Consider the following 50210-nt stretch of genomic DNA (forward strand, 5'->3'; position numbering starts at 1 on the left):
AAAATACCCCAGCTGCCTAGCCGCTACGCCCACCCCTCAAAAGAAAGGGGGGTGCTATTATGACACAGTCTGGAAAACGGGAATCCAGGAGAGGGATTAGCGGGTGTAAGTTTCTAATGCAATTGCCCTGCAACCCTGAATATGAGATTGCAATAGGCAATCGTTATGTGATAAACTATACACCGTCAGACAATTTATATCCAGCGAGGGATTACTATGGCATTTTCGTTACTATTAGTTGACGATTCCAATGTGGCCAGACGATATGTCAGGAAGGAGATGCTGTCCATATTGAATTATGAAGATATTGCAATAACAGAAGGGTCAAATGGCAAGGAGGCATATGACTTCTGCACTGCCAACAAATTTGACCTTGTAGTGATAGACCTGACGATGCCCGTGATGACCGGTTATGAGGCGCTGGAGTGTCTCAAAAAAAGTGGAAATACAGTAAAGGCAATTGTACTCAGCGCTGATATCCAGCCCGGCGTCGAAGAAATGGTAAAGGCCTCAGGGGCTATCGGCTATTTGAAAAAGCCTTTTAACAGGGAACAAATGCTTAAGCTCCTTGAAGAGAGCGGTTATAATGTTAAAGATTAGCCTTTCTGAAGACGAACAGGACTTATTAAGAGAGACCTTTAATCTTGCATTAGGGCAGGCAGGAGACAGACTTGCAAGGCTGCTGAGTTCTTTTGTCGATTTAGCTGTCCCCAACATCGGGATACTTGAGGCTGAGAAAGTCGCCGACAAGATTTTAAAAGATACCGTTTTTTCTCAATCTGATTTAGTAACAGCACTGAGGCAGTCATATGATGTGCCAGGGGCTAGGATTGATGGCGAGGCCATTGTAATATTTAACGACCAGGCAATACAAACCGCAGCCGGTGTTTTTGGCATTGATAACGTTGCCGACCATTCACAGGAAATAGAAATAATGCTTGAGCTGACGAACATCATAGCAGGGGCATGTCTGAACGGGATAGCTAATCAACTGTTTAATAAGGATATGTCGTTTACCCCCCCAGTGGTGCAGGCCGATAGGGTTAATTTAACAAAATTTGTCTACAGCACGTTTCAACGAACCCAGTTAAAGTGGGACTATACGTTAATGGTAATGATAGCGTTCAACCTGAAAGACCAGCGCTTTAAGAGCGATTTAGTAATATTTATATCTGAAAGGTCAATTGAATCAGTGCAGAGAGCGCTTCAGACGATGCTTTCTGAGATGTGACGATTATGGAGACAACGGTGCAAAATATAGGAGATTATTTCAGTAAGACCATAGTTGACAGCTTGAGCGTCGGTGTTGTGGTGCTTGACCTGTCATCCCGCGTAGTGGTGTGGAATAGTTTTATGTCCAAACACAGCGGCATCGGCGCTGAAGACGCAGTGGGGAAGGACTTATTTGACATATTTCCATATTTGTCAAGGAACTGGCTTGAACTGAAATTCCAGAGCCTTCGAATACTGAAGAGTTATTCGTTTGTCTCGTGGAAGCAAAGGCCATATCTGTTCAGATTTCAGCATAACCGCCAAATAACGGGCGGGGGCGAATATATGTATCAGGATTGCACATTTATCCCAATATTGGACACCGATGGCAAGACGACCTTAATCTGCATGACAATACAGGACATGACCGAGGCCGCCGAATCACAAAAGATAGTGGAAGAGGTAATAGACGCTAACAAGGCCCTTCAGCTTATGACTAACTATGACGCCCTGACCTCTGTCTACAACAGGGGTTACATAGAAAAACAGCTTGAGGCAGAGTTTAACAAATCAAAAATGAATGGGAATGTGTTTTCCATGCTAATGTTCGACCTGGATCACTTCAAAAAGGTGAACGATACGTATGGGCATCTGGCTGGTGACGATGTATTGAAAACTGTCTCTAAAAAAGTTGGCGGGCTGCTGCGAAATGCAGTGGACTCGTTGGGAAGATATGGCGGCGAGGAATTTATCATAATATTAACAGAGACAAACGAGGAAACCGCTGCAGTCATTGCAGAGCAGATTAGAGAAGGCGTTGAGCAAATGACAATCTCATCAGGTGACTACACGATAAAGGCAACACTAAGCATGGGCGTAGTGGAGTATCGAGCCGACCTGAGAGACTACCTGCAAATGCTGCACGAGGTGGACATTGCCCTGTATAACTCCAAAAAACAAGGCCGTAACAGGGTAACAAAATACACTCAACTGAATAACATCAACTGAATATCCATCACATTAGTACCCGTTGGGCCGGGTTTAAACAGCCCGCCGACGTGTTTGAAGTATGTGTATGAGTTATTATTAATTAAATAGTCTTGTGCATCGAGACCAACAGTACGGCCTCTTGCTATTGTGTTGCCATCGACAATTGCTCCTGCTGCGTCAGTTGGGCCGTCTGTGCCGTCCGTCCCTGCGCTCAACATGGTAATGCCAGAGCTTCCTTCGATTTCAAGGGCGAATCTGAGGGCGAGTTCCATGTTCCTGCCTCCTATGCCAGCACCCGTAACAGTAACGGTAGTTTCGCCGCCAGAGATTAATAATTTTTTATTCGGCGTAATGTGTTTTGACAGCCACTTAACCGCATCTTTTACGTCACCTGCGAGTTTATCTGTGATAATTTCGGCCTCAAACCCCAGCTCCTGCGCCCGTGCCCGTGCCGCAGTGAGGGCCTGCCCGAGGTCAGCGATGATAATATTTTCAGCGTTAATTGGCCGATGTTGTATGTCCTTGTTGATAACGTTAATAATATTCGGTGGTAACTTATCAATCAGCCCGTATGTTTTTAGTACATCAATGGCCTCACGGCTGGCCTTAGTACTTTCTATCGTCGGGCCGGAGGCGATGACATCAAGGCGATTACCAAGCACGTCAGAGATGATTAAAGACAAAACCTTCGCCGGATAGGGCAGGGCGGCAAACCCACCGCCTTTTACCCTGGAGAGGCATTTTCTAACAGCGTTTAGTTCATTAATATCGCAGCCAGACTTAAGCAGCGCCTCAGTAACAGATTGTTTCTCAGCAAGGGTTATCCCGTCTGCCGGGGCGACAAAGAGCGCCGAACCACCGCCTGAAATCAGGCACAGAATAAGCGTATCTGCCGATGCACCTTTAACAAGTTCAATGATTTCAGCGGTACTACTGATGCCGTTTTCATCAGGGACGGGGTGCCCGGCCTCAAGAATTTTTATTTTCCCGGCAATATTAGTTTCACTATGACCATACTTAGTAACGACAACACCGCTGATAATAATATCATCAAGGTGTTGAGCAGCAGCCAGCGCCATCCCATAAGCCCCCTTCCCAAACCCCGTAATAAAAAGCCTTGAAAATCCCCCATCAACATAAACCCGCCTGACGTAATCGACATAATTTAAAACACGGTTATAAGCAGAACACGAACCAACGGCAGAGTTATAAATGTCGATGAGGCAATCCATTAACCTGATTTTAGTTTCTGCAATGAAGCAAGGCTATTCTTATATAAAATTACATCAGGATGATTATCTCTATAAAATCTACGGCTTATTTCTAGTGCCTTCTCCAAATATAACTGCGCTTTCTTCGTTTGTCCTAATCGATCCCACGCTGAACCTATATTGTTATAATTTCTTGCAATATCTGGGTGATTTTCTCCATATATTTTTAAATAGATTTCCAAAGCCTTATCATAATATTTCAGAGCCTTTTTTGATTCTCCTAAACTATTCCATACTGAACCTATATTGTTATAATCCATTGCAACATCTGTATGATTCTCTCCATATACGTTTAAATATATTTCCAATGCCTTCTCGTAATATTTCAGAGCCATACTTGATTCTCCTATACTATCCCATGTTGCCCCTATGTTGTTATAGCTGTTTGCAACTTCCGGATGGTTCTCTCCGTAAATGTTTATTTTAATTTTTAGTGACATCTCTAAATAATCCAATGCTTTCCTAGAATAGCCCAAAATATCCCATGAAAAACCTATATTATTATAGTTTTTTGCAACAACAGGATGATTTTTTCCATATACCTTTAAATTAATGTTCAATGCCTTCTCGAAATAATCCAGAGCCTTCTCTATTTTTCCCAAACTATTCCAGACACCGCCTATATTGTTATAATTTTTTGCGGCTTCTTGATTATTCAGTACTCTTAAATTGAAATCCAATGCCTTTTCAAAATAATCCAGTGCCTTCTCAGATTCCCCTAAACGATACCATGTCTCACCTATATCGTTATAGTTATTTGCAACATCCTGATGATTCTCTCCATGTACTATTAAATAGATACTCAGTGCCTTCTCCAAATATTCCAACGACTTTCTATGTAATCCCATACTATTCAGCGCTAAACCCATATTGCTATAATCTTCTGCAACTGACTGATGTTCTTCCCCGTACAAATCTATATCAATTTTAAGCGCTCTTTCATAATAATCCATTCCCTTTTCCAGTCCTTCTTTAGAGCCCATATATATGTATAAACTTCCAAGTTCTTTGTATAACATTGATAGGAGTTTTCCTGACAGATCAGGCGGCGGTACCTTCAGGTATTCCTCAATCTCTTTGATACGGGCAAGTCTTCGTTTGAGTGGCATTGCCTTTAGATAATTATATCCTTTATCGGTGAGAAGGCTTGTTGGCGTCTTTTCTTTTTCTATTAAAAAGGACAATACGGCAGACCTCCATGACCACATATCCGGGATGGTCGTCATAAATGAATATATGCCAAGCTCAGTCATCCACAAAAAAAGCGATGCCTTACAGTCACGCGCTATGCTCTCTCTGTGATAGTTAAATCCAAGCACCATTCTATCGCCTTCGTCCATCTTTAACCATGTGTCAAGGTCTATGACGTGTATAACATTATATTTATCGCTTAATTTTGCAATCTTTCCTTCAAAGTCACTAAATTTGGGGAACTTCTTTCGGCTTACTTCAAGAACAACGGACTTTACACCAAAGGTGCTGATTTCTTTGATTATTTTCTTCCTGAACAGCGGGTCGTTAAACTCAGCGATGATAAGCTGAAAACCACCGCCAAGCTGCAACAGCCTATCGGCTCGCCGCAGCTCCTCCTTGTGACCAGCCGTTAATTCATGTGTATCAACAGTTTGATGTAATAACATAAAATACTCTTATTCAGAACTCAAAGCCGTTTTATAATCATCCAAAAGCCTAATTATGGGGTTCGTTCTCCAAAATAAATCAAAATTGTCATCAGTATATTCGAACATCGCCAGATTAAAAAGGAGGTCTTCAATAATATCAGAATCCTCTCCAGCATCTTTTCCAATATCCATATTGTGCAGCAATTTATAATATCTTGGTCCTTTAGGGAAAAGCATTCTTTTATAATCCATCGCAAGGCTGTTGATGCCTTTTCTTATGGACTCCTCAGTGAATTTATCTGCTGCATATGAATAAGCACTTTTTAATATACGGATTAACTCTCTGGGTGAACCACCAGAATATTCGATTATCCTATCAATAGTCCCGGGGTTTTCAAAAGTACCTGGATTGTCAAAAAGACTTATATCTGCCCTTAGTAAAACTATCTTCCTCATTATTTCATAACCATCTTTGTTTTTTGCCCCGTCTTTGTCTGCAATCTTTATCATGGGCAGCATAAAATGGTCAAACCCCTGCCGCACCTGATTCTCAGAATAGAAAAGATGAATAGGGGCGCTATACAAAAAATTAGCTTTTACGCTTTTTACCTGGTTGGCGTCCTCTATAAAAAACCTCCTGCTGTCATCTTTCGACAGTTTATCTGTCCCGTCAACTATAAATAGAACCTTCTGCCCCAGGTTTTTTTTGACGATTTCATTTTCCACGGCTGCTATAAATTCGTGAAATGCCTCAGCAAATTCACTGAAGTGATGTTTAATCACCTGCCTTAATTCTTCTTTATCAGTCGTGCCTATTTTAAATGAATTAGTTATTTTTCCAAATAACTTCGTTAGTAATGGAATCCCCGCCTCTGCTTTAATCCCTGTTTTCGTTTCAGACGCGAAACTCTTTATCTTTTCGCTTGTTACTATTTTTTCGTTAAACCACGATTGCAGTTTCTCCATACTACCCGAATCTATTTTAATTTTATCTTCCTTCAGTTGCTGTAACAAATTATTGGCAAGGGCCATCAACAAATCAGGATACTGGAGACTATTTATATCCAGCGTTTCCAGTACATCAATAAACACTACATAAAATAATCCCCGTTTATTGAGCTCTGTCTTTTGTCTTCTCAATACAGTACTCTTTCCACACCCTACATGTCCGCAAAATAAAGTATGCCCGCTTTCTGGAAGTGAAACGTTGGGAAGGGTTGAAATATCGAAGCCCATCTTCTTATATAACTGATTATAAAAGACCCCGCCTCTGCCTTTTTCAGTATCGACGTAACAGGGGTTGCCTTCTTCTAAGGGTATCTTGAAATCAAGCTGCTTCGCAGCTTCCCTTATATCTTTTGGTGAGCGTATCATCATATTCTAAAACAACGAACCGACGGATGTCCTTTCAAGCATTTTGTCTATGTCGAGCAGGATTATCAGCCTGTCGTTTAGCTTGGCTATGCCGTATATGAACTCCGTGTTTATGTTTGTCCCCATCGGGGGCGTTGGCTCTACTATGTCAGACGGTACGCGCAGCACCTCAGAGACTGAATCCACTATCAGACCGATTGTTACCCCCTGTAAATCAACTATCATTACCCGTGAACTCTCATCACTTGGCTTGTCTTCTATGTCGAATTTCCTTCTCAGGCTCACTACAGGGATTACCTTTCCCCTTAGATTTACCACCCCCTCAACAAACGGTGGCGCGTTCGGCACCATCGTTATCTCGGTCATCCGGTTTATCTCCTGCACCCTTAATATGTCAACAGCGTACTCCTCTGTCCCCAGCGTGAATGTTACCAACTGCAATACTGTGTCGGTTACGGCAAATGCCTCCATCTCAACGCCTCCCTGTCGTTAATTTTCAGTTCTTAAACTATGTCCACTATCATAGTAACACATATAGGCCGGAGAATTAAAGTACATTGTTGAGTAGTATAACTTTCTATTATCACATAAAAAAAGGCCTGAAGCGAATTGAATTCGTTTCAGGCCCCTTAATATATGTATGCTTAGTCTACTTTTTCTCTGAGAGCGCCGCTACGCCGGGCAGTACCTTCCCCTCGAGAAGCTCTAATGACGCGCCGCCTCCCGTTGAGATGAACGAGACCTTATCGGCTACCCCAGCCCTCTTGACGGCCAGAACAGAGTCCCCGCCTCCTATGATACTCGTCCCGCTTGAGGCCGCAACTGCCTTTGCAAGATCATACGTGCCAGAGGAAAACGCCTCTATCTCGAACAAGCCCATCGGACCGTTCCACACTATGGTCTTGGCGTCTGCTACTGCCTGAGCAAATATCTTAGACGACTCAGGCCCTACGTCCAGTATCTTCCAGCCCGCAGGGACATTCTCTACAGATACTGCCCTGGTCTCTGAACCCGGCTCAGTTGACTGGGCGATTATACAGTCTACCGGCAGCAGGAAGTCAACATTGTTGGCCTTCATCTTTTCCATTATTGAGTTGGCCGTGTCAAGCATTTCAGCCTCACACAGGGAATCTCCTATCTCGTGACCCTGTGCCTTGAAAAATGTATTGGCCATGCCGCCGCCAATGATAACCTTATTGACCTTGCCGGCCAGATTCTCAAGAACCCCTATCTTACCTGACACCTTCGCGCCGCCTACTATCGCTACAAACGGCCGCACTGGATTGTCTATGGATTCAATCAGGTAATCAAGCTCTTTTTTCATCAGAAGCCCGGCTGCCGCCGTTTTTACGAATTTTGTGATACCTTCGGTCGTAGCATGTGCCCTGTGAGCAGTGCCAAAGGCGTCATTTACGTAGACATCGGCAAGCTTGGAGAGTTTCTCCGAGAACCCTGCGTCGTTTTTCTCCTCTTCAGCGTAAAATCTGACGTTTTCGAGGAGGGTGACATCGCCGTCCTTCATGGCATTAACCGTATTTTCTACGTCCGGGCCGATGCAGTCTGAAGTAAAGGTCACCTTTTGTTTCAGCAGTTCTTCAAGCCGCTTTGCCACAGGGGCAAGGCTGAACTTCGGGTTTGGTTTCCCCTTCGGCCTGCCCAGATGGGAGGCAAGTATTACACGCGCCCCGCCTGAAACAGCCGCTTGAATCGTCGGCAGAGCCATGCGAATCCTGTTGTCGTCTGATATATTGCCTGCATCGTCAAACGGGACATTGAAGTCCACACGTATGAAAACGCGCTTACCTTTTAAGTCAAGGTCTGTCATTACTATCTTATTAAGACCCATCGCTGTCCTCCCTTATCTCTTTGAAATTACATAGAGTGTAAGGTCTTTTAAGCGGCAGCTATAACCCCATTCATTGTCATACCAGGAGATTACTTTTGCCATATTGCCTATTACCTTTGTCAGGGCCGGGTCAAATATGGACGAGTGTGGATTGCCCTTGAAATCTGACGATACAAGCGGCTCATCACAGTACTGGAGTACTCCTTTCATCGGGCCCTCAGCCGCTGCCTTAATTGCACTGTTAATGTCTGCCGCCGAAGCCTCCTTACTAAGCTCTACTGTAAGATCGACAACCGATACGTTGGGGGTTGGTACTCTCATCGAGAAACCGTCTAACTTGCCCTTTAACTCCGGAAGTACGAGGCCGATTGCCTTAGCTGCGCCGGTGCTTGAGGGGATTATGGACAGTGCCGCCGCCCTTGCCCTTCTCAGGTCTTTATGTGCCAGGTCGAGAAGCCTCTGGTCGTTGGTGTATGAGTGTACGGTAGTCATAAGGCCCTTTACTATGCCGAATTCCTTATGTATTACCTTGGAAATTGGCGATAAACAGTTTGTCGTACATGAGGCATTGGAGATTATCTTGTGCTTTGCCGGGTCGAGCAGCTCATTGTTTACGCCCATACATACGGTGATGTCTTCATCGCTTGCGGGGGCTGAAATTAGCACCCAGCCAGCGCCTGCCGTCAGATGCTTGGATGCTGCATCTCTCTTTGTGAACAGACCGGTTGACTCAACGGCTATTTCAACACCCATCGCCTTCCAGGGGAGATTCGCCGGGTCTCTTTCCGCCGTTATTTTTATAGTCTTGCCATTTACGACGAGTGCGTCATCTTTTGCGGTTACATCTGCTTTGAGATTGCCAACCACTGAGTCATATTTCAACAAATGGGCCAGGGTCTTTGCGTCTGTGATGTCGTTTATTGCTACGATTTCGATCTCATTAGATTCCATACACGCCCTAAAGTAGTTCCTGCCAATCCTTCCAAACCCGTTTACACCAATTTTTACAGCCATTTTAAAACCTCCTCCATTGCTCAGTGAGCCTACGCCTCGCTGCACTAAAAAATCTGGCCCCTGCGCTCTTCAGATAATTATTCGGAGACAAAGCCTCCTGACGTTTTACTGCTTTATTTCTGCTGCTACTTATCGAAATAATTAATAACAATACCAGTTGGTATCTTCGGGTAAAAATATGTTGACTTTGGCGGCATTCTCAGGCCTGCCCTTGCAACAAGTTCTATGTCCTCGACGCGCGTGGGGTTGAGGAAAAATGCTGCCTCATACTGTTTCCCTTCCTGACCACTCTCAACCTTTGCAATCGTTTTTGCCACATCCATCTCGTACCCGAATTCAGTGACATTATACAACTTTTTGAAAATTATTTCATGCAATATAATCACATCTATCGCTAACACGCCGGGCGGTATTTCTCCTTTATAATGAAGCGTGTAAAATTTACCGCCTTTTAGGAGCATTCCAAATGTGTGCTGCTTGTTTGCTATTGCCCCGATTATGTCTGTCCCTGGGGGAAGACTTGTTACATCGAACTGTTCTTGTAATAGTTCCAGGGCGTTTGCCGGTAGATTTGACAAAAGCCTGTGCGTAGGTTTAATCGTTATCCCAGCGTCTGCAACGTTTACAAGCAGCATCAACACATAATTATATGCGGCATCGGAATCTCCGGAGCCTTCTTTCATAAGCTTCTGATATTTAAGGGCAGTTTCATATCTGTGATGACCGTCTGCTATAAATATATCTCTTCCTGTGAGACCGTCCTGGATTGTCTCGATATGTTTGGAGTCGCTGACTATCCAGCATTTATGGGCGACAGAGTCATCGTCGGTGAATTCGATATATGGCCGTTCGTTAAGAACGCTTCTGAGAACCTCGGTTGTCTTCAAATCAGGGTTGTCATAGATGGAAAATATCGGGCTTGTGTTTGCCCTGCATATGCGAAGCAGATTAAACCTGTCCTCTTTTGGCTTGGAATGGGTCATCTCATGCGGGTAGATGCCCTTGCCGGGTTCGGCCAGTTTAACGGCGGCAAATATACCGTACATCGTCTTTTTCTTGTTGTCGGCGGTGTATACCGTTTCATAGAGATAGTAGGCCGGTCTGTCGCCGAACTTGATAATGCCCTCTTCTATCCATTTTCGCAGACTTTCAGAGGCCAGCAGGTATTTTGTCAGATTACCGCCATCAGGGGAAGTCTCCATGCCGCAGTCCACCCGGGCTATGTTATATGGGCCGCGCTCATAGAGTCTTTGCAGCATATCACCGGTTATAATGTCATAGGGCGGCGCTGTAACATCGTACATAAAGACCTTTTCAGGGTCATACAGTAAACCTTTGAACGGAATTGCTTTAGTCAATTTAACCTCGCCGGTTATTCTATTTGTTCTATAGATGGCTATTATAGCATTGCTGATTAGACAATTACAAACGCCGTGAAGTCCCTGTCACACACACTTGCGTCGGATTTCAGGACAAGGCTAATTTTTTAATGTACACAGCCCAATTGTTGATTTATGAAATCGTCGTTTTTATGATAGAATAGCTTGCTGTTGTGTAAATTGGTGTTGTGTAAAATGGAACAATAACGCTGATACTGTGAAGGAGTTCATGGGTAAGAAAAGTATTCTCATCGTTGATGACGAGGTTGTTGTATCACTGGAGATAAAAAAACTCCTTCAGGGGTGGGGTTATAAGGTATGCGGGACTGTAGGCACTGGAGAGGATGCCCTTAATAAGATAGAAGAGGCTATGCCTGATCTTGTCCTGATGGATATTAACCTGCGCGGCGGTATTGACGGTATTGAGACCTCAAAGCTGATAAAGGACAAATATAAGATTCCGATTATTTATCTTACTGCGTATATCGATTACAGTATCTTAAAGCGTGTCGAGAAGACCAACCCCTATGGCTATATACTAAAGCCGTTTAACGAAAGCGAACTCTATGCCGTTATAAAAATCGCCCTGTACAACAGTAAGACAGAAAAAGAACTCGAACACCAATACCTCATTCAAAGCGTGTTAAACACGATTCTTGGCATATCGCTTGAGCCTCTTTCGCTCACAGAGCAGATGAAGAGGGTTCTGGATAAGATTATCACGCTGCCGTGGTTAAAGCTGGAGTCCAAAGGCTCTATCTTTCTTGTGGAAGAGACAGAGGATGTGCTGGAGCTGAAGGTTCATAAGGGGTTTTCCCCTGAGCTGCTTGAGGCTTGCAGCAGGGTGCCCTTTGGCACGTGTCTTTGCGGGAAGGCCGCAGCCAGCCGCAATATCGTCTTTTCAGACTGTATCGATGACCGCCACGATATTACGTTTGAGAAGATGACTCAGCACGGACATTTTTGCATCCCAATCATACTTACAGGCAAGCTGCTTGGGGTAATTAATCTGTATCTCAAAGAAGGACACAAGAAAAACGAAATGGAAGAGGAGTTCTTAGTTGCGGTCTCAAATACCCTTGCCGGTATTATTGCCAGAAGAAGCACAGAGGAGGCCCTTGAGAAACTAAAACGTCAGCAGGAGCTGATCCTTAACTCGGCAGGGGAGGGTATCTTTGGGCTTGACAGAAACGGCCTTATTTCTTTTGTAAATCCCGCGGCAGCAAAAATGATAGGATGGGACCCTGAAGAGCTGCTTGGAAAGAAACAGCACGATGTAATTCACCATCCCAATACGAACGACATAGCCTGTTACATAGACAAGTGCAACATATATAAGGCCTTTTTCGAGGGACAGGTCTACCGTGTCGATGGAGAGGTGTTTTGGAGAAAGGACGGCACGAGTTTCCCCGTAGAGTATGTCTCTACGCCAATTTTTGACGAGAAACACCGTTTGCTTGGGGCGGTTGTCGTATTTAACGACACATCGCTGAGAAAACAGGCAGAGGAACAACAGGCACAGCTCCTCGGGGAGTTGAAGCGCACTAACGAAAATCTGAGATTCAGCCAGGAAAAAATAATTCAATCAGAAAAACTGGCAGCCCTCGGGCAGCTTGTCTCTGGCATTGCCCACGAGATAAACACCCCCATCGGCAACAGCGTCATGTCGGCCTCGCATCTCGTAGAGAGAACCAGGGAGATTACCGAATTATTTGATCAAAACAAACTGTCAAAGTCTAAACTCGCCGGTTATTTCTCCACGGCTACAGAAGACAGCGACATCATATTGAAAAATCTCATCAGATCATCCACCCTGGTCAAGAGCTTTAAGATGGTCTCAGGCGACCAGACAAGCCAGCAGCGGCGCAGATTCAGGCTGAAGGAATACATCGAAGATATTATTATGAGTCTGAAGCCGACAATCAAAAAGACATCGCATGAAGTCCATGTAAGCTGCGGCGAGGACATGGAACTGGACAGCTATCCCGGGGCATTTGCCCAGATAATCACAAATCTCGTCATGAATGCTATAACCCATGCCTTCGATAAAGAGTTTAACGGCCACATAGATATAAACGTCAGAGAAACCCAAAAAAATATTATCATTACATTCAAAGATAACGGCAAAGGTATATCAAACGCTGCTATCTCCAGGATATTTGACCCATTTTTTACGACAAACCGTAAGGGAGGCAACAGTGGACTAGGACTGAATATTGTCTTTAACATCGTGCAAAAGACCTTAAAGGGCGACGTCCACTGTGAGAGCGTTGAGGGTGAGGGGACTAGTTTTATAATTACAATACCAAGAGAACTGTAATGAAGCCCGAAGCTGGCCTAAAGCCGGAGAGTATTAACGGAGAATAGTAGTTATGGAAGACAGGGAAGAGAGTTATTCGTTTTACGAAGAGGACGAGCAGCAGCCTGAGGCTGAGGCCGCCTTATGGAAAATCCTAATCGTTGATGACGATATAGAGGTACACAGGGCAACGCGGTCATCTTTGGCAGAGTTCAGCTTTCAGGGCAAGGCCCTGATGCTCCTGTTTGCGTCCTCGGCTGCCGAGGCAAGGAAGCTGCTGCAAGAACATGGTGACACGGCAGTTATTCTCCTTGACGTTGTGATGGAGGACGATTTGGCGGGATTGAATTTTGCAAAATATGTCCGCGAAGAACTGCAAAACCGTTTTGTCAGGATATTATTAAGGACAGGGCAGCCCGGCATTGCGCCTGAGAAATCAGTTATCGTCGATTACGACATCAACGGATTCCTGGAAAAGAGCGACCTTACGATACAAAAACTCTACTCGGCAATCATCACGTGCCTGCGTTCATACAGGGACATTATTGATCTGGAAACTGCCAACCGCGCGCTGAAAACTGAATTTAAAATGCGCATAGAGGCTGAGAGAAAAATGGCTGAACAGGCCCAACAGGCGGCCATAGGTCTGGCTATATCACAGATAATTCACGGCGCAAAGAACATTCTCAATGCCCTCAAAGGTGGTAAATATATAATCGAATCCGCCCTCAAAGACGACAACCTCGACCTGATAAAAAAGGGCTGGGATGTAGCGAAAATCGGCATCTCGCGCATGGAAGACCTCACCTGCGGCCTGCTTGATTTATCACGCTATAACAGCCTTAAGATAGAGGCACATTCCCTTAACTCTATCATAAGTGAAATTCTCGACGGCTGTATGAATACTCAAACATGCTCTGTAATGAACGATATTGAAATTGCTGCTGATATGGCGGATTCCCTGCCCGAGGCGATGTGTGATTACAAGGCGGTTCACACTGCCCTGATGAACCTGATCTGTAACGCAGTGGACGCGTGCAGGGATAAAGTATATAATAGTGGTGACAGCGGCAGGGTGACCATTAAAACGTACTTGGCAAAAGGTGGTTACATCAATCTGGAAGTGGAGGACAACGGCAGCGGAATAAAGCCGGAGGACGTGAAAAATATTTTTAAACTATTTTATACTACTAAGCACTCTAAAGGTAACGGACTAGGGCTGCCCATAACAAAGAAAATTATAGAAGAACACGGTGGAAGGCTTGACATTGATACAGAGTATGGCAGAGGGACGAAGTTTACAATTGCGCTTCCCCAAAAACCAGCGGCATAGACTAAAATATATCTAAGGAGACCCACGATGACTAAACGCATACTGGTAGTTGACGACGATGAGGCGGCAAGGCAGTTTCTAAAAATAACTATGGAGCAAAAGGGCTATGTCGTGCTTACGGCAGAAAATGGTGAGGAAGGGGTTAATAAGGCAAAAGAGGAAAACCCCGACATTATCGTTTTAGACATTATGATGCCAAAGAAAAACGGCATAAGCGCCTTACAGGACCTGAGGGGCAATAAGTCCACGCGCAATATTCCGGTCATAATACTTAGTTCTGCACTGAGCTTTATAGAGCAGGCGCGTAAGGAGATAGACAACAAAGAAATTATCGCAGAGATGGAGCGGCTTCTCGATAACGTTGACAGCAGGATAGATAAGCTATTCCTGCGCTTTGCCTCGTATCGGAAGATACTGTTGTTTGAAAGAGAGCAGATGCTGAAACAGTTCAAAGACAAAGAGGCAAATATCAAGCCATATTTATCCCTGCCGGATTTATTTTTGGATAAACCTGTGAATCCAGATGAATTGGCTGAGGCGATAAATGGGTTGTTACATGAAACAAAAACCTAAGTTAACAGGGCATACGCATTTGAAAGATTACCTATGCCTTCAGTCCGGGTTCCTGGATTCCAGCTTTTGCTGGAATGACAAAAAAGGGAATGGAATGACAAAAAAGAGAGCGAAAAGATAAAAAAGAGAATGTTAAGTAATACATGAAAGAAGCGCTGCTCTATGATAAAATCCTGGACAGCAGCACAGTGTTGTGTAAGATGTGTGCCCACAGGTGCAGGATTTCAGATGGCATGTGCGGGCAGTGTGCGGTGAGGGAAAACAGGGGCGGCACACTCTATTCACTGAATTATGGGCAGCTCTGCGCGTCGCATATTGACCCGATAGAGAAGAAGCCGTTGTTTCATTTTCTTCCCGGGTCGTATTCCCTGTCTATCGCCTCTATGGGGTGTAATTTCACATGCCTCCACTGCCAGAACTCATCAATCTCCCAGTATCCGAAGGAACATGCTGAAATCACAGGGGACATGATTGTACCAGCGAATGTAGTGCAGGGGGCGATAAACGGCGGTTGTAAAAGTATATCTTACACATACACTGAGCCGACAATATATATGGAGTATGCCCTGGAGTGCGCAATCATGGCAAGGGAAAAACGCATAAAAAATGTATTTGTCAGCAACGGCTACATGACCACTGAGAGTGCCAGGCTGATAATCCCATATCTTGACGCAGATAACATAGACTTAAAAGGGAACGACGAATTTTATAAACAGGTCTGCGGCGGACGTGTAAAACCGGTCAAAGATACTATTATGCTGATGAAAGAGCGTGGAGTGTGGGTTGAGGTAACGACCCTGATAATCCCCGGGCTTAATGACTCAGACGAAACACTGAAGGATATAGCCGGGTTTATCAAATCTGTTGATCAGGCAATCCCCTGGCATGTAACAAGTTTTCGTCCAACCTATAAAATTCCTGACAGGCCGGTCACACCGTCTGCTACTCTTAAGAGGGCATATAGAATCGGAACTGAGGCAGGTTTGAAGTATGTCTATGAGGGCAACGTGCCTGGCTCAAGCGGTGAGAACACATACTGCCCGTCGTGCAGGGCGCTGTTGATAGAAAGATATGGATTTTCTGTCAGAACAAATCTGATAAAAGACTGTAAGTGCCCAAAATGCGGAAGCGCAATCGACGGTATCTGGCATTAAAATGGGGTGCAGGGGACAAGTTCCCTGCCGGGAGTTTGAGGGCAGAGCCCTCATTCTTCAAGATGTTTCTCTTATGAGACTCCTACTCCCCTAAGCATTGCCAGTGTTCAGTTATCTTGAGCTGTGCAGGGCATTAGCTATGACATTAGCATAGGCTGTCAGGATATTCTCCTCCGATGTGTCCTGCTTATGACCCTCTTTTACATAGATATTAAGTACGCCAATGAGATCGTTGCCAGCAAGAATCGGTACGCAGTAGTGTCCATGCGGCAGACCATCCTGCTGAAGAGTATGGCGCTTGTCTATCTTATCGGCAAATACTACCCCACGGCTTGAGGCCGCAAGCCCGCACAGGCACTGCCCTACCGCAACTGCAGGACATTCTGAGCTGCTCAGGGATGCCTTCAGCACAAGCGTATTGGGGTCACTGTCTATGAGGTATATGCTGCCCCTCGTCTGTAAAAACATGCGGGGAATTGACACTATCATCTCAAGCGCCTGCTGCAATTTCTTCTCTAACGATATAGGCTGTAAAAACAGACTGAGCATCTGATTCATTATCTTTAGCTTCATCTCCATTCTGTGCTTATACAGCGCCATGCTGATTGTAATAATCAAGTCCCTCTGCGTGAAGGGTTTAACGATGTAGCCGTGCGGTTCAGTAACCTTTGCCCGATGCAGGGTGATTAAATCTGTGTGTGCGGTGAGGTATATTATAGGGAGATTCTGGTGCTTATCTATTTCTATGGAGGCCTCGATGCCGTCCATCTTTCCTTCTAATGTGATGTCCATAAGGATCATATCAGGGGTCAGCTCTGCCGCTTTTTGTATTGCCTCTTCGCCGCTTGAGGCGATGCCGACAACTGCGTGTCCAAGTTTTTTCAGTTTTGCTTCTATGTCGCGTGCTGTGATTATCTCATCCTCGACTACGAGAATGCTTATTCCTGATGACATTGCCCCTTCAAGCATATTTGTTGACGGCTCCACAGTTCCTCCTAATTATTTCAGGCTAATTATTTTGGTCTATAAAATTCCATATAATACTTTGTACCATTTTCAGCATCGATGTCAATAGTGCCTTTCAATTTTCTTGTAATTAAATCGTTAACCAGTTGAAGTCCAAGTGATTTAGTTGTTTTAAAATTTATACCAGCGGGGCAGCCCACACCATTGTCACCCACGCTGAATGTATACTTACCATTTTCGTGCCGGTCAAAACTTACCTTGATTATACCGTCGTGTCGGTCAGGGAAGGCATATTTAATTGAGTTGGTGATCAACTCGTTAATAATCAGGCCGCAGGGAATGGCTATGTCTATGTCTATGTCCAGGTCAGGGTCAATGTCAACCTTTAGGGCCACACCGCTTATGTAATGCTCATAGGTTGCGTAGAGTTCGGCCATAAGGTCTTGTATGTACTCAGAGAAGTTCAGCATAGACATGTTGGTTGACTTGTAGAGCTTATCGTGAATGAGGGCCATTGCCCTGATGCGGGTTTGCGTGTCTTTAAAAATTGTAAGCAGGTATTCGTCTGTAATGGCCTCCGATTGAAGGCTGATGAGGCTTGATATAATCTGGAGATTGTTTTTCACCCTGTGGTGAACCTCTTTAAGCAGCATGTTGAGGTCCTTTACGGTTGTCCCCATGCGGTCTTCTATTATATTGCGTCTGGAGAGTTCCATCTGAAGCTTTTCATATTTTTCTGTCAGTTCTTTGGTATGCTTAAGGGCAGCATCTTCCGGGGAGTTGTCCTCGTTTTTCAGTTCAACACATTCTGACATATCCTCGCATGTGATGAAAACGGCTGAGATGCTGCCGCTGCTATTTAATACCGTATCACATTTCAGGCGGATATATAGTATGTCGTCAGCGTTGAATTTGATAGTGTAGTCGGTCGAGTATTTCTCCAGTCTGACAAGATTTTCTGGTGTGTACAAATCTGACAGTATGGGAAAGAGATCTCTGGCATTCCTGCCTGAAATCGGGGCTTTGCCGAGACACAGAATCTTGTTTACGAATGAATTAGCATAGATAATAGTCCCTTCGGGGTCACCTATGACAAAGCCGATTTGCAGATTGTCGATTAAGCCTTTCAGCATAATCAGCTCCTGCCTGGCCTGCAAGTCTGTAGCGTCTTTGAAGGCTATCACCGCTAAAACAGAGCTTCTGATTTCTAACGGCATCATTTTGATTTTGCAGAATATCTCTCTCTGGTTTTTATCGTGGGCCATGGCATAGATATTCCTGTTGCTCAGGTAGTCTATATTTTTTGTTATATGACCTATATACTTTGACAGTGTGTGATGGTATTGTTCTGAGATAATTGTGGTCAGCAGGCTCTGTCCTATTACGTCGGCTGCCTTAAACAGGAATATCTTTTCAGCCTCCTTGTTCCAGAACAGGATATTAAATTTCTCATCGACTATTACGAATGCGTCGGTTATGGAGTTAGCCATGACGCGAAACACATTCTCGCGCTCTTTAAGCAGGCGGCTTTGGCGGAGTGAATAACTAAGTGCCCCCTTTAGCTCGGTGCGGTTAAGCGGTTTCCATAAAAACGTGCTTACTCCGGCGTCAAAATATTTCTCCATCTCATTAATTGGGGCCCGGTCGGCAAGCGCGGCGATTGATGTGTTATCGAGGGCGGAGATATTCAGCTCCTCAATAAATGATAGACCAACCGATTGTGTATCGGCAATAACTACGGGTGGTTTTATTTTGTGATATAAGGTTAAGCCATCAGCCGTATTTCCGGCATGGTGAGTTTCGCACCCAGTCTCTGACATTGTGTCAGTGATGAGCCTGACGATTTCTTTATCAGCGCTGACGACAAGCAGTACGTCTTTTATCAAGACCGCCGGGGGATTGTGCAAATCGACGAAAAACTCTAACAGTGGAAGTAACGAATGTGAATAATTACCCTTTGCGGACATGCTATAAACTCTTCTCACTGTACATGGAATTGATTATAACACTTATTTGTGCGATTATGCCATTAGTCCGCCTCGGTGAAAAAACGTTTTTACAGCTTATGTAAAATTTGGCGTGCTCTCTCTATTTCATGAAGGCAGGCAGGCGTCTCTCCTTAAGTCCATATGCCAGGGTAGAGGAGCTGCTTCTGTAGCCAAAAGCTCCATTCCTGAACGGGTGATAATACTCATAAATCTTAACGTCAAGGGAATTTACGAGCATGTGCAAATTATATGTAAAACGGTTATGACCAAGCTTGTTTATCAACTTGTGAATACCCTCAAGGTGTTCAAGCAGTTCACGCTTGAAAGGATTAATGATGTTTTCCCGAATAATCAGATCAGTAATGGAGATGCCTAGATAATCGTTGATGTAATCGATATCTACTTTTAGCCTGTAAATCGGGAAATACTCGAGGTATCGCGAATATCCAGGCCTCGGAAGACCTATCTCCTCAATATCATGTTCTATTTTCTCAATAGCCATCCAGCAAAACATAGCGTGACTCTCCCTGTGGCTGCCTCTTGCAACTGCCCCCTGTGGCCGTCTTCCGTTGCACTACCTGATTATATTATAACAATATAATCAGGTAAAAAGTAAAGGGAAATAGCGGTAATGGAAAAGAATGTGCAGCGTGCCTTGATTCACCATCTTATTTTGATGGTGGATTTAGGGTTATCAGGAAGGTTGACAAGATTATTTTAATGTGATACTGTAAAGGCATGAGCGTGATAACAATACCTCGTTCTTTAAGAGAGCGCCTTGGCGACGACGCCAGTGACGCATTTGCCACGCTTATCAACGATATAGACTTAAGCGCGCGTAAAGACGCCATTGTTATAGCCGAGGAACGCTTTGAACGCCGCCTTGTCGAAGAGGCAAGCAAATTACGGCTTGAGATAGGCAAAGTCAACGAGCGCATTACTGAGGAATCAGGCAAACTACAGATTGAAATAGAAAAGTTGCGTGCTGAGACTGCCAATACGAAGGCTGAGAACATCAAGTGGATGTTCCTCTTCTGGATAGGACAGTTAGCCGCTACGTTTGCCATTATTAAATTCCTGTTAGTTAAATAATCCATATTTTACTTTTGAGCAATAAAGTATCGAGATGGACCCCTTACCAAAATCTCTCAAAAAAACCAAAACTGATGACACAGCTTGGTGAATTTAGGCGTGTCCCAGCTCTTTACAAACACGGACATAATGGTTTAACATACTGCCAATCCATGTTTAAATGGACTGTTTACACCGAAGGAGCGATATGATATGACAAATCAAATGAGAACTGGATTGTATTTGGCAATTGATGAGTTACGCAAACAGGACAATTCTATTCATATGATTCATCAGATAATATGTAACCTGGTGAATTCAGTAGGGATAACCTCAGCAGTATTTGTAGAGAAAAATCAAAAGGACGACTACCTCAAAATAAAATACGGTTATAACGTTTCAGAACAGCTTTCACAATCCTATAAACGCAGCATTGGTACTGATATAATAGGGCGAATATTTTATCAGGATGAATTTGCCATCGTAATAAATGGCGAAAATGAAAGCAATTATAAAGATATATTTCTTGAACACGACTATGATATGGCAGTACTGCTGAGAATGTCTGTAGAGAATCGTGCAATGGGTTTTTTGGCCTTATATTTTGATAAAAGACTTGAGATTACAGATGAGCTTAAGAGCTTTCTTATTGCGATAGCATCTATATGTTCTGAAGCGATACGAAAAGAAATGCTGGATAATTTGATGAAAGATACACGCACCATCGATCCCCAAACCGGCTTGTTTTATTACCTCTACTTCCACCAAAAGTTAAAAGAAGAAGTCAACAAGAGCAGAAAAACGGATTCACCGCTTACAGTGGCAATAATTGACATGGATAACTTCAAAGAAGTAATGAATGCTCATGGTTTGGAGACAGCTCACAACCTGTATAAAGAACTTGCCGATGAGTTACGCACCCACCTCAGGAGTATAGATATAATTGGACGCCACGGTACAGATGAACTAATCATATGCATGCCCAATACATCATGTGGTAGTGCTTGTCTATCGATGAACAGTTTCATTGAAGCTGTAAGGGATAAGAAGTTCACTTCCCATCAGTTACTAACTTCAATTGCAATTGGTACTGCGACTATGCACAAGAACGAATCATTGGAAGAATTGCTCCATAGGGCGCAGCTTGCCTTGTATAAAGCAATGTTGATGGGGAATAAAATAGCAATATGCTATGAAACATAGTGGAGCTTTTAATATCTTACCACATGTGGTTCATTACAATAAGTGAGGGATTTTAAATATGGTTAAAAATGATAAGTGGATAAAGAAAATGGCGCAACTGGGTATGATTGAGCTATACAGCTTTGAGCAGGTCAGCAAGGGCGTCGTGTCATTCGGCGTCAGCTCCTACGGCTATGACATGCGAATCGCCGATGAGTTTAAAATCTTCACAAATATCAACACTACAATCGTTGACCCGAAGTCTTTTGATCCGAAGAGTTTTGTGGATTTCAAGGGCGATGTCTGTATTATCCCTCCGAACTCCTTTGCGCTGGCCTTTTCTAAGGAGTATCTCAGAATCCCGCGCGATGTGCTGGTCATTTGTCTTGGCAAGTCAACATATGCACGATGCGGCATTGTAGTCAACGTTACGCCGCTTGAGCCTGAATGGGAGGGGCATGTTACTATAGAAGTCTCAAACACAACTCCACTGCCTGCGAAGATATATGCCAATGAGGGAGTTGCACAGCTTATTTTCCTTGCTGCCGAGGAGACTTGCGAGGTCTCATATAAAGACAAAACCGGTAAGTATCAGGCGCAGACAGGGATTCCGCTGCCCAAGATATAGGGGGCAGCGTCACGCTTTATATCAGATTGAGACCCGGGACTTGAAAGGCTCTACCTATCCCCTCTATCCAAGGGGCAGCGCGTTTGAGGCTGGCTGTGCCGAGAGCGGTTCCATCGCTCCGGTGTATAAGGAAATCCCCTACTATCGCCCGGCAGATTACTACGATGTGCTGAAGAGCAAGAATTCATTTCTCCTTGAAAGCATCAAAGGCCCGTATAATATTGCCAGATATTCTTATATCGGATTCGACCCGTACTTAATATTGACGGCACGTAATGGCATAGTCGGGATTGAAACAGTGGCATCTGCCCAAACTCCAAAAGTCGGCACGAGCGTCTCCCTTAAAAGCCCGTTAGGCAGGCTGAGGGAACTCACCGGTGCATATCCACAGAGGCTCTCACCAGAGCTGCCGCCGTTTCAGGGCGGGGCAGTGGGGCTCTTCAGCTATGACTTTGTCAGATATTTCGAGAAAATACCAAACTCAGCCATCGATGACCTAAAAATCCCTACGGCACATTTCTTTATGATTGACAAGCTCATTGCCTTTGACCATAAGGAAAAGAAGGCATGGATTGTCGTCTGTCCGGCGGCGCGTCAAACGCGCTTCGGCTTTAACGCCATTGGCACAAGCTGGCGGGAGTACTATGACCAGGCCGCAGGCGTTATCGAAGAATATTCAACCCTGCTCAAGGCTGTGAGGGACTCAGGCGGGAGTGTACCGGTGACAGAACGCGGCGATGTGGAGATACTTTATAACATGACTAAGTCACAGTACATGGACATGGTCAGACGGGCGCTTGAGTACATTGGGGCAGGGGATATATTTCAGGCCAATCTGTCACAGCGCCTATCAGCAGAGATAAAGAATGCCTCACCCTGGGATATTTACAGGGTGCTGTCGTTTATTAATCCATCACCGTTTGCGTGCTATTTTGATTTTGGCGATTATCACATTGTAAGCTCATCGCCTGAGCGCCTGGTCAGTGTCGTGCCCAGCTCCCCCGGGGCGTCCGTTGAGACACGGCCAATTGCAGGCACAAGACCACGGGGCAGGGACACGCACGAAGACGAGTTGATGAGGGCAGAACTGCTGTTAAATGAAAAGGAACGTGCTGAACATATCATGCTTATCGACCTTGAGAGGAACGACATTGGCAGGGTCTGTGAATATGCCACTATCGGCGTTGATGAGCTGATGATTACCGAGGAGTATTCACATGTTATCCACATAGTATCTAACATCAGGGGGCGGCTCAAATATGGCAAGGACTGCTTTGACGTAATAAGGGCAACATTTCCCGGCGGCACTATAACCGGAGTGCCAAAGGTCAGGTGTATGGAGATAATAGACGAGCTTGAGCCAGTGGCCAGAGGTCCCTATACAGGGTCAGCCGGGTACATAGGATTCTCGTCCAACATGGACTTAAATATAATCATACGGACGTTTGTCATAAAGGGCGGCATGGCATATGTGCAGGTCGGCGCCGGGATAGTCGCAGACTCAGTGCCAGAGCGTGAATACTTCGAGACGCTGAAAAAGGCAGAGGCATTGATCAGGACAATTAAGGCCGCTGCCCGTTAAATCGCCTGGGGTTATATTCCCCATCGCTTGCGGAGCGTGTTGCCTCATGTAAAAATCTATAGAGTCGTTGTTCGAATATCTATGTTAAGGTTTTGCTCAACCTAGCCACATCCTCTTCACTATCGGCAAATTTGAGCGCAATCTTTCTGAAATCATCTTCTTTTTCTAAAAACACTTCAACAACATCAGGATCAAAATGCTTTCCACTACCTTCTTTTATAATAGCAACTGACTTTTCATGCGAAAAGCCAGGCTTATATACGCGGCTGCTTATAAGTGCGTCATAAACGTCAGCGACAGCCATTATCCTGCCAGCCAAAGGTATGTCAGCGCCCGAGAGCTTATTGGGATATCCACTGCTATCCCACTTCTCATGATGTGTGTATGCCATCTCCTCAGAAATCGTTAAAAAAGGGATGTTTCCTGCTTTCATAATGGCGCTCCTTATAATTGTCTTTCCATGCTCGGAATGTTGCCTCATCAGCCCAAACTCCTCGTCGTTTAATTTATCTGTTTTCAAAAGAACTCTATCCGGCACACCAATCTTTCCTACGTCATGCAGGGGGGCACATTTATACATAAGTTCTATAGTTTCGTCATCCAGCTGCCCTGCAAACTTACCTCTGCTACGTAAGTGCATGGCAAGCACCTTTACATACTCCTTAGTTCGCTGGATGTGCCCACCGGTCATATTATCTCTCATTTCTATGGCATTAGACATGACCTCAATCGTGGCCTCCTGAGTTCTTGCGAGGTCTGCAATGCTCTTGATTAACTGTTTTTCCTTAACCCTGAACTTAAAAATATTAAGAATGGAAAAAGTAGACAATAATATAAGAGAAGGGGGGAAAGGTGAAATATACATTGCATAGGTTCTAATAAGCCAGAGAGAAACACATATAATACCAATCAATGAAGCTAAAACAAGCGCTGTACTGACAACTACCCGTAACCTTGTGACTGCCACAGTTGACAGCGCCCCGCATATCATATACAATATAATATTAATCCAGCCAAACCCTGCAGGTACGCTTATAAAATCCCCTCTCAAGATATTTTCAATCACAGTGGCATGTATTTCAAATCCCGGCGCTTTAGGATTAAACGGCGTTGTACGTATGTCTTTCAAACCGGCGGCGCTTGTTCCGATTACAACGGCTCTTCCCTCGAATTCTTTACGACCTGCATGTCCTTCTATCACATTAAAGGCAGGGATGACATCGAAGCGGGAGGCGTTGCCATAGTAGCGTATAATCATATTACCTTTTTGATCAATGGGAATTTTAACTTTATCTACTTGAACGGACTCTATGCCAGATTTGCCGAAATGCACAAATATCTGGTTTGACGATATTGCCTGCAAGAGTATTGCCAGGGCAAAGGATGGATAATAACTGTCGCCATACTTAAATATAATAGGCACCCTGCGTATTACCCCATCTAAATCAGGATTTACGTTCGTAAAACCTGAGTATTTGACTGCCAGACCAAACTCTTTCAGATTGCAAATGGCGTCTTTAGCCTGATAGAACAATTTACTTTGATTATTTTCTAGCGCCTCCGAAACCCAAAACACTTCCAGCGGATGCAGGACACACGGGGCTGGCAAGTTATCTGTCGTGTTAAAAAGAAACTGATATGAGCCGACAAAAGGACCCGCTGCAAGCGTACTGGCCAATATGGCATCGTTATTTTCATATTCCTTTGGTAAACCGCTATACTCAATCCTGATATTTAAGTTCTCTAATTCTTTTTTTATAACCGACAAAGATGTGCGATCTGGTTCAGGGAAGAAGATATCGAGCCCAACGCTGACGGCTCCGAGCGCTGATATGTTTTCTATTAGTTTAGATACCTTATATCTTGGCCAAGGCCACTGACCATATTTTTTCAGGCTTAACTCGTCAATATCTACTATAACTGGAAAGCCTTGCTCTTTTTTGTCCTGTAATGCCCTCAATATAACATCATAGACCTTCTTATCGATGATTTCTAAAAAAGACACTTTTATGTGAACAAGATAAATAAGCACCATTGTAACAACGGCGCCGACAAACACTGACTGTCTGATTTCTTTACTTTTATCCTTGATGTAAAACCCCTACCTGACCACTACCTCTACCCTTCTGTTGCGTGGCTCGTCTACATTGTCCTGTGTTTTGACTAAGGGGTCCTCCTTGCCATGTGACCTTATGTCAATGGATTCCTTAGTCAAGCCTCCCGGCAAGCCGACTGATAATAATAATTTATGGATTGCCTCGGCGCGCTCCAGTGATAGTTTTAAATTATATTCCTTGCTGCCAACCGTATCTGTATGGCCAATTATGCTTATATCGACAGTTGGGCGGCTCTTGATGTCGTTTATTAGTGAAGGAACAAGCGCTGTTGACTCGCTTGTCAGCTCTGAGGAATTGCTGACAAAATAAAGAAGGTAACTCTTTGGTAAAATTGGTCGTATATCTATTGCCTCGCCAAACAACTTTCTTACCTGTGACTGCTCAATTTTCTTTGGTTCGGTAGGTGGTTTAGCTGCGTCTGTAACAGTAACGGCAAACTCAGCTTTATCTACTACCTGCCTGCCGCCCTTTGTTGTGACCTCTATTGCCCCTGTTTTGCCTGTTTCATCCGGCATGAGGACAACGACCGATTTAGCAGACGCACAACTAGCTATCAATGCCGCAGTTGCAATGCACATCAACAATCTCGCTATCAACCTCAGTGGAAATCTCCTTATGGATGCTATGGTCAATTTTCCCTTCATAATCTTTTACTCCTTATTTGAAGAAATATCACTCATTAACAGTGACTAAAAAGTATGTCCCTCTGATTCCAATCGACACGTCCGGCGTCTCTATCTTCACCATCTCTGGAGCAAGTTTACCAATGGTTCCTGAGCTGTACGTTGCCGAACCCTTGTTCATCTTAGTTAGCAAAGAGAGATTTTTATCCTGCGGAACAAAAACAAACGTTTCTACGGAAAGCACACTGTCCGGCCCCATAGAAAGCACTGTGTTGTCTTTTAACGTAAACGACAAGGAACTATCCTTTGACGTTTTTAATACGGCTTTTTTGTAAACCTTCGCTCCAGTAGAGGCCGTTGCCGTTGCGCCGTCATAGGTAATGGTAGCCGTACCTTTTACCTTTTTAACCTCGCCGATAATATCGTCTTGTGCTGCTAATGCAACTGCATTGAAACAGAAAAAAAAGAGCAAACTCACCCAAAGCGCTTTCTTCATAACTGTTATCCTCCTTATTTCGCTATAAACCAAGAGATCTACCGCTGCTGGCTCCATAAGGACAATATAACATTAATTTATGATTTAATACTATCATTCACACCAAATAGGGTATAATTCGTCTATGAACAACAGTGAGAGGGCCGGTTTCAGCAGAGATATAAGAGACATATTTTCTATCCCAGTGATAGTTGCCGCACTTGGGTATTTTGTTGATATTTATGACCTCATTCTCTTTGGGATTGTGCGGGTTCAGAGCCTTAAGGACATAGGGGTAGAGCCATCAGAGATACTGAATCAGGGAATCTTTTTGCTTGATATGCAGATGGGGGGGATGCTCCTCGGCGGGTTTTTATGGGGGATAATCGGCGATAAAAAAGGACGGCTAAAAATCCTCTTCGGGTCGATTTTTTTGTACAGTGCGGCAAATATTGCCAATGCCTATGTTGAATCCACGTCGGGTTATGCCGTGTGGAGGTTTATCGCCGGTATAGGATTAGCCGGTGAACTTGGCGCCGGGGTTACACTTGTGCTTGAGAGCCTGCCCGGAGGGCTGCGCGGGTATGGCACTACGATTGTTGCTACTGTCGGGGTGATGGGCGCTATACTGGCTAACTATATCGCTAAGACATTTGACTGGCGAATGGCCTATCTCATAGGGGGTGGACTTGGCATGGCGCTGCTTATTATGAGAATCGGTGTTTACGAATCGGGGATGTATAAGCAGATAGAGTCAAGCACAATCAGCAAGGGAAACTTTTTCATGCTGTTTACAAACAGGGAGCGCTTTCTCAAGTACATGAAGTCCATCATGATAGGGCTTCCAATATGGTTTTGCGTAGGGATATTGATACTGCTGTCGCCTGAGTTTGCAAAGGCTCTGAATGTATCAGGCACAGTAAGCGCCGGTGAGGCCGTAACCGCATGTTATATTGGCCTTGCTGTTGGGGATTTTAGCAGCGGTTTTTTGAGTCAATACCTGAGCTGCAGGAGAAAGGTCGTGTTGTTATTTCTGATTTTCACCTCAGCCGCAGCAGCGGGGTATTTCATGCTTGGCGGGGTGAGCAGTGGGTTCTTTTATATGTTTTGTGGGTTCATTGGCTTTGCCGTTGGCTACTGGGCATTATTCATAACCATAGCGGCAGAGCAGTTTGGCACAAATATCAGGGCAACTGTGGCCTCCACTGTGCCCAATATTATTCGCGGCACACTTATACCGATTACCGCAGCATTTCAGTTTGCGAAGGGTTATGCAGGCATTTTGAGAGCCGGAGCGATTGTCGGCATTGTGTGCCTTCTGATTGCCTTTTATGCATACTATCATCTTGAGGAGACGTTCGATAAAGACCTTGATTATGTCGAGACGAATTGACACATCCTGCCGCAAACTGTTATAATTTAAATAGATAGAAGGCTGACCCCAATAACAATTTAACAGGGAGGAACTCACTTGAAAACATTTAACAAATACGCCGCAGTGGTAGTATTGTCGGCAGTGATTATGTGTGGAGTCTCGTATGCTGAGGTATCGAAGGAATCGGTAACCGGAGTTCCAGGAACTTATGGAGTTCAGGGAACTCCTGGAAATGTTATTACGCAGCAGGCACCGGTTTCCGTAGTGACCACAGAAGAGATGAAAAAGCACGATGCGCTGCAGCCGGTAAAGCCGCCTAAAAAAAGGATCATACCGTTAAAACGCCGTCACAACCATTCAACTGCTGTGCCTGACGTAAACCAACTGCCGCCTGAACTCCAATCTGTTGTGCCGGGTGCTTCAAGCGGGCAGCAAGCCCCATCCCTGCTGACCAGTTTCACAGGCCTCGACCTTAACGGCAATGCCAGCCATGCGATTCCACCTGATACTATGGGTGCAGCCGGTCCTGTCTATCTGATGACTATTGTAAACGGCGCTGTCGCCTACTACAACAAATCCACAGGCGCTAGGACCGCTCATATCACCGACGGTGCCTTCTGGGCGTCACTTGGGTCAGGCAGTGGTGAACCGGCTGACGGCGTCTTTGATCCAAAGGTCATCTATGACCAGTACCTCGGACGCTTCATTGCCGTAGAACTCGCCTTAGGTAACAGTTCCACAAAGTCCTATATCCTCGTCGGCATATCCTCAACAAGCGACCCAAACGGCACATGGACGCTGCACGCGATTCGTGCCGACTTAGACAACGGCTCTACTCAAACAACAAACTGGGCTGATTATCCCGGCGTCGGCATGGACGAGAACAATCTCTATATCTCTGTAAATATGTTCAACACCTCCGGAAGTTTTCAGTACGTTAAATCATACGCAATCCCCAAGACACAGCTAACGTCAACTGCCTCAACGATTACCTATTCGGAGTTCATAAACAACAACGCCTATGATTTCACCCTCCAGCCGTGCGCTGCCTTTGGCAGCGGGCAGAGTGTGTATTTTGTCAGTGAGGACTATTTAAACAGTACCTCGTCGGCAAGTTATCTGAAATTATTTACTATCACTAATAACACATGGACTACGCTTGGCAGCATACACGTGCAGACGTATCCTGTTGTTAGTTCATTGCCCAGCGCCCCGCAGCTAGGCTCATCCGAAAAAATATCGACAAATGATACAAGGGTATTGAACTCCGTATGCAGGGGCGGCTACCTGTGGGCAACACAAAGCGTTACGAACTCAGCCGCTACGAAGACCGAAGTGGCATGGTACCAGATAAACCCGGCCTCGGCATCGACAACACTGGCCTCTGCCGGTACCCCTGTTCAACAGGGAAGAGTAAGCGACCCGAATCTGTTCTATTACTTTCCATCGATTGCGGTTAACAGTGCCGGAGACGCCGCCCTTGGCTTTTCCGGCTCATCAAGCAGCACTTATGCAGGGGGGTACTACACGGCAAGGTTAAGCACTGATGCCGCCGGTACCATGCAGAGTGTGGCACAACTTGTGGCAGGCGCAGCCCCCTATTACCTGACCTATAGCGGCACAGAAAACCGCTGGGGAGATTACAGCGCTACAACCGTTGACCCATCTGATGACCTGACATTCTGGACCATTCAGGAGTACGCAAAGGGCAGCACTAACTGGGGCACATGGTGGGGGTCTTTTAAGACCTCATCATCGGCGCAGCAGACATTAACGGTAACGATGAGCGGCTCCGGCTCAGGCACAGTGACGCCTTCTACCGGGTCGATTTCATGGACTGGAAATACCGGCACGGCCTCATACGGGGCTGGCACACAGGTTGTTCTCACGGCTGCGGCAGCCTCAGGCTCTACAGTTACCAGTTGGAGCGGCTGCGATACCACGTCTGGTTCCACATGCACTGTTACAATGTCAACGGCAAAAACTGTTTCGGTTGTGTTTACAAATCCATCAAATGCCGTCCTCACAGTTGTAAAGCAAGGCACCGGCTCAGGTACAGTAACATCTTCGACGGGGACGCTTTCCTGGAGCGGAAAGACCGGTACAGTCACAATTGGAAAAGACACTCAGGTTACACTGACCTCTGCGGCAGCCTCAGGCTCTGTGTTTACCAGTTGGAGCGGCTGTGACAACGCCACCAGCACCACATGCACTGTTGCTATGACTGCAGACAGGAGCGTAACCGCAGTATTTACCAAAAAAGTAAGCGGAGATTTCCTTTTGAACGGCAACGCCGATATACTGTGGAGAAATTCCTACTCCGGCGCCAATGTCATCTGGACGATGACCACTACTACACCTCCTGGCACACTGTCTTTGCCCTCTAATACTGACACGAACTGGGAAATCGTCGGCACAGCCGACTTCACATCAAACGGCTACCCTGCCATATTGTGGAGGCACAAGCTCTATGGCTATAATGCCATATGGGTAACGAGCATTGGGTCAGTAACGAGCGCTCAGTTCCTTCCAGGCGTCTCAGACACTACATGGAAAATCGTGGGTACGGGGGATTTCGACAATGACAGCTATGCAGACATCCTCTGGAGAAATTCGACTACTGGAAATGTCGCCTTATGGCTTATGACTGGTACATCGGTCAAGAGCGCCATGATGCTTCCCACTGTTTCAGACACCAATTGGGATATCGTGGGTACGGGGGATTTTGACGGTGACAGCAGCATCGATGTCCTCTGGAGGAATAAATCAACCGGATATAACGTAGTATGGCTGATGAGCGGGACAACCCCGGCCTCGGCACAATATATTGCAGCAGTGTCTGATACGGCATGGAAGATTACCGCTGTTTCGGATTTCAACGCCGACGGCTACCCTGATATTGTATGGAGCAATTCGGTAGTCGGGGCGAATGCGATTTGGCTGATGAATGGGCTCTCGGCAGCCAGCGCTGTGTCACTGCCAACTGTTTCAGATACGACGTGGAAAATTGTAGGACCAAAGTAATACTGAAATAAGACAGCGCTGGACGGTTGAGTTGATTCACTAAATGGCCGCCTCTCAGCGCTGTTTCCCCATCTGTACTATCCCTGCCGTTACTTTGCTGTTAAATTACTATAGAATTCCCTGGGTCTTGTCGTTATATTAATTATTTTGTTAGTTATTTAGGAATTCTCTCTGTATTTATTTAATAGTAGAGACGCGGCGTTTTCAGCGTGGAGTTCCGGGGGGTTGCCTTCGTGTTTCCCTATTGTTTCCGGTGCGTGTGAGAGATTTTAAATAATCATTTAAATACGGTGAGTTATGGGCAGTTTTATGTGTTTCCACCTCCCGTAACTTTTTTTATTTGAGCGGCTATTACTCTGCGGGTTTTCCCTGCAAAAAAACTGTTATTATATTGCATATGCCAGAGCCGGAAAACATACTCATCAGGGGCGTCAACTGGATAGGGGATGCCGTGATGACAGCCCCTGCGCTCAGGGCAATAAAGGGGGCTTATCCCGAGGGCAGCACTACGCTGCTTGTAAACCCTGCCGTTGCCGGACTTTTTGAGAAAGACCCGCATGTTGGGGCAATTATTGAATACAAGGATAGAACCATTGCAGGCAGGCTCAGGCTTTCAAAAACTCTTAAAGCCAAGAACTTCACCACAGCCATACTGCTTCAAAACGCCTTCGATGCGGCACTGATTACGTGGCTTGCCAGAATTGGGCAGCGTATCGGCTATAAGAGAGATGCCAGGGGATTCCTCCTTACAAATGGCATAGCCCTAACCGGTGATACACTCCGCCTTCACCACTGCCGCTACTACCTCAATATGCTCACAATGGCTGGCATTAATGCCCCATACCGTCTGCCCTGGATATATCTTACTACCGCTGAGAGGCAGTCTGCCCTTGATGTGCTGGCTCACTTGAAACGCCCTGTAATAGGTATAAACCCCGGTGCGGCATTCGGTTTGGCAAAGCGCTGGCCGACTGAGAGATTTGCTAATGTAATAGAGCGGATTGTAACAGAAAAGGCTGGAAGCGCCGTCTTGTTTGGCTCCCCAAAGGATGTTGAAATATCAGCGGCAATACGCAGGCATATCAACCCTGATGTTTTGGCAGCGGAGGAGACATTTCTGGATTTAACCGGTAAGACCGGCATCAGGGAACTGTGTGGCAGGATTGCGGGCTGTGATATGCTTATAACCAATGACTCCGGCCCTATGCACATCGCCTACGCAACCGGCACACCTGTTATTGCAATATTTGGCTCGACCTCGCCGGAGCTGACCGGCCCACCCGGGGTTGGTCTGGACTCAGAGTTAGAATTTTCAGCCGGGCACAAGGTGATTAGAAAACAGCTAGCCTGTACGCCTTGTTTTAAGCGCGTTTGTCCACATGGTCATCTAAACTGTATGAATGATATTTCTGCCGCAGAGGTCTTCGATGAGATAGATGCCATGTTGGGGCGGAAGAAGGCGGTGTTTTTTGACCGTGACGGCACACTCTGTGAGGACGCGCACTATCTGAACAGTTTTAGTGATTTTCGACCATACGACGGCCTTGACAGGCTTGCGGCATTGAAGGACAAGGGGTATATGCTTATTGGACAGTCAAATCAATCGGGCATTGGGCGTGGGATTGTCGATGAGGGCTTCGTAAAGGCGCTCCATCGGGTGTTCATAGATAAGTATGGATTTGACGATTTCTACTACTGTAAACATGTCCCAGCAGATAACTGTGCCTGCAGAAAGCCGTCCCCGGGGATGCTCCTGCGGGCAAGGGCTGAGCACGCTGTCGATCTTAAGAATTCAATATTCATAGGCGATAAAAACGTCGATATGGAAACTGCCCTGGCAGTGGGGGCAACGCCAATTTTCTTCAAGACCAAAAAACACGCGCTTTCAATTCCGGGGATAAGACAAATCAGCGCCCTTGATGAACTGCACACAATAGTTGGACAATAATCTATCACAGGAGGTCAAAGAGATATGTCAGAGATAAAATTAACCATAGGCGGGATGAGCTGCGCCCACTGCACGAACAGGGTAAAAAAGGCAATAGACGCCCTTGAAGGGGTGGATACATCAGCCGTAGAGATTGGCCGCGCTGTTGTGAAGATAGACGACGCTAGGACAACGCAAAAGGCCGTCGAGCAGGCCGTTATCGATGCGGGGTATAAGATTTTATAATGCCGTGCTGTGCTGTGATAAATGTTGACGATAGATATACTGTTTCCACTTAATCTGCGGCCGCTTACATACATCTGTCCGGTTGACTTAGAAGGCAGTGCCGTCCCCGGGGTACTTGTCTATGCGCCCCTGAAGACAAAGGTGAAGATGGGGATAATATATGACATTACCCCAAATTATACAGGAAAAACAGATAGCTTAAAGGAAATAACCGGTATAGCTGTCAACCGCAGTGCGCTGTCACAGGAAATGATGACGCTCATCAGGTGGATTGCCGACTACTACTTCTCAGAACCCGGCCTTGTGCTTAGTTTCGTCCTGCCCCAGGTCTTCTTTTCTGACAAACAGGACACAGCCACACGGCGAATATCTGAAATGCCCAAAACTGCCTTTAAACCCCTGAAGATAAAAAAAGAGGAGCTGCTGTCAATCGCCAACGCTGCAAATACCGGCAGGGCAGTCCTCCTGCATACCCCTTCATACGACTACCAGTTGTCATACATATGCAAGGTGGCCAAAGCCGCAGCGCTTATCCTGTGTCCTACAATTGAGGAGGTAAAATACCTCGGTTCAGTTTTCTTTGACACAACCGGTATAAGGCCAATCTTAGTACACGGTGACCTCACAGCCGCCCAACGCTTAAGCGTTGCAGGTGAGGCCAGTAACACAAAAAGCCCCATAGTAATTGGTACGATGTCCGGGGCGCTATTCCCGTTTATAAAGCCATCCCTGATAATTATTACCGATGAACACAGCCCTTACTATAAGCATGAGCGTACACCGCGCTATAACGCCCGTGATGTCGCTGTAATGCGTGGAAAGTTAGAAAATACACCGGTTGTTTTAATGTCTTCATGCCCGTCAAGTGATTCATACTTCAAGACAACGACAAACGAATATGGCTTCTATAAACCGGTGTCAACACAAAAAATGCCGCAAATAAGCCTTATGGCAACTCGTTCGTTTAAAAAACTCATCCCGGACAGAATCACCACGAGTATCGCCAATGCGGCAGAGAAAGGCAGCAAGTCGTTTGTCTATATAAATAAAAAGGGTTACTCGACTATTATCTGTAAAGACTGTGGGACAGTGGAAAAGTGCCCCCGATGCAGGGCAATGCTCACATTTCACGAGGACAAGTCCATGCGCTGCCAAAGATGCGGTTTTACCACAAAGCCGCGGGACTTCTGCCCCGTATGCTCAGGGCTTGACCTGAGAGAGGTATCCCCCGGCTCACAGCGCCTTGAGCAGTTCATCAAAGAAAAGACCGGTCTCACCCCTGTTCGTATAGACAGAGATACCGCAAAGACCCCGGCAATATTTAAACGTATGGCTAAGAAGGCACTCGAGAGCCCCGTCATAGTAGGCACTAAACTCTCGCTTAATAAAATAGTGTTTAACAAGCACTTCAAGATACTGGCCGCCGTGAATCCTGATGTTTACTTTAGTTTTCCAGATTACCTGTCTGCTGAGAGATTGTATCAGGACGTGCTGGTAATGGCAGAGATGACCGGAAATGCCGGAAAGGCCGGAATGAATGGAAGGATATATCTGCTTACCGCACTGAAAGATGAGCCGACTTATAAGTTTTTGGAAGATTATGACTACGAGGGATTTATCACAAATGAGCTTAAAAAAAGAAAAGAACTGAACTACCCGCCCTATTGGAAAATGGCGTCGATAGAGTTTCACTATAACGATATAAAACTCGATATAAAATTAGACGGCCACCCCGGGGCAGTTGAAGTCCTGGGCCCTGTACAATCGGATGAGCTAATAAAGGGTTACACCCAAAGTACGCACATGATTATAAAGGCAAAAGATTCAGCCGCCTTAGCCGGGGCAGTCCTGAGCCTCAAAAACATAATAAAACAAGAATATCCAAAGAAAAAAATACGCCTCGTCATAGACCCCGCGTAAGGCCGCCCTCGCACTTTTCAATAATTATTTTTTAAAAAGAGGAGTTTTGTAATCGATATGTAAACTACCTTCTGATATACTAAGACAGGTGGTGCGCTTAAGGTTTTATTAATTTGGGAGTGTGCCCGGAGATAACTGGAGAAAACTGGAGGAAAGCCGGTTGTGATTAGTTCTCATAAGGCAGAGAAATGGCTGCCCTATATGTGGGTGCAAACTCCATACAGTGGTAAGTTTATACTCACAAACTGGCAGCGGTGTAATATAAACACTGCGAAATACTGCACTTTTTCTCTGGCATGATAATTGCGTAATAACTATATAGAGTGATTAAACATGCGAGGCAATTATGTATAAAATTATAGTGGCAGTGAGCGAATATCCTGTAAGACAAGCGTTGAAATCGTTTTTAGAAATTAATAGTTACTCAGTAGTAGAAGCTAATAATGGCGCTATTGCTATTGAATGTTTTATTAAAAGTACACCTGCAGCCGTTATTCTTGATTTGAAAATACCGGATATTAGCGCTTTACAAATATTACATAAAATGAGAGAACTCAATGCAGACACTCCGGTTATATTATTGGTCAGCAATGACGAAATAGATACGGCGATAGAGGCCTTAGGCAATGGTGCATACGATTATTTCCACAAGCCGCCCGACATAGAAAGGCTCATATATATCTTAAGCCGGTGTATAGAGTCTAAAGAGAGTTTAAAGAAGGCAAAAACTAAGACTACTTCAATGTTGATGGGGCATTTAGGTTCTGGTAAAAATGTGAAAACAACCATTGAAGGTATAGAAACGGCCGCTAATACAAGAATTCCTGTAAACATTCAGGGTGAGAGCGGCACTGGCAAGTCATTAATTGCCCGTCTTATACACAACTGCGACACCAGCGTTAGAGGGCCTTTTATACAGTTTGACATCGGCTCTGCCTCCAGGGGAAACAGAAGTGTCTCTACCAGAATTGACAAATTATTTAAGCAGGCCGCAGGGGGCACTATTTATTTCAAAGGGCTGCAGGATATATCAATGACAGCCCAGTCCAACCTGATTTCAGCAGTCACGCAATTGGATGATACAGGAGAGGATGTCCGTATAATTGCATCCTTCCCGGTCAACCACAAGGTTCGCTCAAATGAAAAACAATTAGAACAAACATATGGGAAAGAAGCTTTCACTGACTGGCTTGTCATCAAAGTACCGCCGTTAGTTAAGAGGATTGAGGATATACCGTTTCTTGCCAGCAAATTTATAGCCGAGATAGCTGATGAGTTGGGTATTCCAGCAAGGGAAATAACCAAGGATGCTATAAAACTCTTATCAAGGTACCCTTGGCCGGGTAATCTCAGAGAATTAAAAAATGCAATTAAACGGGCAATGCTAACCTCGTATGGCTATTTTCTTAAAAGTGAACATTTTTATTTTTTACAATCCGGCAAATCTGACATACCATTGTTGTCGCTGAAGGAAGAAAAGGCCAGGGCAGTGAAAGATACCGAGTGCAGGGCAATTCTCAATGCCCTTGACATGACATCAGGCCATAAGTCAATGGCCGCAGAAGTGCTGGGTATCAGCAGAAAGACACTCTGGGAAAAACTGAAAGAATATAACGTCATGGCGTAACACATGTGCCATCCACACGTTAAACTGCCGATGCGACGATGTGACCGGCAAACTGGGAATTGTTGTGGATTATCCCCTGTTCCCGCCTGAAGCCCAGTCCGCATGGCTCGTAGGAGAAAAATACGCCGGCCTGATAAGACCTCCCCACGCCGTCTGCGGGAAATCTGGCAAACTCCTGATATACGCTTCGATATGCGCCGTATTCACCGTCTTTAGACAGGATAGTCCTGCCGGTTTTATCTACAATCGAGACATTTTGACCTTCCCGTCCAAGCGTCTTTTTCTCTACGTATGATACACCGGCTAACGGCTCAAATGAAGTCTCAAGCAGGAGTGGATGCCCTGGGTACATATCCCAAAGTATCTTCAACAAACCCTTTGACTGAAATAAAAGCGCATATGGGGGATTGAGCAAAACAGCCCTTTCATTTCTCAGCACATCTGTCAGGATTGCCGCAAGGTCAGGTTCATAGAGGCTGATAAATTCATATGGCAGGCTCTTAAACCAATAATCATAACGATAGCAGCGTTCGGAGTCCTTCAGGGAGATTCCCTCACTGCTTGAAAAAAAAACCTTATCGACAAACTCGAAATCAGTAATGAAATCTGCCTCAAACGCGGCCTCCTCTATCAGACGGGCGGTGTTCTCGTCTTCAGGAAATTCATCGAGCGACGAAAACAGGGCGCGTGGAATGTCCTGTGGGCTGCCCGCAAACTTAGGATTGAGCTGTCTTAGTCTGACAAACGATTCCTTTATTGCCTCATATAATGAGTTATACTGCTGGGTCTCGTCCATCTTATTGTGCCTGAGCAGCATCCACTGTATGATAGCTGTCTCAAATATAAGCGAAGGCGTGTCAGCGTTAAACTCGATAAGTTTAATGGGAATTCCATCGAGACCACCAGCAAAGTCAAAGCGCCCCATGAGGTGAAAATGCCTCTCATCCTCCCACGTATGCTCTATCATGGCAATGAGAGAGCCATCAATGTCAAGCAGGTGATAGAGACGGTTATCGATTACATATTGTGCCGCCTGAATATACATATCATAGAGCTCTTCTGCGGCCTTATAATAGTTGTCACCCTCGGCCTCGGTAACGCAGACAAGCTCATCGGCAATGGAGGGCGCTGCATCAGGCGTATTGTACCACGTATAGCCAATTTCGGTGTAAATGCCTTCGTTGATGGGATTTATCTTTATAATATTCACTGGAACTGTTAACTTGATCCACTGCCAAAAATTCTGGAGAAAAAGCCGCCCCTGCTTGAACTAGTTGAGCCGTAAGTAGCGCTGCCGCCATATCTGCCGCCTGAACCTGACCCTCCTGCATAGTTGTCCTCACGTCCGGTCTTTCTTGTAATAATGTCTTTTCTTGCGAGGGTCTGCCTGTAAATGCCTTCATTGGCATAAATACCTGACGAGATAAAAGACGTCCTGCCAAGCATATAACCGAATAACCCCGAGGCAAGCACCGTCCCAAGGCCAAGTCCAACGCTATTTGGCGGGACATCCCTAACCATCGTCTCAGCCTTTTGTTGAGGGATTATCTCGACTGAGCCGTCTATGTGAGTGACCATAACACCGGAACATTTGCTTGGGACTTCGTTGACGATTTTAAACTCCCCTTTTTCAATTTCCTGTACCTCGGTGATAACGCCGTATTTCTGCACAGCCGCAGAAGCATTCGCAAACTGCGGGGGGCAGTCCTTCAGCTCCGGCGAACACCCCGATGTTGTTAACAAGGCGTTTGCAAGAAAAAATATGCTGCCGACTGACGCTGTCTTGATCTTTTTATGCATCTTAAATCATCCAATCCCATTTTATCACATTATCCGGGCAATGACAATAGCAACCGAGAGTGAAATAGCCTCTACAACTGTCACGGCGGCGGTGTTTCGTTTAATAATCTGCTCAGACAGTGTGGTCTTAGGAAGAAAAATAGCATCAGCAACCTTCTGTATTACAAACAAAAAGGCCAGCCCGACGAAAGCACTGACAAAAAATGATATTATTCCGCGCTCCCATCCTATAAAATCCCCCGACACGCTTGATCTGAGAATCACTGCATAGGATATGACAACCCCGGCGAGGAAGACCCCGGCGCTGAGATTCCCACCTGCTATTTCATCTTTAATGCCGATTTGATAGATTTTCTGTGTTATTAAAAATATCAAAGCTATGACACACTGTGCCAGCGCAAAGAACACAATCGCAGACAGTAATCCCCCGCCCCCGCCTGAGAGTACCCCGTTGAGAACCAGCCCCGACGCAAGATAAATCCCGCAGTTGACCATTCCCACGGCGGCATTGCCCTCTCCGATGAGTTTGTTGTTGTCTATTCCCTTAAGAAACAGATACCTGTTAATGTAGTGAGAAAGAAAAAACAGCAGCGTAACAAGCGCCCCGTTGAGAAAGAAAGACGGTATATCTTTCATCGCTGTTTCTGTACCCAGTAAGCCGGACATTGCGATGGCCATACCAAAATACTGACCAAAACGCCATAGGGCAACAGCGGAGTTGGCGCCAATTTCCACGCTGTCGTCATCGTCGAACTTCGTAAGAAAGTCGGCTGTCCTTTTCGAGATAAAAAGAAAAAAGATGACTATAAGAATATCCAGCAAGTCATACAGGTACTTTTCCATACACAGCCCCCTCTCTGAAATCACCCTTCGGCTAATTTCGGCAACTTAGAATTCCAACGCTGCACCATCAGCTAAAATAACACATCAATGCTGTTTTCGTCAAACTCCTGTCAAAATGCCGACAGATAGGTAAAATGGAGTATAGCCCTGACTTGCCTCATCCTGGCGCTAACTGAAAAACTATGAGTCGTCTGTTGAAACCCGGCATTGTTTGTCTCACTGACAAAATATGTCAACATTAATCAGTGCCATACACGGCTGTCATATGATTTACGCGTGAAATATGCGTGGTTATTATGGCATGAATTTTGCTATGATTATTGTATGATGGTACATTTGACAGTTAGTCAATTTGGGGGTACGGCGCGATAACGTCACTACGTTTGAATAAACCCAGATTTTAACAATATTGATTGATTTATCAGGAGAAATACCAAATGATAAAGGCTGAATTGTTTAAGGGAGCAGGTACGCAACCTAAGACAATAACTGTATTTCCATCAACCGAGATGCATATTGTGTGTCCACACTGCGGAATCAAAGGAACAGTAAGAAAAGAATACCCACCTGAGCAGGCATTTAATATCACCTGTCCAAAATGCAAACAGTTTATTATTATTAATGTCAACAAGCGGCAGTTTTATCGTAAAAAGGTCAAGATTGAGGCATCATATTATATTGAAGGAACCAGCAGTCCGTTCAAAAAAGGGACAATTATAGATATATCAACCGGAGGATTACGCTTAAGGTGTTATAAGACAGTATCTGTTCATGCAAAGACAGGTAATTACATTTCATTGAGCTTTTCCTTACCGCCGAGGGAAGACCCAATAAAAGTACAGGGAGAAATTGTCACAATAATAGAGGAAACAGACAAAACCATGAGCTTTGGGCTAAAGTTTAAAAATCTGAGTGAATTCGAAGAGACACAAATTGGTTTTTTCCTTCAAGCCTGACCACAATCGCACTGCCATAGCCAAAAGTCAGGAGAGGGCGCTCCCCTTGCCTTCTGAGGAGCTATAAGTTCACTGTCTTGGATAATAAACGGACATAAAATATTTTTCTCTTGAGTGCAGAAACTGAAAATTTGAGCTGAATTTAACCTGATAATTCTTATCAATATCATTTATATTTCTTATAAACGTGTTTGTTACGCCTCCCCCTTCGTAGTGGTCCTTATATAAAATAATTATATCGAATTGTTTATTCAATATCTGTTTTTCAATTGTTTCCATAAACAATTCATTATAGCCATCGAAGTCATTAGAGAATATTTTCTTTAACACAGGATTTTTCGGCATTACTTCATTGCGGTAACAGGAAAAACCTGAATCATACACTTTTTGTCCTCTGCTGACAGCGCTAATGCTAAGAGGAGCGGCGACCAGGATATTTTTACCTTTTTGTATCAGGCTGTTGTATTGTCTCCACTGCGCCTCTACATTTCTATTCATAAATATCTCTGACGGGTCAATAGAAAAAACACCCATAGGGGGGATGACCGCCCAAAACAAACAATAGGAATAGCTGGTATAAACTGATAGTGAAAGCAATATTATTGATATGTGCCGCAAGACATTATAATTATTTGTCAGCGCAATCGTACTTATTAAAAAGAAAGGCAGGTAAATCTGGAAAAAATAAATCATCCATGCCCCATTAGAACCGCCAAGAATCAATACTAAGACAATCATAGATATGTACGCACAGTATGTGAAAAGCGATATTTGATGTGTAAAGAAAGGGTTTTTTATAATCTTATAATCAATTTTTATATATTTATAATAATCTATATGCTTATAAATATTATATATTAAAATTAACAACAAAAACATAATTAATCCTGCAGAGTGCTTTCCAAAATAATACAGTTGGTATAACAGGTATTTAATATGGTGGTAGTTATTAGAGTGGATATTATAGCTGTTAGCATTAATGTGATGAATAATGGTATAGTAAATATATGACTCATAATATCTGTTTACAAAGAATAAAGACAGCAGCAGTGAAGCAAAAAAGACTGTCATCCATTTCAGGCCTTTCTCCTTAGAAATATAAAAAAACACATATGACAGCAGCATTATAGTACCCAGCACAAAATATATTTTTGTATAAAAACTCAGCAGCCCAAAAATAATGCTTAATATCAAGCTGTTTCTTGAGTAGTCATTACGCCAAGGTATATAAATACAGAGCAGAAATAGAAACATACCTAAACTGTCAGGCTTTGAAAGAGGCGTCACAAAAAATATTAACGAAGCATATTGTATAATAAAAGCCCCATATATAAAAATAGGTTTAATCTTTAAGCGCAGCATAATAAGCGCAACTATCGAACACGAGAGAAATATAAATACTCCTGTAGCAGCCCTATGAGCCAGCAGTAATAATCTTTCATGACTAACACCAGATAACATTTTGTAAAATGGTATCACTACATAGTTATACATAATGCCATAGATATTCATATATACAGGATGGTTTATAAAATCATATGGATTACCACCTTTTAGAATCAAATCCGTAGAGAGTATCATGCCTCCTTCTCTAACTTCCAGTTGGTAAGGATATGATATAAGACAGGTGTGATATGTTAATAATCTATACAACAGATATGTAAAGAATATCCCAGCAATAAATGATATGAAGTGTATTAATGTAATATTATTTCTATTCAGGATATCTTCAAGGTAAAGCCTATAGCTTCTATGCAAATGTAACCTCACGAAGAATGACCTCCTTCATTTGTGGACGAATGGCATTCATCGTTACCAAGTCTACCTCTCTGTTGAATAAGTCTTCGAGATAGAATTTTAGTTCGGCGTAGTTGTCAAAAGTAACATATCCATCTTCAAATTCAACAAGGACATCGACATCACTTTCTGCTTTTGCCTCTCCACGGGCAAAGGAACCAAACACTCCTATAGTTTTGAGGTGGAATTGGCTCTTTATCACTTTATCGTGGGTCTTCAATATCTCGATGACGCTCACGAGGCCCTTACACTATTCCCTTTTTTAGAATATCGTGGATGTGGATGATGCCTTTTACTGTGTCCCCGGTGTCCCCTGTGTTACTGGCTTCAGGGACTATGAGTGATGTGATTGAGTGTTTTTCCATTATGGACAGGGCCTTTGCGGCAAGCTCTTCTTCTGAGATGGTGCGGGGGTTTGCTGTCATTATTGATGCTGCATCTTTTGAGTACAACTGCTGCCCCCAGGCTAGAAGACCCCTTCTCAGGTCACCGTCTGTTACTATGCCTAAGAGCCGTTTATCTCTGCCTGTGACCAGGGCAAGCCCCAGACGCTTTGATGATATTTCTATCACTGCATCCATCAGCTTTGTATCAGGTCTTACAAATGGCAGGGCGTCACCTGTAACCATAACATCCTTTACCCTTATTAACAGCCGCCTGCCAAGACTCCCATCCGGGTGTAAACACGCAAAGTCGTCCTGCTTAAATCCCCGTTTCTTTATCAGCACAACCGCTATTGCATCGCCCATCGCCGCTGCCGCCGTAGTTGACGATGTCGGCACAATCCCTAACGGACAGGCCTCCTTCTCCACTGATATATCTATTACCACCATTGCAGCCCTTGCAAGCGTGGAGTTGATATTGCCAACCAATGAAATCAGACTTACACCAAACCGCTTAAAAAATGGTATCAACTGTATTATCTCGTCTGTCTCGCCACTGTTGGAAATCGCAATAATTACATCGTCGCGGGTAATCATCCCCAAGTCCCCGTGACCAGCCTCTGCTGGGTGGACAAAAAACGCCGGTGTGCCCGTTGAGGCCAACGTAGCTGCTATCTTCTTACCTATCAGGCCGGACTTGCCCATGCCTGTCACAACGGTCTTACCCTTGCTGTCGTATATTATCTGCACTGCATCAAGAAAATTTTTATCTATACGCGGTCTCAGCGCAAGAATCGAGTCTGCCTCGGTTTGCAGCACATCGATGGCTGTGGCGACTGCCTCTTCAGGTAACATACGGGTGTCCTTTTTCAGCTCGCAGTGGTTTTCTCTCATAGGGGAAGAGGTGTTTTTTCTCCTTGAGAGCGGCTTCTATAAACGATCTGAACAGAGGATGCGGCTCAGTTGGCTTTGATGTAAACTCCGGGTGAAACTGACAGCCCAGAAACCACGGGTGGTTTATAAACTCTATTATCTCCACAAGCTCACCGTCCGGCGACAGACCGCTTATGACAAGGCCCTTTGACTGAAGCAGCTCTCTGTACTTATTGTTGAACTCATACCTGTGCCTGTGTCGCTCTGATATTTCGTCGCGCCCGTATGCGGCATATGCCTTTGTCTCAGGGATGCCAGAGACAAGAGTGCATGGGTATGCACCAAGCCTCATTGTGCCGCCCTTAGCGCTCTCAGGGTTACGTTTTTCTATACGCCCCTTTCTGAAATCATACCACTGCTCCATCAGATAAATCACCGCATCAGCAGTGCCCTCGTCAAACTCAGAGCTGTTGGCCGTCGGAAGCGAGCAGACATTCCGTGCAAACTCTATCACAGCACACTGCATACCTAGGCATATTCCAAAGTACGGAATCTTCTTCTCCCTGGCATATCTGGCAGCCTGAATCTTCCCCTCAATCCCTCTGTTGCCAAACCCACCGGGCACAAGTATGCCATCCACCTCAGACAGCAATACATTTGGCCCGCTTCGCTCTATCTCCTCGGCGTCAACCCACTGGAACACTATCTCTGCATCGTTTGCTATCCCGCCGTGAATCAGGGCGTCTACGAGGCTCTTATACGCGTCCTGATATTCTATATACTTGCCGACCATTGCGATGACGGCCTTATTTACGGGTTCTTTTATTCGTCTAACCACTTCTTTCCATACCGTGAGGTCTGGCGGTCTGGTTTGCAGATTGAAAACCCTTACAATCAGCTCATCAAGGCCCTCTTCGTGAAGGACAAGCGGGACTTCATAGATGGTCTTTACGTCGAGTGCGCCTATTACCGCCTCATAGTCGAGATTGCAGTGGAGGGCTATTTTCCTTTTCATGTCATCAGGCAGCGGCCTGTCACAGCGGCACAGGACGGCATCCGGCTGTATTCCAATGGCGCGGAGTTCTTTGACGCTGTGCTGCGTGGGCTTTGACTTCAGCTCACCGGCACTGTGGATATAGGGCACAAGCGTCAGATGAATATAGAAGACATTTTCCTTGCCCACGTCAAAACGAATCTGTCTGATTGCCTCAAGAAACGGCAGGCTCTCTATGTCGCCAATTGTACCGCCAATCTCTACAATGACCACATCAACGCCGTGGCTCAGGGCCATTATCACAGATTTAATCTCGTCTGTGATATGCGGCACCACCTGAACTGTCTGCCCAAGGTAGTCACCCTTGCGCTCTTTAGTTATTACGTTGAAGTATATCTTGCCAGAGGTATAGTTGCTGGCAATGTTTGTGCGTATATGTGTGAAGCGTTCATAGTGTCCGAGGTCGAGGTCGGTCTCCGTGCCGTCGTCTGTGACAAACACCTCGCCGTGCTGAAATGGACTCATAGTGCCGGGGTCGATGTTTATATAAGGGTCGAGCTTTTGGAGGTTTACCCTGAGACCGCGCCCTTCAAGCAGCGCCCCTATGGATGAGGCCGCAATGCCTTTGCCAAGAGACGACACAACGCCCCCGGTCAGGAATATGTATTTAGCCATTTTTTAACCTTTTCTATATCAGTTGGGCAGTCAACCCCTATGGTCTCGTGCGTAGTCTGCCCTACCTTTATTCTGATGCCGTTGTCCATCGCCCTCAGTTGCTCAAGCGACTCCGCCCTCTCAAGAGGGCTCTCCGTAAGACCAGCCATGCGCTGAAGAATTTCTCTGCGATAGCCGTATATGCCGATGTGCTTATAGTAATGCGTCTGCCCTGTGCTGCCGCTGAATATTATATTACAGTCTTTGGTGATTGTTGTAAACTCCCTGTAGTATGGGATTGGCGCCCTGGAGAAATACATTGCAAAGCCGTCAGCGTCTGTCACTACCTTTACTACATTGGGGTCAAATATAGCCTCCGCCTCGGTTATCCTCTTTTTCAGAGTTGCAATACCGGCGCGGCTGTCGCTTATTAACAGTTCTATGACGGCGTCTATCATATCTGGTCTTATCAGGGGCTCATCCCCCTGGACATTGACTATTATATCATATATATTATTGTTCGGGGCGCTGGCGGCCTCAAAAATCCTGTCCGTGCCGCTTTTGTGGTGCGTCCCTGTCATTATCGCCTCACCGCCGAATGCCCTGACCGCATCAACAATCCTCTCGTCGTCTGTTGCAACGATTACTGTCTCTGGCAGCGCCGCCTTTTTAGCGTTGTCATAGACATGTCTTATCATAGGAAGACCGTTTATCAGCGCAAGCGGCTTCCCGTTAAAACGCGTCGATGCGTATCGTGATGGTATAATTACGGCTGCCTTCATCCTGCTATATCCTCAGTATATCGATTAATCTGTTTAGCTCGTCCAGCGAGTAGTACTCAAGGACTATCCTGCCCTTGTTGCCGTCATGGTTGATGTGTACCTTTGTGCCCAGGGTCTTTATCAGCTCATCCTCGACAGATGCTATGTAGGGGTCTCGCTGGGGCTGTGGCTTTGGGGGCGGCTTATCCTCTGCAAGTTTCTTGCAGAAGGCCTCAGTCTCCCTGACATTGAGGGCGCTTTTTATCACATGTGCTGCCGCGTCAAGCTGGGTGCCGGGGTCTGACAGGCTGAGAATTGCACGTGCGTGCCCGGCGGTAAGTTTACCTGCAACAATATAGTCTTTGATTTCAGCGGGCAGGTTTAAGAGCCTCAGGTAGTTGGCCACAGTTGCCCTGTCCTTGCCGACTTTAACGGCAACTTCCTCTTGTTTAAGGTCGAACTCATCTATTAATCTTTGAAAGGCCGCGGCGGTCTCGATGGGGTTGAGGTTTTCTCTCTGGATGTTTTCAATTAGTGATATTTCAAGTGAGTCTTCTCGATTTTTATCTCTGATAATACAGGGAATCTTCTTAAGACCGGCAAGATTAGAGGCACGCCACCGCCTCTCCCCGGCAATCAGCATAAATGTGCCGTCACCGTTTCTGGACACTATTACCGGTTGTATTACGCCCTGAGCAGTTATTGAAGAGGCCAGTTGAGCAAGTGCGTCTTCGTCAAAGTGCTTGCGGGGCTGGGCCGGGTTTGGAAATACCTTTTCGATTTCAACATGGCTTATCTCTTCACCTTCCTGTGGGATAAGGGCGTCAAGGCCTCTGCCCAATGCCTTTTTCATTCAACCAATACCTCCCGTGCCAGTGCCAGATATGCCTGTGCGCCCTTTGAGCGGACATCGTAGTGAAGCGCCGGTTTGCTATGGCCTGGGGATTCTGCCAGAGTAACGTTTCGCGGAATTATCGTCGTATATACCTTTTCATTAAAATGTGTCCGCACCTCTGCTGCTACCTGTGCAGAGAGTGAATTTCTCATATCATACATAGTCAGCAGGATTCCTTCTATAGATAATGATGGGTTAAAGGACTTTTGTACAAGACTTATCGTCCTGGTCAACATGCTAAGCCCCTCAAGCGCGTAGTACTCGCACTGCACGGGGATGATAACGGAATCAGACGCAGTGAGGGCATTGAGCGTTAGCAGCCCCAGAGACGGCGGGCAGTCGATAAGTATGTACTTGTACTGGTGTCTGATTGAATTAAGTGCGTCCGACAACACCCATTCGCGTCTCTTCTTTGAGACAAGCTCTATCTCAACGGCCAGAAGGTCAACAGTGCATGGTACAATAAACAGATGCTCAAACGGCGTGGCTGCTATGGTATCGGCGATTGCATACTTAGATGTGTACACGTCATAGATGCCCTTAGTGATGTGTCTTTTGTCGATACCTACGCCGCTTGTAGAGTTACACTGCGGGTCAGTGTCAACGATAAGGATATCTTCGCCAGCCAGGGCAATAGAGGCAGCAAGATTAATGGCCGTTGTAGTCTTTCCAACACCACCCTTTTGATTTGCTATTGATATTATCCGCCCCATTAAGTGTTCTTACCGGCCGATGACAACAAGACAACTATTTTGGGTATTTTGGGCGAAATGCCCCCTGATGTTATGGCAGACAGATACAAAAAATGCCACCCCCAAGGACTCCGCCGTTTGCTATGGAGATATAACCTTCTTTATCCTTATTTTTATGAAACCTTGCTACCATTTCAGAAAAATAGATGCCAAGCCCCGTGCTTCCCGTTGTAAAACTTATCTGGCGCGTATTGCTGCCTGAACCGCCGCCAAGCATTGTTGGTGGATAGCCTACCCCGTTGTCTTCGACACAGATATTGAGGTACGAGTCCTTTTCATATACTGACAACCGGAGCATGTCCTTCGTATATCGAAATGAATTGTTCATTGTGCTGCTTAGAACGCCGGCAATTAGTTCCTTGTCTATAAACCAGTACAGGTCATCGGGACAGTCTATCTCGATGCCTATTCCCTTGTATTCCATTAAAGACATATTTTGCGAAACGACCTCATCAATTAAATCATAGAGCGGGGTGTGTGAGATATTAAGCGAGTAGAGAGAGTTTTCAAGCCTGTATAGAGAAAGAAGCTGAATGAGATTGTTGTTGACGCGCTTGGCCTCGTACTGGAGTTGTGACAGGAGCTTGCCCGATGAGTACTCACTCTCTTTGAAAGTCTCAACCACCTCATCAAGGTGGTTTATCAGCACACCCAGTGAGTTTTTCATATCGTGTACAGAGGATGCCAGCACGACAGAGAAATCCAGACTGCCTTCTTTATTATCGGCTCTGTTATTAGATTCCATAGTTAATCAGCCTCGCTTTATTCCCGTCATTTTACTACTGTTTGAAACAATTCTATAAGGGCATGGAACTTATCATAGGACGGGTCAACCTTTCTTACCCTTTCAAGATACTGCTTGACCTTGTGAATGAGTTTGTCTGTGGTGCCGCCCTTTTGCATATACATGAGGATTGCCTGGGCTGCGTTCGCGTTTATGATCTTATTTTCAGGCGCGCTGGCGGCTGCTTTCTCAAAGTACTCGATGGCCTCTTGCAGCTTGCCGTTTTTCACAAGGGCTACGCCTTCGTTATTAACTGCAATAATTTTTTGCTGTGTCTCAACAATCAAGCGAGAGCCTTCGTCCTTCATATCGGCCTCGTCGAAGACGGACTGCGCCTTTTTAAGCAATTTCTCATTGTCGTGGTTGTTTTTAATGACATCCTGCATGATTTTACTTGCCTTGTCTTTCTCTCCGAGTTGAAAGAATGAGTTTGCCATATCCAGAGACGCTTCTGGAGACAAATAATTTCTCACCGACTCAAACAGCATTGCGGATTCATTCAGGGCCTTTTTAAGACCGTTTTCGTCTCCCATGGTCTTATATGCCAGTCCCTGAACTACAACAGACTGAAGCGCTGCCTCAGGTTCACCTTCAAACAATTTTTTTGATTCCTCAAGGAGTTCTAATGCCTTGCCCGGCGACTTCTTTTCAATCAGCACTTTAGCTAGTCCGGTGTAATCGGCGGCCTCTCTGAAGCACGACAGCTTACCCATGTCAACGGCATTTCTGAATGACTTTTCTGCTGTATTTAAATCCTTGTTTTTAATAGCCACCTGTGCGAGGGCCTTTTGTCTAAGTATTGCCTTAGGGGATACTTCAACCGCCCTGGTCAGGACACGCTGTGCCTCTTTGGTCTCCCCCAGTTCATCGAGGGTCTTTGCAAGCCAGTCGTATGCCTCCATCAGCGACCTGTGTTCATCGACCAATTCCTGAAAAATATCCCGCGCCTCAAAGAACCGTTCTGTATAAAAACATACCTTGCCCAACCCCAGTAACGCCCACGGCACCCTTCTTATGGCAATAACTGCGTCGTAAATCTGCTCGGCGTCTGAGTAGTTGCCAAGAGTTATAGATAAATCCGCCTTTATCCGCATGAACTCGTACATGTTTTTTGGTTTTTGTTCGATGCGCTCGTTACATGCCTGCAGGGCTGCAATGTAATCCTGCCGGTGAATTGCCTTTTCTACGCTTTCAAAATCACTCTTTCTGTTTAGAAGCCTCTCAAGACGGTTCAATAAGGCATTCTTTGTAAATGGTTTTGTCAGATAGTCGTCAGGCTTATATTCCATGGCGCCCATGACCATCATCATGGTGTTTTCAGCCGTTACCATCAGAAAGCAAGTCGAATAGCGAAGTAAGTCCCTGTGTTTTATCTCTTCGAGAATCTGCTGCCCGTCTCTTTTACCATCGCCAAGATTATAGTCACATAAAATTACGTCATATGGTTTTCCTGCAATCTTTTCAATTGCGTCGTCGCCGCTGCCCGTATCATCTATATCCATAGCGCCCAGGGCCTGAAACATCTTCCTTACTGAGCGCCTGTACTCAGAAAAATCGTCAATAATCAGTATTCTCTTATGTGTGAAATCTATTTTTGCCATCATCTTCCCTTGCTTATCAATTAATCAGTCTATACTTTAACATAACATCATACGTTTTGTCTTCTGTCAACGGCGCGGCAGCAGGGCAAACGCATTTGAAAATTACAATAGCCGTTTCGTCCTCTGGATTCCAGCTTTACCGCGAAAGTCCTATTGAGTAAGGCACAAAACTCCTCTGAGGCGGCCCTTAAAATGGGCCCAGGCGACTATCTATCTTTTTTCGATTTCGTATTCTTTTATTTTATTTATCAGCGTCTTATAGTCTACCTTCAGAAGTGCCGAGGCCTTTTTCTTGTTGC

At 45.2% G+C, this 50210-nt stretch carries 43 protein-coding genes; 18 read left to right on the top strand and 25 right to left on the bottom strand.

Annotated elements, in window-relative coordinates; genetic code table 11:
* The first annotated feature begins 216 nt into the window (after positions 1–216).
* Genes ASN18_RS08370 through ASN18_RS08380 form a run of 3 tightly spaced genes read left to right on the top strand, consistent with a single transcriptional unit; the run spans position 217 to position 2220 of the window.
* The gene (locus tag ASN18_RS08370; protein ID WP_085052292.1) at positions 217–600 is read left to right on the top strand and encodes a response regulator; all 384 of its coding nucleotides are present in this window, start codon (positions 217–219) and stop codon (positions 598–600) included.
* Positions 587–1231, top strand: coding sequence for a hypothetical protein (locus ASN18_RS08375; protein WP_085052293.1), 645 nt, complete (start codon positions 587–589; stop codon positions 1229–1231). The genes ASN18_RS08370 and ASN18_RS08375 overlap by 14 nt, the downstream gene beginning before the upstream one ends.
* A 5-nt stretch (positions 1232–1236) precedes the next feature.
* A complete protein-coding gene (locus ASN18_RS08380) occupies positions 1237–2220 on the top strand; it encodes a diguanylate cyclase (RefSeq protein WP_085052294.1) in 984 nt (327 codons plus the stop codon).
* On the opposite strand, the gene ASN18_RS08385 is transcribed toward ASN18_RS08380, so the two are convergent.
* The 7 genes from ASN18_RS08385 to ASN18_RS08415 form a co-directional block, all read right to left on the bottom strand.
* Positions 2199–3434, bottom strand: coding sequence for a glycerate kinase type-2 family protein (locus tag ASN18_RS08385; RefSeq protein ID WP_085052295.1), 1236 nt, complete (start codon positions 3432–3434; stop codon positions 2199–2201). The genes ASN18_RS08380 and ASN18_RS08385 overlap by 22 nt on opposite strands.
* Positions 3434–5113: a tetratricopeptide repeat protein gene (locus tag ASN18_RS08390; RefSeq protein WP_085052296.1), complete on the bottom strand. Its 1680-nt coding sequence runs from the start codon at positions 5111–5113 to the stop codon at positions 3434–3436. The genes ASN18_RS08385 and ASN18_RS08390 overlap by 1 nt, the downstream gene beginning before the upstream one ends.
* A gap of 9 nt (positions 5114–5122) precedes the next feature.
* A complete protein-coding gene (locus ASN18_RS08395; protein WP_085052297.1) occupies positions 5123–6472 on the bottom strand; it encodes a hypothetical protein in 1350 nt (449 codons plus the stop codon).
* Positions 6473–6475: 3 nt separating this feature from the next.
* Positions 6476–6940 (bottom strand): chemotaxis protein CheW, encoded by a 465-nt coding sequence (locus tag ASN18_RS08400; protein ID WP_085052298.1) that lies wholly within the window; start codon positions 6938–6940, stop codon positions 6476–6478.
* A 178-nt stretch (positions 6941–7118) separates the two neighbouring features.
* Positions 7119–8315, bottom strand: a complete 1197-nt coding sequence (locus tag ASN18_RS08405) for a phosphoglycerate kinase (protein ID WP_085052299.1) — start codon at positions 8313–8315, stop codon at positions 7119–7121.
* Between the two features lie 12 nt (positions 8316–8327).
* On the bottom strand, positions 8328–9329 hold the full coding sequence (gene gap / locus ASN18_RS08410; protein WP_085052300.1) for a type I glyceraldehyde-3-phosphate dehydrogenase: 1002 nt from the start codon (positions 9327–9329) through the stop codon (positions 8328–8330).
* A 125-nt stretch (positions 9330–9454) separates the two neighbouring features.
* A complete protein-coding gene (locus ASN18_RS08415) occupies positions 9455–10687 on the bottom strand; it encodes a DUF1015 domain-containing protein (RefSeq protein WP_085052301.1) in 1233 nt (410 codons plus the stop codon).
* Positions 10688–10937: 250 nt separating this feature from the next.
* Here ASN18_RS08415 and ASN18_RS08420 point away from each other — a divergent pair, with 250 nt between their 5' ends.
* The 4 genes from ASN18_RS08420 (at position 10938) to amrS (ending at position 16067) form a co-directional block, all read left to right on the top strand.
* Positions 10938–13028 carry an ATP-binding protein gene (locus ASN18_RS08420; protein ID WP_085052302.1) on the top strand — a complete coding sequence of 697 codons (2091 nt, stop codon included), beginning with the start codon at positions 10938–10940 and terminating at the stop codon, positions 13026–13028.
* A gap of 52 nt (positions 13029–13080) precedes the next feature.
* Positions 13081–14340, top strand: coding sequence for a sensor histidine kinase (locus tag ASN18_RS08425; protein WP_085052303.1), 1260 nt, complete (start codon positions 13081–13083; stop codon positions 14338–14340).
* Positions 14341–14367: 27 nt separating this feature from the next.
* Complete coding sequence (locus ASN18_RS08430; RefSeq protein WP_085052304.1) at positions 14368–14913, top strand: response regulator; 546 nt, start codon at positions 14368–14370, stop codon at positions 14911–14913.
* Positions 14914–15056: 143 nt separating this feature from the next.
* Entirely contained in the window at positions 15057–16067 is a 1011-nt protein-coding gene (gene amrS, locus ASN18_RS08435; RefSeq protein ID WP_085052305.1) for an AmmeMemoRadiSam system radical SAM enzyme, read from the top strand.
* Between the two features lie 111 nt (positions 16068–16178).
* Here the strand turns inward: amrS and ASN18_RS08440 are convergent, their stop codons facing one another.
* The 3 genes from ASN18_RS08440 to ASN18_RS08450 all read right to left on the bottom strand — a co-directional run bounded on the left by ASN18_RS08440 (position 16179) and on the right by ASN18_RS08450 (position 19535).
* Positions 16179–17054 carry a response regulator gene (locus ASN18_RS08440; RefSeq protein WP_085052306.1) on the bottom strand — a complete coding sequence of 292 codons (876 nt, stop codon included), beginning with the start codon at positions 17052–17054 and terminating at the stop codon, positions 16179–16181.
* Positions 17055–17080: 26 nt separating this feature from the next.
* Positions 17081–19000, bottom strand: coding sequence for a histidine kinase dimerization/phosphoacceptor domain -containing protein (locus ASN18_RS08445; RefSeq protein ID WP_085052307.1), 1920 nt, complete (start codon positions 18998–19000; stop codon positions 17081–17083).
* Positions 19001–19121: 121 nt separating this feature from the next.
* The gene (locus tag ASN18_RS08450; RefSeq protein WP_157072893.1) at positions 19122–19535 is read right to left on the bottom strand and encodes a hypothetical protein; all 414 of its coding nucleotides are present in this window, start codon (positions 19533–19535) and stop codon (positions 19122–19124) included.
* A gap of 224 nt (positions 19536–19759) precedes the next feature.
* Here ASN18_RS08450 and ASN18_RS08455 point away from each other — a divergent pair, with 224 nt between their 5' ends.
* The 4 genes from ASN18_RS08455 to ASN18_RS08470 all read left to right on the top strand — a co-directional run bounded on the left by ASN18_RS08455 (position 19760) and on the right by ASN18_RS08470 (position 23484).
* Positions 19760–20113 (top strand): LA_3696 family protein, encoded by a 354-nt coding sequence (locus tag ASN18_RS08455; RefSeq protein WP_085052309.1) that lies wholly within the window; start codon positions 19760–19762, stop codon positions 20111–20113.
* Between the two features lie 192 nt (positions 20114–20305).
* Positions 20306–21295, top strand: coding sequence for a sensor domain-containing diguanylate cyclase (locus ASN18_RS08460; RefSeq protein ID WP_085052310.1), 990 nt, complete (start codon positions 20306–20308; stop codon positions 21293–21295).
* Positions 21296–21353: 58 nt separating this feature from the next.
* Complete coding sequence (gene dcd, locus ASN18_RS08465; RefSeq protein WP_085052311.1) at positions 21354–21902, top strand: dCTP deaminase; 549 nt, start codon at positions 21354–21356, stop codon at positions 21900–21902.
* Positions 21903–21942: 40 nt separating this feature from the next.
* A complete protein-coding gene (locus tag ASN18_RS08470; RefSeq protein WP_236861615.1) occupies positions 21943–23484 on the top strand; it encodes an anthranilate synthase component I family protein in 1542 nt (513 codons plus the stop codon).
* A gap of 79 nt (positions 23485–23563) precedes the next feature.
* Here ASN18_RS08470 and ASN18_RS08475 read toward each other — a convergent pair whose 3' ends face one another.
* The 3 genes from ASN18_RS08475 to ASN18_RS08485 are packed head-to-tail and all read right to left on the bottom strand — an operon-like array spanning position 23564 to position 26720.
* On the bottom strand, positions 23564–25543 hold the full coding sequence (locus ASN18_RS08475) for a CHASE2 domain-containing protein (RefSeq protein WP_085052313.1): 1980 nt from the start codon (positions 25541–25543) through the stop codon (positions 23564–23566).
* A 42-nt stretch (positions 25544–25585) separates the two neighbouring features.
* Positions 25586–26245 carry an OmpA family protein gene (locus ASN18_RS08480; RefSeq protein WP_085052314.1) on the bottom strand — a complete coding sequence of 220 codons (660 nt, stop codon included), beginning with the start codon at positions 26243–26245 and terminating at the stop codon, positions 25586–25588.
* 28 nt (positions 26246–26273) lie between these two features.
* Entirely contained in the window at positions 26274–26720 is a 447-nt protein-coding gene (locus tag ASN18_RS08485; protein WP_236861616.1) for a FecR family protein, read from the bottom strand.
* A gap of 124 nt (positions 26721–26844) precedes the next feature.
* On the opposite strand from ASN18_RS08485, the gene ASN18_RS08490 reads away from it, so the two are divergent.
* The 6 genes from ASN18_RS08490 to ASN18_RS08515 all read left to right on the top strand — a co-directional run bounded on the left by ASN18_RS08490 (position 26845) and on the right by ASN18_RS08515 (position 36818).
* Positions 26845–28092, top strand: coding sequence for an MFS transporter (locus ASN18_RS08490; RefSeq protein ID WP_085052316.1), 1248 nt, complete (start codon positions 26845–26847; stop codon positions 28090–28092).
* Between the two features lie 78 nt (positions 28093–28170).
* The gene (locus tag ASN18_RS08495; protein ID WP_085052317.1) at positions 28171–31098 is read left to right on the top strand and encodes an FG-GAP-like repeat-containing protein; all 2928 of its coding nucleotides are present in this window, start codon (positions 28171–28173) and stop codon (positions 31096–31098) included.
* Between the two features lie 397 nt (positions 31099–31495).
* The gene (gene waaF / locus ASN18_RS08500) at positions 31496–33046 is read left to right on the top strand and encodes a lipopolysaccharide heptosyltransferase II (protein WP_085052318.1); all 1551 of its coding nucleotides are present in this window, start codon (positions 31496–31498) and stop codon (positions 33044–33046) included.
* 24 nt (positions 33047–33070) lie between these two features.
* Complete coding sequence (locus ASN18_RS08505; RefSeq protein ID WP_085052319.1) at positions 33071–33271, top strand: heavy-metal-associated domain-containing protein; 201 nt, start codon at positions 33071–33073, stop codon at positions 33269–33271.
* Positions 33272–33292: 21 nt separating this feature from the next.
* A complete protein-coding gene (gene priA, locus ASN18_RS08510; RefSeq protein WP_085052320.1) occupies positions 33293–35191 on the top strand; it encodes a replication restart helicase PriA in 1899 nt (632 codons plus the stop codon).
* A gap of 346 nt (positions 35192–35537) precedes the next feature.
* On the top strand, positions 35538–36818 hold the full coding sequence (locus tag ASN18_RS08515; protein ID WP_085052321.1) for a sigma-54-dependent transcriptional regulator: 1281 nt from the start codon (positions 35538–35540) through the stop codon (positions 36816–36818).
* A gap of 19 nt (positions 36819–36837) precedes the next feature.
* Here the strand turns inward: ASN18_RS08515 and ASN18_RS08520 are convergent, their stop codons facing one another.
* Genes ASN18_RS08520 through ASN18_RS08530 form a run of 3 tightly spaced genes read right to left on the bottom strand, consistent with a single transcriptional unit; the run spans position 36838 to position 39461 of the window.
* Entirely contained in the window at positions 36838–38028 is a 1191-nt protein-coding gene (locus ASN18_RS08520) for a glutathionylspermidine synthase family protein (protein ID WP_085052322.1), read from the bottom strand.
* Positions 38029–38036: 8 nt separating this feature from the next.
* Positions 38037–38618 carry a Cj0371 family chemotaxis-regulating polar lipoprotein gene (locus tag ASN18_RS08525; protein ID WP_085052323.1) on the bottom strand — a complete coding sequence of 194 codons (582 nt, stop codon included), beginning with the start codon at positions 38616–38618 and terminating at the stop codon, positions 38037–38039.
* Between the two features lie 24 nt (positions 38619–38642).
* Positions 38643–39461, bottom strand: coding sequence for a DUF350 domain-containing protein (locus ASN18_RS08530; RefSeq protein WP_085052324.1), 819 nt, complete (start codon positions 39459–39461; stop codon positions 38643–38645).
* Positions 39462–39898: 437 nt separating this feature from the next.
* Between ASN18_RS08530 and ASN18_RS08535 the strand changes: the two genes are divergently transcribed.
* Positions 39899–40417 carry a PilZ domain-containing protein gene (locus ASN18_RS08535; RefSeq protein WP_085052325.1) on the top strand — a complete coding sequence of 173 codons (519 nt, stop codon included), beginning with the start codon at positions 39899–39901 and terminating at the stop codon, positions 40415–40417.
* 69 nt (positions 40418–40486) lie between these two features.
* On the opposite strand, the gene ASN18_RS08540 is transcribed toward ASN18_RS08535, so the two are convergent.
* The 9 genes from ASN18_RS08540 to ASN18_RS08580 form a co-directional block, all read right to left on the bottom strand.
* Entirely contained in the window at positions 40487–41998 is a 1512-nt protein-coding gene (locus ASN18_RS08540; protein ID WP_085052326.1) for a hypothetical protein, read from the bottom strand.
* A gap of 169 nt (positions 41999–42167) precedes the next feature.
* A complete protein-coding gene (locus tag ASN18_RS08545; RefSeq protein WP_085052327.1) occupies positions 42168–42452 on the bottom strand; it encodes a nucleotidyltransferase family protein in 285 nt (94 codons plus the stop codon).
* A gap of 7 nt (positions 42453–42459) precedes the next feature.
* On the bottom strand, positions 42460–43452 hold the full coding sequence (locus tag ASN18_RS08550) for a KpsF/GutQ family sugar-phosphate isomerase (protein WP_085052328.1): 993 nt from the start codon (positions 43450–43452) through the stop codon (positions 42460–42462).
* Positions 43442–45139 (bottom strand): CTP synthase, encoded by a 1698-nt coding sequence (pyrG, locus tag ASN18_RS08555; RefSeq protein ID WP_085052329.1) that lies wholly within the window; start codon positions 45137–45139, stop codon positions 43442–43444. The genes ASN18_RS08550 and pyrG overlap by 11 nt, the downstream gene beginning before the upstream one ends.
* On the bottom strand, positions 45118–45900 hold the full coding sequence (kdsB, locus tag ASN18_RS08560) for a 3-deoxy-manno-octulosonate cytidylyltransferase (RefSeq protein WP_085052330.1): 783 nt from the start codon (positions 45898–45900) through the stop codon (positions 45118–45120). The genes pyrG and kdsB overlap by 22 nt, the downstream gene beginning before the upstream one ends.
* Positions 45901–45904: 4 nt before the next feature.
* Positions 45905–46732, bottom strand: a complete 828-nt coding sequence (locus ASN18_RS08565; protein ID WP_085052331.1) for a ParB/RepB/Spo0J family partition protein — start codon at positions 46730–46732, stop codon at positions 45905–45907.
* Positions 46729–47487: a ParA family protein gene (locus ASN18_RS08570; protein ID WP_085052332.1), complete on the bottom strand. Its 759-nt coding sequence runs from the start codon at positions 47485–47487 to the stop codon at positions 46729–46731. The genes ASN18_RS08565 and ASN18_RS08570 overlap by 4 nt, the downstream gene beginning before the upstream one ends.
* Positions 47488–47557: 70 nt before the next feature.
* A complete protein-coding gene (locus tag ASN18_RS08575; protein WP_085052333.1) occupies positions 47558–48271 on the bottom strand; it encodes a sensor histidine kinase in 714 nt (237 codons plus the stop codon).
* Between the two features lie 26 nt (positions 48272–48297).
* A complete protein-coding gene (locus ASN18_RS08580) occupies positions 48298–49914 on the bottom strand; it encodes a tetratricopeptide repeat protein (protein WP_085052334.1) in 1617 nt (538 codons plus the stop codon).
* Positions 49915–50210 lie beyond the last annotated feature (296 nt).

It is taken from the genome of Candidatus Magnetominusculus xianensis (assembly GCA_001541255.1).
Lineage (GTDB): Bacteria > Nitrospirota > Thermodesulfovibrionia > Thermodesulfovibrionales > Magnetobacteriaceae > Magnetominusculus > Magnetominusculus xianensis.

What these genes read in the sequence shown, in the direction of transcription:
- ASN18_RS08370 (WP_085052292.1), top strand. Translation starts at nt 217, where the DNA reads ATGGCATTTTCGTTACTATTAGTTGACGATTCCAATGTGGCCAGACGA.
- ASN18_RS08375 (WP_085052293.1), top strand. Translation starts at nt 587, where the DNA reads ATGTTAAAGATTAGCCTTTCTGAAGACGAACAGGACTTATTAAGAGAG.
- ASN18_RS08380 (WP_085052294.1), top strand. Translation starts at nt 1,237, where the DNA reads ATGGAGACAACGGTGCAAAATATAGGAGATTATTTCAGTAAGACCATA.
- ASN18_RS08385 (WP_085052295.1), bottom strand. Translation starts at nt 3,434, where the DNA reads ATGGATTGCCTCATCGACATTTATAACTCTGCCGTTGGTTCGTGTTCT.
- ASN18_RS08390 (WP_085052296.1), bottom strand. Translation starts at nt 5,113, where the DNA reads ATGTTATTACATCAAACTGTTGATACACATGAATTAACGGCTGGTCAC.
- ASN18_RS08395 (WP_085052297.1), bottom strand. Translation starts at nt 6,472, where the DNA reads ATGATGATACGCTCACCAAAAGATATAAGGGAAGCTGCGAAGCAGCTT.
- ASN18_RS08400 (WP_085052298.1), bottom strand. Translation starts at nt 6,940, where the DNA reads ATGGAGGCATTTGCCGTAACCGACACAGTATTGCAGTTGGTAACATTC.
- ASN18_RS08405 (WP_085052299.1), bottom strand. Translation starts at nt 8,315, where the DNA reads ATGGGTCTTAATAAGATAGTAATGACAGACCTTGACTTAAAAGGTAAG.
- gap (WP_085052300.1), bottom strand. Translation starts at nt 9,329, where the DNA reads ATGGCTGTAAAAATTGGTGTAAACGGGTTTGGAAGGATTGGCAGGAAC.
- ASN18_RS08420 (WP_085052302.1), top strand. Translation starts at nt 10,938, where the DNA reads ATGGGTAAGAAAAGTATTCTCATCGTTGATGACGAGGTTGTTGTATCA.
- ASN18_RS08425 (WP_085052303.1), top strand. Translation starts at nt 13,081, where the DNA reads ATGGAAGACAGGGAAGAGAGTTATTCGTTTTACGAAGAGGACGAGCAG.
- ASN18_RS08430 (WP_085052304.1), top strand. Translation starts at nt 14,368, where the DNA reads ATGACTAAACGCATACTGGTAGTTGACGACGATGAGGCGGCAAGGCAG.
- amrS (WP_085052305.1), top strand. Translation starts at nt 15,057, where the DNA reads ATGAAAGAAGCGCTGCTCTATGATAAAATCCTGGACAGCAGCACAGTG.
- ASN18_RS08445 (WP_085052307.1), bottom strand. Translation starts at nt 19,000, where the DNA reads ATGTCCGCAAAGGGTAATTATTCACATTCGTTACTTCCACTGTTAGAG.
- ASN18_RS08450 (WP_157072893.1), bottom strand. Translation starts at nt 19,535, where the DNA reads ATGTTTTGCTGGATGGCTATTGAGAAAATAGAACATGATATTGAGGAG.
- ASN18_RS08455 (WP_085052309.1), top strand. Translation starts at nt 19,760, where the DNA reads ATGAGCGTGATAACAATACCTCGTTCTTTAAGAGAGCGCCTTGGCGAC.
- ASN18_RS08460 (WP_085052310.1), top strand. Translation starts at nt 20,306, where the DNA reads ATGACAAATCAAATGAGAACTGGATTGTATTTGGCAATTGATGAGTTA.
- dcd (WP_085052311.1), top strand. Translation starts at nt 21,354, where the DNA reads ATGGTTAAAAATGATAAGTGGATAAAGAAAATGGCGCAACTGGGTATG.
- ASN18_RS08480 (WP_085052314.1), bottom strand. Translation starts at nt 26,245, where the DNA reads ATGAAGGGAAAATTGACCATAGCATCCATAAGGAGATTTCCACTGAGG.
- ASN18_RS08485 (WP_236861616.1), bottom strand. Translation starts at nt 26,720, where the DNA reads ATGAAGAAAGCGCTTTGGGTGAGTTTGCTCTTTTTTTTCTGTTTCAAT.
- ASN18_RS08490 (WP_085052316.1), top strand. Translation starts at nt 26,845, where the DNA reads ATGAACAACAGTGAGAGGGCCGGTTTCAGCAGAGATATAAGAGACATA.
- waaF (WP_085052318.1), top strand. Translation starts at nt 31,496, where the DNA reads ATGCCAGAGCCGGAAAACATACTCATCAGGGGCGTCAACTGGATAGGG.
- ASN18_RS08505 (WP_085052319.1), top strand. Translation starts at nt 33,071, where the DNA reads ATGTCAGAGATAAAATTAACCATAGGCGGGATGAGCTGCGCCCACTGC.
- priA (WP_085052320.1), top strand. Translation starts at nt 33,293, where the DNA reads ATGTTGACGATAGATATACTGTTTCCACTTAATCTGCGGCCGCTTACA.
- ASN18_RS08515 (WP_085052321.1), top strand. Translation starts at nt 35,538, where the DNA reads ATGTATAAAATTATAGTGGCAGTGAGCGAATATCCTGTAAGACAAGCG.
- ASN18_RS08525 (WP_085052323.1), bottom strand. Translation starts at nt 38,618, where the DNA reads ATGCATAAAAAGATCAAGACAGCGTCAGTCGGCAGCATATTTTTTCTT.
- ASN18_RS08530 (WP_085052324.1), bottom strand. Translation starts at nt 39,461, where the DNA reads ATGGAAAAGTACCTGTATGACTTGCTGGATATTCTTATAGTCATCTTT.
- ASN18_RS08535 (WP_085052325.1), top strand. Translation starts at nt 39,899, where the DNA reads ATGATAAAGGCTGAATTGTTTAAGGGAGCAGGTACGCAACCTAAGACA.
- ASN18_RS08540 (WP_085052326.1), bottom strand. Translation starts at nt 41,998, where the DNA reads ATGATACTCTCTACGGATTTGATTCTAAAAGGTGGTAATCCATATGAT.
- ASN18_RS08550 (WP_085052328.1), bottom strand. Translation starts at nt 43,452, where the DNA reads ATGTTACCTGAAGAGGCAGTCGCCACAGCCATCGATGTGCTGCAAACC.
- pyrG (WP_085052329.1), bottom strand. Translation starts at nt 45,139, where the DNA reads ATGGCTAAATACATATTCCTGACCGGGGGCGTTGTGTCGTCTCTTGGC.
- kdsB (WP_085052330.1), bottom strand. Translation starts at nt 45,900, where the DNA reads ATGAAGGCAGCCGTAATTATACCATCACGATACGCATCGACGCGTTTT.
- ASN18_RS08565 (WP_085052331.1), bottom strand. Translation starts at nt 46,732, where the DNA reads ATGAAAAAGGCATTGGGCAGAGGCCTTGACGCCCTTATCCCACAGGAA.
- ASN18_RS08570 (WP_085052332.1), bottom strand. Translation starts at nt 47,487, where the DNA reads ATGGGGCGGATAATATCAATAGCAAATCAAAAGGGTGGTGTTGGAAAG.
- ASN18_RS08575 (WP_085052333.1), bottom strand. Translation starts at nt 48,271, where the DNA reads ATGGAATCTAATAACAGAGCCGATAATAAAGAAGGCAGTCTGGATTTC.
- ASN18_RS08580 (WP_085052334.1), bottom strand. Translation starts at nt 49,914, where the DNA reads ATGATGGCAAAAATAGATTTCACACATAAGAGAATACTGATTATTGAC.